General features: G+C 44.1%; 65 protein-coding genes (2 of these 65 only partly in view). 25 read left to right on the top strand and 40 right to left on the bottom strand.

Annotated features, from left to right (window positions below):
• Both DRW41_RS04975 and DRW41_RS04970 read right to left on the bottom strand, forming a co-directional pair.
• A protein-coding gene (locus tag DRW41_RS04975) for a GerMN domain-containing protein (RefSeq protein ID WP_115450825.1) crosses the window boundary here: on the bottom strand, positions 1-676 show its 5' portion. It extends 812 nt beyond the left edge of the window; 676 of the gene's 1,488 nt are visible here — the first part of the coding sequence; the start codon lies at positions 674-676; its stop codon lies beyond the left edge, outside the window.
• Positions 648-1,190 carry an RNA polymerase sigma factor gene (locus DRW41_RS04970; protein WP_181884413.1) on the bottom strand — a complete coding sequence of 181 codons (543 nt, stop codon included), beginning with the start codon at positions 1,188-1,190 and terminating at the stop codon, positions 648-650. Before DRW41_RS04970 ends, DRW41_RS04975 begins: the two co-directional genes overlap by 29 nt.
• A gap of 138 nt (positions 1,191-1,328) precedes the next feature.
• Between DRW41_RS04970 and DRW41_RS04965 the strand changes: the two genes are divergently transcribed.
• Positions 1,329-1,892, top strand: a complete 564-nt coding sequence (locus DRW41_RS04965) for a GNAT family N-acetyltransferase (protein WP_115450823.1) — start codon at positions 1,329-1,331, stop codon at positions 1,890-1,892.
• 56 nt (positions 1,893-1,948) lie between these two features.
• Here DRW41_RS04965 and DRW41_RS04960 read toward each other — a convergent pair whose 3' ends face one another.
• Together DRW41_RS04960 and DRW41_RS04955 are read right to left on the bottom strand one after the other, a co-directional pair.
• Positions 1,949-2,146, bottom strand: coding sequence for a gamma-type small acid-soluble spore protein (locus DRW41_RS04960; protein WP_115450822.1), 198 nt, complete (start codon positions 2,144-2,146; stop codon positions 1,949-1,951).
• A gap of 206 nt (positions 2,147-2,352) precedes the next feature.
• Positions 2,353-2,889, bottom strand: a complete 537-nt coding sequence (locus DRW41_RS04955) for a dihydrofolate reductase family protein (RefSeq protein ID WP_115450821.1) — start codon at positions 2,887-2,889, stop codon at positions 2,353-2,355.
• Positions 2,890-3,256: 367 nt separating this feature from the next.
• Between DRW41_RS04955 and DRW41_RS04950 the strand changes: the two genes are divergently transcribed.
• Positions 3,257-3,883: a metal-dependent hydrolase gene (locus tag DRW41_RS04950; protein WP_115450820.1), complete on the top strand. Its 627-nt coding sequence runs from the start codon at positions 3,257-3,259 to the stop codon at positions 3,881-3,883.
• Positions 3,884-4,008: 125 nt separating this feature from the next.
• On the top strand, positions 4,009-4,155 hold the full coding sequence (locus DRW41_RS22860; protein WP_181884412.1) for a hypothetical protein: 147 nt from the start codon (positions 4,009-4,011) through the stop codon (positions 4,153-4,155).
• A 133-nt stretch (positions 4,156-4,288) separates the two neighbouring features.
• Here the strand turns inward: DRW41_RS22860 and DRW41_RS04945 are convergent, their stop codons facing one another.
• From DRW41_RS04945 to DRW41_RS22855, 3 genes are all read right to left on the bottom strand, one after another.
• A complete protein-coding gene (locus tag DRW41_RS04945) occupies positions 4,289-4,912 on the bottom strand; it encodes a trimeric intracellular cation channel family protein (RefSeq protein ID WP_115450819.1) in 624 nt (207 codons plus the stop codon).
• Positions 4,913-5,213: 301 nt separating this feature from the next.
• Positions 5,214-6,323, bottom strand: coding sequence for a tubulin-like doman-containing protein (locus tag DRW41_RS04940; protein ID WP_115450818.1), 1,110 nt, complete (start codon positions 6,321-6,323; stop codon positions 5,214-5,216).
• A gap of 197 nt (positions 6,324-6,520) precedes the next feature.
• Positions 6,521-6,673, bottom strand: coding sequence for a hypothetical protein (locus DRW41_RS22855; RefSeq protein WP_181884411.1), 153 nt, complete (start codon positions 6,671-6,673; stop codon positions 6,521-6,523).
• A 240-nt stretch (positions 6,674-6,913) separates the two neighbouring features.
• Here DRW41_RS22855 and DRW41_RS04935 point away from each other — a divergent pair, with 240 nt between their 5' ends.
• Positions 6,914-7,987: a hypothetical protein gene (locus DRW41_RS04935; RefSeq protein WP_115450817.1), complete on the top strand. Its 1,074-nt coding sequence runs from the start codon at positions 6,914-6,916 to the stop codon at positions 7,985-7,987.
• 19 nt (positions 7,988-8,006) lie between these two features.
• Complete coding sequence (locus DRW41_RS04930) at positions 8,007-8,624, top strand: hypothetical protein (protein ID WP_115450919.1); 618 nt, start codon at positions 8,007-8,009, stop codon at positions 8,622-8,624.
• An 83-nt stretch (positions 8,625-8,707) separates the two neighbouring features.
• On the opposite strand, the gene DRW41_RS04925 is transcribed toward DRW41_RS04930, so the two are convergent.
• Genes DRW41_RS04925 through DRW41_RS04915 form a run of 3 tightly spaced genes read right to left on the bottom strand, consistent with a single transcriptional unit; the run spans position 8,708 to position 11,128 of the window.
• Positions 8,708-9,172, bottom strand: coding sequence for a hypothetical protein (locus DRW41_RS04925; RefSeq protein WP_115450816.1), 465 nt, complete (start codon positions 9,170-9,172; stop codon positions 8,708-8,710).
• 27 nt (positions 9,173-9,199) lie between these two features.
• The gene (locus tag DRW41_RS04920) at positions 9,200-9,469 is read right to left on the bottom strand and encodes a hypothetical protein (protein WP_115450815.1); all 270 of its coding nucleotides are present in this window, start codon (positions 9,467-9,469) and stop codon (positions 9,200-9,202) included.
• 21 nt (positions 9,470-9,490) lie between these two features.
• Positions 9,491-11,128 (bottom strand): AMP-binding protein, encoded by a 1,638-nt coding sequence (locus DRW41_RS04915; protein ID WP_245959354.1) that lies wholly within the window; start codon positions 11,126-11,128, stop codon positions 9,491-9,493.
• Between the two features lie 264 nt (positions 11,129-11,392).
• On the opposite strand from DRW41_RS04915, the gene DRW41_RS04910 reads away from it, so the two are divergent.
• Positions 11,393-11,878: a pyridoxamine 5'-phosphate oxidase family protein gene (locus DRW41_RS04910; RefSeq protein WP_115450813.1), complete on the top strand. Its 486-nt coding sequence runs from the start codon at positions 11,393-11,395 to the stop codon at positions 11,876-11,878.
• A gap of 160 nt (positions 11,879-12,038) precedes the next feature.
• On the opposite strand, the gene DRW41_RS04905 is transcribed toward DRW41_RS04910, so the two are convergent.
• Complete coding sequence (locus DRW41_RS04905) at positions 12,039-13,202, bottom strand: tetratricopeptide repeat protein (protein ID WP_115450812.1); 1,164 nt, start codon at positions 13,200-13,202, stop codon at positions 12,039-12,041.
• Between the two features lie 713 nt (positions 13,203-13,915).
• Between DRW41_RS04905 and DRW41_RS04900 the strand changes: the two genes are divergently transcribed.
• The 5 genes from DRW41_RS04900 to DRW41_RS04880 all read left to right on the top strand — a co-directional run bounded on the left by DRW41_RS04900 (position 13,916) and on the right by DRW41_RS04880 (position 19,123).
• Positions 13,916-14,314, top strand: a complete 399-nt coding sequence (locus DRW41_RS04900) for a GNAT family N-acetyltransferase (RefSeq protein WP_115450811.1) — start codon at positions 13,916-13,918, stop codon at positions 14,312-14,314.
• A gap of 287 nt (positions 14,315-14,601) precedes the next feature.
• On the top strand, positions 14,602-16,650 hold the full coding sequence (locus DRW41_RS04895; protein WP_115450810.1) for a sensor histidine kinase: 2,049 nt from the start codon (positions 14,602-14,604) through the stop codon (positions 16,648-16,650).
• Complete coding sequence (locus tag DRW41_RS04890) at positions 16,643-17,287, top strand: response regulator (RefSeq protein ID WP_181884410.1); 645 nt, start codon at positions 16,643-16,645, stop codon at positions 17,285-17,287. The genes DRW41_RS04895 and DRW41_RS04890 overlap by 8 nt, the downstream gene beginning before the upstream one ends.
• Positions 17,288-17,463: 176 nt before the next feature.
• A complete protein-coding gene (locus tag DRW41_RS04885; protein ID WP_115450809.1) occupies positions 17,464-18,114 on the top strand; it encodes a hypothetical protein in 651 nt (216 codons plus the stop codon).
• A 217-nt stretch (positions 18,115-18,331) separates the two neighbouring features.
• Positions 18,332-19,123 (top strand): STAS domain-containing protein, encoded by a 792-nt coding sequence (locus DRW41_RS04880; protein WP_115450808.1) that lies wholly within the window; start codon positions 18,332-18,334, stop codon positions 19,121-19,123.
• A 191-nt stretch (positions 19,124-19,314) separates the two neighbouring features.
• Here DRW41_RS04880 and DRW41_RS04875 read toward each other — a convergent pair whose 3' ends face one another.
• The gene (locus DRW41_RS04875; protein WP_245959338.1) at positions 19,315-20,490 is read right to left on the bottom strand and encodes a M15 family metallopeptidase; all 1,176 of its coding nucleotides are present in this window, start codon (positions 20,488-20,490) and stop codon (positions 19,315-19,317) included.
• A gap of 21 nt (positions 20,491-20,511) precedes the next feature.
• A complete protein-coding gene (locus DRW41_RS04870; protein WP_245959337.1) occupies positions 20,512-21,249 on the bottom strand; it encodes a TraX family protein in 738 nt (245 codons plus the stop codon).
• 997 nt (positions 21,250-22,246) lie between these two features.
• Here DRW41_RS04870 and DRW41_RS04865 point away from each other — a divergent pair.
• The 3 genes from DRW41_RS04865 (at position 22,247) to DRW41_RS04855 (ending at position 23,990) form a co-directional block, all read left to right on the top strand.
• The gene (locus tag DRW41_RS04865) at positions 22,247-23,278 is read left to right on the top strand and encodes a DUF3231 family protein (RefSeq protein WP_115450806.1); all 1,032 of its coding nucleotides are present in this window, start codon (positions 22,247-22,249) and stop codon (positions 23,276-23,278) included.
• A gap of 142 nt (positions 23,279-23,420) precedes the next feature.
• Complete coding sequence (locus DRW41_RS04860) at positions 23,421-23,624, top strand: hypothetical protein (RefSeq protein ID WP_115450805.1); 204 nt, start codon at positions 23,421-23,423, stop codon at positions 23,622-23,624.
• A gap of 84 nt (positions 23,625-23,708) precedes the next feature.
• Positions 23,709-23,990 carry a hypothetical protein gene (locus DRW41_RS04855; protein ID WP_181884409.1) on the top strand — a complete coding sequence of 94 codons (282 nt, stop codon included), beginning with the start codon at positions 23,709-23,711 and terminating at the stop codon, positions 23,988-23,990.
• An 80-nt stretch (positions 23,991-24,070) separates the two neighbouring features.
• On the opposite strand, the gene DRW41_RS04850 is transcribed toward DRW41_RS04855, so the two are convergent.
• The 6 genes from DRW41_RS04850 to DRW41_RS23340 all read right to left on the bottom strand — a co-directional run bounded on the left by DRW41_RS04850 (position 24,071) and on the right by DRW41_RS23340 (position 27,757).
• Positions 24,071-25,069 (bottom strand): HAAS signaling domain-containing protein, encoded by a 999-nt coding sequence (locus DRW41_RS04850; protein ID WP_115450803.1) that lies wholly within the window; start codon positions 25,067-25,069, stop codon positions 24,071-24,073.
• Entirely contained in the window at positions 25,056-25,403 is a 348-nt protein-coding gene (locus DRW41_RS04845; protein ID WP_115450802.1) for a PadR family transcriptional regulator, read from the bottom strand. Before DRW41_RS04845 ends, DRW41_RS04850 begins: the two co-directional genes overlap by 14 nt.
• Positions 25,404-25,699: 296 nt before the next feature.
• Positions 25,700-25,948 (bottom strand): ribosomal eL19 family protein, encoded by a 249-nt coding sequence (locus tag DRW41_RS04840; RefSeq protein WP_115450801.1) that lies wholly within the window; start codon positions 25,946-25,948, stop codon positions 25,700-25,702.
• 16 nt (positions 25,949-25,964) lie between these two features.
• The gene (locus DRW41_RS04835) at positions 25,965-26,351 is read right to left on the bottom strand and encodes a cupredoxin domain-containing protein (protein ID WP_115450800.1); all 387 of its coding nucleotides are present in this window, start codon (positions 26,349-26,351) and stop codon (positions 25,965-25,967) included.
• Positions 26,352-26,551: 200 nt separating this feature from the next.
• Positions 26,552-27,169, bottom strand: coding sequence for a peroxiredoxin (locus tag DRW41_RS04830; RefSeq protein WP_245959336.1), 618 nt, complete (start codon positions 27,167-27,169; stop codon positions 26,552-26,554).
• Between the two features lie 114 nt (positions 27,170-27,283).
• Positions 27,284-27,757, bottom strand: a complete 474-nt coding sequence (locus DRW41_RS23340) for a redoxin domain-containing protein (protein WP_245959335.1) — start codon at positions 27,755-27,757, stop codon at positions 27,284-27,286.
• A 129-nt stretch (positions 27,758-27,886) separates the two neighbouring features.
• Between DRW41_RS23340 and DRW41_RS04810 the strand changes: the two genes are divergently transcribed.
• A complete protein-coding gene (locus tag DRW41_RS04810) occupies positions 27,887-29,209 on the top strand; it encodes an oligosaccharide flippase family protein (RefSeq protein ID WP_115450796.1) in 1,323 nt (440 codons plus the stop codon).
• Between the two features lie 117 nt (positions 29,210-29,326).
• Positions 29,327-30,739 carry a S1C family serine protease gene (locus DRW41_RS04805; RefSeq protein ID WP_115450795.1) on the top strand — a complete coding sequence of 471 codons (1,413 nt, stop codon included), beginning with the start codon at positions 29,327-29,329 and terminating at the stop codon, positions 30,737-30,739.
• A 183-nt stretch (positions 30,740-30,922) separates the two neighbouring features.
• On the opposite strand, the gene murG is transcribed toward DRW41_RS04805, so the two are convergent.
• The 4 genes from murG to DRW41_RS04785 all read right to left on the bottom strand — a co-directional run bounded on the left by murG (position 30,923) and on the right by DRW41_RS04785 (position 33,807).
• Positions 30,923-31,990 carry an undecaprenyldiphospho-muramoylpentapeptide beta-N-acetylglucosaminyltransferase gene (gene murG / locus DRW41_RS04800; RefSeq protein WP_115450794.1) on the bottom strand — a complete coding sequence of 356 codons (1,068 nt, stop codon included), beginning with the start codon at positions 31,988-31,990 and terminating at the stop codon, positions 30,923-30,925.
• A gap of 186 nt (positions 31,991-32,176) precedes the next feature.
• Positions 32,177-32,797, bottom strand: coding sequence for an SdpI family protein (locus tag DRW41_RS04795; protein ID WP_115450793.1), 621 nt, complete (start codon positions 32,795-32,797; stop codon positions 32,177-32,179).
• Position 32,798: 1 nt separating this feature from the next.
• Positions 32,799-33,071 carry an autorepressor SdpR family transcription factor gene (locus DRW41_RS04790; protein WP_115450792.1) on the bottom strand — a complete coding sequence of 91 codons (273 nt, stop codon included), beginning with the start codon at positions 33,069-33,071 and terminating at the stop codon, positions 32,799-32,801.
• Positions 33,072-33,264: 193 nt separating this feature from the next.
• Positions 33,265-33,807 (bottom strand): HD domain-containing protein, encoded by a 543-nt coding sequence (locus DRW41_RS04785; RefSeq protein WP_115450791.1) that lies wholly within the window; start codon positions 33,805-33,807, stop codon positions 33,265-33,267.
• Between the two features lie 156 nt (positions 33,808-33,963).
• Between DRW41_RS04785 and DRW41_RS04780 the strand changes: the two genes are divergently transcribed.
• Positions 33,964-34,338 carry a nucleotide excision repair endonuclease gene (locus DRW41_RS04780; protein ID WP_115450790.1) on the top strand — a complete coding sequence of 125 codons (375 nt, stop codon included), beginning with the start codon at positions 33,964-33,966 and terminating at the stop codon, positions 34,336-34,338.
• Between the two features lie 593 nt (positions 34,339-34,931).
• Positions 34,932-35,522, top strand: coding sequence for a DUF421 domain-containing protein (locus DRW41_RS04775; RefSeq protein WP_115450789.1), 591 nt, complete (start codon positions 34,932-34,934; stop codon positions 35,520-35,522).
• A gap of 57 nt (positions 35,523-35,579) precedes the next feature.
• Here the strand turns inward: DRW41_RS04775 and DRW41_RS04770 are convergent, their stop codons facing one another.
• Both DRW41_RS04770 and DRW41_RS04765 read right to left on the bottom strand, forming a co-directional pair.
• The gene (locus tag DRW41_RS04770; RefSeq protein WP_115450788.1) at positions 35,580-36,401 is read right to left on the bottom strand and encodes an STAS domain-containing protein; all 822 of its coding nucleotides are present in this window, start codon (positions 36,399-36,401) and stop codon (positions 35,580-35,582) included.
• Positions 36,402-37,162: 761 nt separating this feature from the next.
• A complete protein-coding gene (locus DRW41_RS04765; RefSeq protein WP_115450915.1) occupies positions 37,163-37,570 on the bottom strand; it encodes an NUDIX hydrolase in 408 nt (135 codons plus the stop codon).
• Positions 37,571-37,653: 83 nt separating this feature from the next.
• Between DRW41_RS04765 and DRW41_RS04760 the strand changes: the two genes are divergently transcribed.
• The 4 genes from DRW41_RS04760 (at position 37,654) to DRW41_RS04745 (ending at position 40,977) form a co-directional block, all read left to right on the top strand.
• Positions 37,654-38,454 carry a sensor histidine kinase gene (locus DRW41_RS04760; protein ID WP_115450787.1) on the top strand — a complete coding sequence of 267 codons (801 nt, stop codon included), beginning with the start codon at positions 37,654-37,656 and terminating at the stop codon, positions 38,452-38,454.
• A complete protein-coding gene (locus tag DRW41_RS04755; protein ID WP_115450786.1) occupies positions 38,447-39,085 on the top strand; it encodes a response regulator in 639 nt (212 codons plus the stop codon). The genes DRW41_RS04760 and DRW41_RS04755 overlap by 8 nt, the downstream gene beginning before the upstream one ends.
• Positions 39,086-39,311: 226 nt before the next feature.
• Positions 39,312-40,076 carry a FixH family protein gene (locus DRW41_RS04750; RefSeq protein WP_115450785.1) on the top strand — a complete coding sequence of 255 codons (765 nt, stop codon included), beginning with the start codon at positions 39,312-39,314 and terminating at the stop codon, positions 40,074-40,076.
• Positions 40,077-40,215: 139 nt separating this feature from the next.
• Entirely contained in the window at positions 40,216-40,977 is a 762-nt protein-coding gene (locus DRW41_RS04745) for a GNAT family N-acetyltransferase (RefSeq protein ID WP_115450784.1), read from the top strand.
• A gap of 145 nt (positions 40,978-41,122) precedes the next feature.
• On the opposite strand, the gene DRW41_RS04740 is transcribed toward DRW41_RS04745, so the two are convergent.
• Positions 41,123-41,350: a hypothetical protein gene (locus tag DRW41_RS04740; protein ID WP_115450783.1), complete on the bottom strand. Its 228-nt coding sequence runs from the start codon at positions 41,348-41,350 to the stop codon at positions 41,123-41,125.
• A gap of 249 nt (positions 41,351-41,599) precedes the next feature.
• On the bottom strand, positions 41,600-42,328 hold the full coding sequence (locus tag DRW41_RS23545) for a BsuPI-related putative proteinase inhibitor (protein ID WP_115450782.1): 729 nt from the start codon (positions 42,326-42,328) through the stop codon (positions 41,600-41,602).
• A 153-nt stretch (positions 42,329-42,481) separates the two neighbouring features.
• Here DRW41_RS23545 and DRW41_RS04730 point away from each other — a divergent pair, with 153 nt between their 5' ends.
• The gene (locus tag DRW41_RS04730) at positions 42,482-42,718 is read left to right on the top strand and encodes a hypothetical protein (protein ID WP_115450781.1); all 237 of its coding nucleotides are present in this window, start codon (positions 42,482-42,484) and stop codon (positions 42,716-42,718) included.
• 47 nt (positions 42,719-42,765) lie between these two features.
• Here the strand turns inward: DRW41_RS04730 and DRW41_RS04725 are convergent, their stop codons facing one another.
• Complete coding sequence (locus DRW41_RS04725; RefSeq protein WP_222928826.1) at positions 42,766-43,158, bottom strand: hypothetical protein; 393 nt, start codon at positions 43,156-43,158, stop codon at positions 42,766-42,768.
• Positions 43,159-43,213: 55 nt separating this feature from the next.
• On the opposite strand from DRW41_RS04725, the gene DRW41_RS04720 reads away from it, so the two are divergent.
• Positions 43,214-43,420 carry a zinc ribbon domain-containing protein gene (locus tag DRW41_RS04720; protein ID WP_115450779.1) on the top strand — a complete coding sequence of 69 codons (207 nt, stop codon included), beginning with the start codon at positions 43,214-43,216 and terminating at the stop codon, positions 43,418-43,420.
• 173 nt (positions 43,421-43,593) lie between these two features.
• Here the strand turns inward: DRW41_RS04720 and DRW41_RS04715 are convergent, their stop codons facing one another.
• The 6 genes from DRW41_RS04715 to DRW41_RS04690 all read right to left on the bottom strand — a co-directional run bounded on the left by DRW41_RS04715 (position 43,594) and on the right by DRW41_RS04690 (position 47,050).
• A complete protein-coding gene (locus DRW41_RS04715; protein ID WP_115450778.1) occupies positions 43,594-43,923 on the bottom strand; it encodes a hypothetical protein in 330 nt (109 codons plus the stop codon).
• A 201-nt stretch (positions 43,924-44,124) separates the two neighbouring features.
• A complete protein-coding gene (locus DRW41_RS04710) occupies positions 44,125-44,541 on the bottom strand; it encodes a DUF4829 domain-containing protein (protein WP_222928825.1) in 417 nt (138 codons plus the stop codon).
• 79 nt (positions 44,542-44,620) lie between these two features.
• Positions 44,621-44,983 carry an NUDIX hydrolase gene (locus tag DRW41_RS04705; RefSeq protein ID WP_115450777.1) on the bottom strand — a complete coding sequence of 121 codons (363 nt, stop codon included), beginning with the start codon at positions 44,981-44,983 and terminating at the stop codon, positions 44,621-44,623.
• A complete protein-coding gene (locus DRW41_RS04700; RefSeq protein ID WP_181884406.1) occupies positions 44,980-45,930 on the bottom strand; it encodes an aminoglycoside phosphotransferase family protein in 951 nt (316 codons plus the stop codon). Before DRW41_RS04700 ends, DRW41_RS04705 begins: the two co-directional genes overlap by 4 nt.
• 76 nt (positions 45,931-46,006) lie before the next feature.
• On the bottom strand, positions 46,007-46,477 hold the full coding sequence (locus DRW41_RS04695; RefSeq protein WP_142752176.1) for a hypothetical protein: 471 nt from the start codon (positions 46,475-46,477) through the stop codon (positions 46,007-46,009).
• A gap of 75 nt (positions 46,478-46,552) precedes the next feature.
• Entirely contained in the window at positions 46,553-47,050 is a 498-nt protein-coding gene (locus tag DRW41_RS04690) for a GNAT family N-acetyltransferase (RefSeq protein WP_115450774.1), read from the bottom strand.
• 107 nt (positions 47,051-47,157) lie between these two features.
• Here DRW41_RS04690 and DRW41_RS04685 point away from each other — a divergent pair, with 107 nt between their 5' ends.
• Positions 47,158-48,732: a M2 family metallopeptidase gene (locus DRW41_RS04685; protein WP_115450773.1), complete on the top strand. Its 1,575-nt coding sequence runs from the start codon at positions 47,158-47,160 to the stop codon at positions 48,730-48,732.
• A gap of 388 nt (positions 48,733-49,120) precedes the next feature.
• Here the strand turns inward: DRW41_RS04685 and DRW41_RS04680 are convergent, their stop codons facing one another.
• From DRW41_RS04680 to DRW41_RS04655, 6 genes are all read right to left on the bottom strand, one after another.
• Positions 49,121-50,017, bottom strand: a complete 897-nt coding sequence (locus DRW41_RS04680) for a Vgb family protein (RefSeq protein WP_115450772.1) — start codon at positions 50,015-50,017, stop codon at positions 49,121-49,123.
• A gap of 395 nt (positions 50,018-50,412) precedes the next feature.
• On the bottom strand, positions 50,413-51,762 hold the full coding sequence (locus tag DRW41_RS04675) for an ABC transporter permease (RefSeq protein WP_115450771.1): 1,350 nt from the start codon (positions 51,760-51,762) through the stop codon (positions 50,413-50,415).
• Complete coding sequence (locus DRW41_RS04670; protein ID WP_115450770.1) at positions 51,759-52,448, bottom strand: ABC transporter ATP-binding protein; 690 nt, start codon at positions 52,446-52,448, stop codon at positions 51,759-51,761. The genes DRW41_RS04675 and DRW41_RS04670 overlap by 4 nt, the downstream gene beginning before the upstream one ends.
• 30 nt (positions 52,449-52,478) lie before the next feature.
• Entirely contained in the window at positions 52,479-53,000 is a 522-nt protein-coding gene (locus DRW41_RS04665) for an RNA polymerase sigma factor (protein ID WP_115450769.1), read from the bottom strand.
• Positions 53,001-53,049: 49 nt separating this feature from the next.
• Positions 53,050-55,017: a multidrug ABC transporter permease gene (locus DRW41_RS04660; RefSeq protein ID WP_115450768.1), complete on the bottom strand. Its 1,968-nt coding sequence runs from the start codon at positions 55,015-55,017 to the stop codon at positions 53,050-53,052.
• On the bottom strand, positions 54,992-55,690 hold the 3' portion of the coding sequence (locus DRW41_RS04655; protein ID WP_115450767.1) for an ABC transporter ATP-binding protein. The gene runs 201 nt beyond the window's last position; only the last 699 of its 900 coding nucleotides appear in the window; the start codon falls outside the window, past its right edge; its stop codon occupies positions 54,992-54,994. The genes DRW41_RS04660 and DRW41_RS04655 overlap by 26 nt, the downstream gene beginning before the upstream one ends.

Genomic DNA, 55,690 nt, shown 5'->3' with positions numbered 1-55,690 from the left:
CCAAAACACCGATATTTTTAACAAAAATTAGCTCATCTGGATGGAACAGATCCGCTGTTAATTCGTGTGTTTTAACGAGCTTTCCATCTTTCGTATATTGATACACAACGAATGGATCCCAGGTGTTTAAGATGTAAATTTGTTTATCCGGTGTGACAAGGATATCCTTCAAGGTGCCTGTCATTTGGTTGTTTCCCTTAATTGGAAAGGAGCTAGTCTTGCCATTTTTTCCAGCGATGATGACTTGCCTCTTCGCTTCATCGAGTAAATAAAAAGTGCCATTTTCCACATCAAAGCTGGTCACCGTGACGGGCAATGTTTCGTTTTCGCCCATGAACGTCAAGCCAGCCTTGCCTTCACCGTCCCCGTACTCAATTGTCCTCACCAGCCTTAAGTTGGATTCCTCACCGATCGCAAACGGCTTCTCTGTGTCCCCCGCAAGGTTCAAATCAAGTAAATTTTTATTGGAAAGGACCACTAGTGTGAAAAGCAATGCTGCGACACAAACAGCGGCAAGCGGCATTAGGTTGAAACGCTTTTTGTTGCCTGATCGGGCTTCCCTTATTTTATTCTGCAATTGATAGACAAATTGCTGCCGTGGTTCCAGCGAAGGGTGATTTTTAATAGGCCTCAGCAATTGTTTTACCTCACGAGTCAATTCGTCGTTTGTATTCATCGCTTATCACCTTCCTCTCCCTATCCTGCATTTCTTTTTTCAAAATCTTGACGGCCCGATGGAAATCGACCCGGACCTTTAATTCTGTGATTTGCAGTATTTCCGCGGTTTCGCTCACGGTTAGTTCCTGGATTCCCCGTAAGATCATGATTGCCCGGTAGTGCGGTTTCATTTTATATAAGGCATTGTGCACTTCTTCCCACTCTTCCTTGCGAAGGATCTGGTCGTCCAGCGACGGATCGCCCGAGATGATTTTTTCAAAAAAGTCAGGAAGGAACTCATTCATTTTTCTTTTTCGCAAATGGTCGATGGCTGTGTTTCTCGCAATCGCCAACAGCCAGTACTTCCCCCGGTCCGGATTTGTCAGCGTCCGTATATTCTTAATCGCTTTAATGAACGTTTCCTGCGTAATATCTTCAGCTTCCTGGACGGAATGTGTAAAATACAAACAAAACTGGTAAACATCCCGATGGTAGTCCTTAAACAAGGATTCAATATCCAACTGCTCCCCCACCGACTCCCCCCCTTTATAAAACAAGTCGAAACAAATCACTATTTGTTTCAATTATAGAGAAAAATTGTAAATGTGTATTCAAAATTCAAATATACAATATAATTAGGAAAATAAAGGTGGTACGGCTTTTAAAAGTAAATGAAGAAATTGGAGGAATTGGCAATGGGCTACGATTTCAATTTATTAAGCTTTAGAAAACTGGATCGTAACGACTTGGATAAAATGCATAAATGGTTAAACAATGGTTTTGCTGCCCAGTGGTATGGCAAAAAACAAATGACCATGGATGAGGTTAAAGAAAAGTATTTGCCCTACATAAACAATGAAAAACCTACACAAAGCTATATCATTTCATATGAAAACAAGCCTATTGGCTACATCCAAACTTATAAAATAAACGAGTATCCTGAATATGCAAAACAGGTAGCAATAGTTGAAGATGCATCCGGTCTGGATCTATTCATTGGCGAAGAAGAGTTCATTCATAAAGGATTAGGCAAACACATCGTTGGCAGGTTCTTAAAGGAGATTGTATTCTCTCTAAGTGATTCAGTTAGTTGTATATTAGGGCCTGAACCCGATAATATAGTAGCGATAAAAACCTATGAAAAAGTTGGGTTCAAATATGTTAAGACGGTAAGTACAGATGATGGGGATGAATACATCATGAGAATTGGGAAAGATGAATTTGAGTACTTTTAAGTAGAAAAACCCCATTCGGAAACAATATCGCATCCGAATGGGGTTTCCTCACAGAATTATTCTTCATTGCTATTTTGTATTTGCCGTTTTACTTCCTCAACATCCGTATCACTATACAACGCAGTACCCTTCCCGCCTGTTTTTGCTAGTAGTTCCTTTACCTCGTTATATGACAATCCTGACTCGGCGTTCAGCCTTTTCACTTCATCGATATCCGTGCCGACTGATGTGAAATTCTTATTGTTTTGCTCCATAAAACCACCTCCAGTATTGATGGCATTATGTTCCACCAAGCTTACTGATTTTATTATTAAAACCAATGATTTTGTGAAAACAAAAGCCCCAATGTGGAATTTTCATGCCGAAATTTCAAAGAATAAGGGATCCTCTGACTGCCGCTACAGCCGGAGAATCCCTATTAGAGTAACGTGCCCTTTAGGCCGCCTGGTCAACCGCACAACTAAGCTGGAACGTAGGTCAACCTGATCACCTGCTCGCCAATTCGATCGCTTGCCACGAGGCGCAGCGGCGGCCGCGGACCGGCGAAGAACGGCTTGCCCTGACCCAGCACGACTGGATGGAGATAGAGTCGATACTCATCAACGAGACCTAGCTCCGTTAGACTGTGCGCCAACTCCGGCCCGGCAACTTCAATCTCCCCTTCATGCTGAGCCTTCAGCCCATGTATGGCCGCTGCGAGGTCGCCCTCAATCAGAGAAGCGTTCGGACCGACGGACTTTAACGTCCTCGACACCACCCACTTTGGTTTGCTTTGCCACGCCGCTGCGTATTCCCGTTCCGGTGCATCCCATTCTAAATGGTCTCCGTCCCAATACCGCATGGTCTCATACATGCGGCGCCCGTACAGGCAGCCCGAAATGCCGCTCACGTCGTCGATGAAATGACGGAATAGCACGGGGTCGGGCTGAAATGCGGGGTGGTCGTGGTCCACGAACCCGTCCAGTGACTGGTTCAATGCGAAAACGATCTTTGCCATGCGACTGACTCTCCTCCCTGGTTTTCTCGCACATTCATCATCAAGATTACACTTTCCATATGCAGCCTCCTTTATGTCTGCATTTTATCATCCTACAGCATGTCCGGTTTCTCATGGATTGCTAATGAGTACAGTCCTAGCCTGACCGAATACAACTTTCATTTAAAGAAGGATAAAACGAACCCACATATGAGGTCGCCTCGTTCGTTGCAGAGGGGTGTTCTTAAGGTCATTGAACGTTTGGCGACAGGACTTACACCGCTTTAAGAACTCTTATGTAGTAAATTTAAGCACTCTACAGAACACACGTTTTGGTGTACAATAAGATTTATGGTTTTTTACATAAATTTTTTGAGGAGAAATGAATATGAATGGCACATCGCACGCAGCAATTGGAGCAGCAACAGGGTTTGTTGTGGCCAATTCATTTGCAGCCTCTCCGTCCACAACACTCTTGCTTGTTGGATTAGGAGGCGTTTCAGGTTTGATTCCTGATCTCGATATTGACGGAAAGCTTCGCGGCAAAATCACGTTGTCGCATAAGATGATCAGCTTGTCCGCCCAAATCATTGGAATACTCATGATTTTGTACAGTTTTTTTGAGAAAACAGCGACTGAAAGGTGGCTCGGACTCGGAATCGGAGTAATGATCAATGTGGTTGCATCGTTTATCAAGCAAAAACATATGCTGACGATTACCGGAGCTGCGGTCATTGCGGGAGGTTTTTCCTTGGACGAACTTTGGTTAATCCTGCTAGGGGTCTACGTTATTATCGCGTCCTTTTCTTCGCACCGAAGCTATACCCATTCACTCCTGGGGGTTATCTTCTTCGGATTCATTGCTTATAAGTTTGAGGCCTCCCTCGGAATCCAGGGTGTTTTCTATACATGTTTAGGAGGCTATGTCAGCCATCTATTCGCAGATTTAAAAATCCTGCCAATGAACAAACGCGGAATTAAGCTTTTCTTGCCAGTGTCATCGAAGGAACTATAATTTAAATACATATTTCCATAGTTTCAAAATTCCCAAGAAATAATATCTTTAAAAGAAGACCAGTAACATACAACGGACGATTTTGCCAATAATAATGGGTAACCAAATTAGAGGAGGTTATCTTCATGAAACAGAATCAACAGCAAAACAGAAACAACATGAAAAAATCATCAGGCACGGCTTCCCAAAAAGTGAAACAGGATATACAGCGAGATGTAAACGCAGGACAAGGAGCAATGACTTCCCGAGAAGCAGGAGCAATGAGGGATTAAGAATTTTTTACCAGTGGACCGACATGTAATTTTGTCGGTCTACTTTAATTTTGCTATTTGTTAACTGTTCCTATTATATGTACGAAAAAGCACTCATCTTTTCTAAAGACGAGTGCCCGGTTTATTCATTGACTCAACTACCCAAATTCCTCTTATTTTCATAAGGAATATTGTGCGGCAAATTCCAGTTAAAACGGACGGATATGATCCTTAAGAAAACGATTAGGATCAATAGGAACGCTGTCGCATAAGGCCCGCGTACCAAGCCTAAACCGATTGCGAAACCAGCAAACGCTGCCCATAGAGCATAAATTTCAGAATGAAAAATCATAGGCTTTCGGCCCGCAAAGACATCACGTATCATCCCGCCGCCAGCACCAGTAATCGTCGAGGCGATGATGACAGCTGCAAAAGGCGCACTAACCGAAACTGCATAGTTTGCACCCTGGATCGCAAATGCCGCCAGACCAATCGCATCAAAAAAGACAATCCAATTTTTAATTTGGTCAAGCCAATAATTCGGCAACAGGAAAACAAGCGTAATCGCGAAAAAGGCTATTTGAAATAGGTTCCCTTGCATCCACGTGTTTTCAATCGGAATTCCAATTAATAAGTTTCGGACAAGGCCTCCCCCGAAGGCAGTCGTAAACCCGAGAACATAAATTCCAAGGATATCATAATCCTCTTCCCTGGCTATTAGGGCACCACTTATTGCGAAAGCAAGGGTACCAATGATATTAAGAATGTCCCATGTCAAAGCGCACCCCTCCTTTTATCAATGGTCCAATTTTTGTCTATCTGTAAAAGATGTAACTAAAAATCAGTGGAGGAAAGAAAACCTCCACTGATTGTAATTTCACCTTTTCGTCACAAAACGACAACTCATTATAACTCAAGAAGGATAAAGTTATCCATACCTATTTTTCCTAGTCTAACCAATAGAAGCCACATACAACATGTCCGACTGCCTTGGCAGCGACAACAAAGTACGAAAAGTCTTCTGATGGCGGCTAAACCGCCTTTCAAAAAAAAGACACCGGGAAGGCCCAGTGTCTAATTCAGCTATTGGATTTTGTCGGTTTTTGATTGACTGTCCGTGTTGGCTTGTAGTTGTTTCTGGCTTTTAGATTGGATGCCCAGCCGATTTTGGACTCATATTTTTGTGTGTATTCCTTTTGGACCAGTTCATGGAGACGGTCCCTGTTCTTGTTCAGCATCTCTTCCATCACTTGGAGACGCCGCGTTGGGAAGCTAAGTCCGGCGAGAATGGTGGTGATGGATGGGTCTGTTTCCGAGATATATGTTCCTTCGAACAGTTCAAGTGGTTCCCCAACCCGCTCGAAAATCGATGGGATGTTAATCAATTTTGAGACATTCTCAGGTCCCTCATAAATCAATCCAGCTCGGATGACGCCGGCCGATTCAACCGGGCAGAAAATCGAATTCGCCCATGACTGCTGGATTTTAAGGGATACTTCCGCAGTTGTTTTGGCATCTGTCACCGTACTTGTGGAAATGACAGTTACCCCTCGTGTGCTTAGGATATTCATAAGGTCGGTTTCATCGAAGTTCCCGTATAGGGAGCTTTTCAAGGTTATTTGCAGGACATGGTTGATTGCTTCCACAACCTTCTGGTTTGAAGCCCGGTAAATTTGCTGTTTGCTGGATTGGGGATTTGTCCTGCGCAACTGGTCATTGTCGACCAGGAAGGTGGATGAAATCCCTTCAATTTTGGAAAGTTCCTCAAGGCATTCCGCTGCATTGATCCGGTTGCCAGCAAGGACATTCCGTTCAGGCACGACAGCAATCGCTCCTACCTTCAGCTTTGGCAGCTGGTTCAGCAGGATTTCAATCAGGAGCGGGCTCATCCCCGACCCGGTTCCACCGTCAGTGGAGAATGCCACAAACAGGAACTTTACTTTTTTGAATGACTTTTCAACAAATTCTACGATCTCCCTGTAATGATCATGTACTGCCCTGGCACCGATCGACCGATCCTGTCCGGCCCCGTTGTACCCTGGAACAAAATACTTGTTTTCAACCCTCGTATTGACGATGCCGTCACGCTGGTTCGTATTGATAAGTGCGGTTGGAAAGCCCAAGGCCGATGCCGCCTCCGCAATATTGCCACCTGCCTGGCCAACGCCCAAGATTCCAAATGGTTTCACCAAATTCCCCTCCTTATCTTATAAAATAATACTCATTAATTCGGAATTTAGACTAATCTTAAATAGGCTTTTCTTGAATCTGCTTTTGATTCCAGAAATGTATTTAAGCTCCCTAAAAAACCGGACTAATTTCTCATTTTACCTATTATCAGAGGGGGATGGGAGTTGCTTTGGATAGGAAAATAAAAACCGCTTTATCAACCCATTAAAAACAGACGAAGGAATTGCCAGCCTGAAACAACAAGCGGAATAATTGATAACAATGTAAGCCATCTTTTTTTGGCAATAAGGCCGACTGCCAGAACGGCCAATCCCACTATAAAAACTACTAAAATCGTCAAAGTCGTCATCGTTTCCCCTCCCTATCAACAAGTTCACCGTCAAATACCTTTTAAAATCATTAATGCATGAAAACCGATAAATATGTTAATCATTCACTTTAGTTTTTTTGACTTATTCCAGCATTGAGTAGAAGCTTCCATTGATTTTCCCAACCTCATTTAGGTAATTCGAAGTATTTCTTAAATTTACCTCAATATTAATATGTATACGGGGACAATCCCAAATTTTACTAAAGGAGTGAAAATGAGATGGGTCGAAAAATCAAGGTCATTGGTTTGCTGATTGCAGCTTTGTCGCTAGTCATATCGGCTGGTGTGGCGGCAGCAAAAAGTAACACTCTTCAGAAATACTTGGCTATGAATGAGGAAAGCGTTGAATCAGAGTTGCAATCGCTGGACACAGAACAGCTCATTGAAGAAATTGATGCCATTGCTTCAACAGAAGAAACAGATGATAAATTAATGCCTTTTGTTGCAGCGCTTTTTGAAAAGAAAAATAAAGTCCAGGATTCACAGTTAGTAAAAATCATTAAAGACAAAAACAAAGCAGATAAAACCAGGGAGGCAATGGTTGACTTATACCTTCACAAACATGAAAAAGAACCGATTACAGAAGAAATGAAAGAGCTCCTTAAAAGCCCTGATGTTAACGAAAGGGTAAAGACGAAAATCGTGGCTGGGGCGAACTTTTCAGGGAAGGACGTTCCTCTCTTAAAAGAATTAATCGCAAAGGATGATGCCCTCGTCGCCTTCCATAGCTTAAAGCAGCTAAGCAAAACGAATGCAAAAGAAGCCTACACCATTTCAAGTGAAATCCTTTCCAATCTTAACGTTGCCCCAAAAGATAAAGTTTCCGCCGCGCTAAAATCCACAGCCAAGTATTTGAAAAAGCAATCCCCTACCCCGAACAATGACTCGAAGGCAGAAGAAGACTTCTTAAACATAAGTTTTAACCTAATCGAAACGAGTAACGATGGCTATCTGAAAGATTCCGCTTTCTTTGCTGTGTCTGATTTGCAAAGTGAAAAGGCCATGAAAAAAATCATTGAAAGCAATTCTGTTGACCGGGAGCTGAAGGTATTTGCGATTGACCAAAACTTCGCCACATTAAAGAAAATGCTGCAAACAAATCCAACAGAATCAGATATTAAGGTGGCCGTTGAAGCAATGAAGCTGTATCCCATTGTTGATTTGGCAGAGGCGCTTGAAAACGCAATGAAAACAGTAAAAAATCCACAGTTGAAACAGGAAGCGAAAGACGCCATCAATTTAATGAAAGAACAAGGAGTAAAAGGAAATGAGAAATGGCTCGATAAAAACTAAAAAATGCGAGGTGAAAAAAATGAAAAAACAAATTCGGAAAATGGCTGTTTTCCTTTTCACATTAGTCTTGTTGGCCCCAATGTTTTCAACGAACGCCGAAGCCGCTACCGGGTATCAGGGATATGCAATCTACCGGGATGGCGTATTTTATGGGTATGATTGGCACGCTGGAATGATGGATGACCCCTATAGGGATACTACTTCTCTTCCCGTTTTACATGCGCCTGGATCAGGGAGTGTTGTAAGCTGGGATAGTTGGAGCAACTTTATGAAGGGAAATAATTTCAAAGGGGTTTACAGGCCCAATCGGGCACCCACTACGTCGGAACGTGATTTGTTCGTTTCGATGGGCAGAAATTTAAGAACTGAAAATATAACCTATAATGTCGCATACCAAGTATATTATGACACAGGAAGTTCTGGTACTTGGGTCGATCCCAGTGAAGTTTCTTCGATGAGATGTGACGGCGTCGTTGAGTATATTTTTGAATGGTATAGTTTCAGAATCTATGGCAGTGACACGTATTGGGATGTAACCCGGAACTCTTTTTGGGGACGGGACCATCACAGCGGCACAGCCATTACTCCGAAAAAGCAAGTGGGCTATATGACATTAGTCAAAAGCACAGCTCCATAAAAGAAGTGGTTTATTCTGATAAATAGACAAAAATAGTGGAACCCTTCAGTTCAAAGGGTTCCCTTTCCACTTTTAGCAGGCCATTACAATTTAATACCTTGTTCTTTTGACTGGATGAAATAAACTTCCTCATACTCTGATTTTTTATAAGCAACATCAAATTTATCAAGGTCAATTAAATCCTTAAAAGTATTTGGCAGCTTACAATTCCAGTGCAACCCTTGAATCTGATGCGGGAAATAGTCGTCATTTGGATTTGGCGTATGAACATAAACCGCGTCAGATATAGGATCTTGTTCGTGAATACAAATCCATGCTTGGTAAGGCTTTTCGAATCCTTCAAGCTGCTTAAGCAACCTATTGTATAGAGCTACATGGGCTTTGATATGCTCCCTTCTTATTTTCAAACTATTTTTCCCAACTCCAAAAAAATCAAGGTGGACATGCCAGAAGTCAAACCATGACTCATGATCGAGCTTTAAGTCACAAGTGTTGACTTCCTTCCACAGATTTCGGATGTATCTTTTCTTTCCACGAAGTTTTTTCAAATTAGTCCTCCAACCAACTCTTGAATCTTAAAACCCCATCGTTCCCGTATTAAGTGCTATATACAAAATGAGAAGCAACAAAATCATGGTTGCCGAAATACTCAACCCGAACGCCTTAAGTTTACGGAAAACAGTCATGAATAACAACGCGATTCCGCATGCTGTCAGGATATAAAAGAGCGTTGAATTAATATAGTCGAACAAATATGTAAGGGGTTTAACCTGCTCGATCCCCATAAAATAGAACAGGAAAAACCCTGTGATGATTCCACCTAGGATTTGAATTAGGGTCTGCATGCATCCTCCAGTTGTTCCCCGTTACTTTTTGCCGCTTTCTAATACCAGTTCCTCCGCCATTTTCCTCAGTTTGTACTTCTGAATCTTTCCTGACGCCGTTGTCGGGAACGATTCGCAGAATTCAATATACCTCGGCACCTTGTAACGGGCGATTTTTCCAAGGCAGAATTCGCGGATTTCATCTACTGTCGCGGTTTGTCCCTCCTTAAGCTGGATCCAGGCCATCACTTCTTCACCGAATTTTTCGTCGGGAACTCCGACGATTTGGACGTCAAGCACGGCCGGGTGCTGGTAGAGGAATTCCTCGATTTCGCGCGGGTAAATGTTTTCGCCACCTCGGATGATCATGTCCTTGAGGCGGCCGGTGACCCGGCAGTAGCCGTTTTCATCCATGACGGCTAGGTCGCCTGTGTGCAGCCATCCGTCCTTGTCGATTGCCTCGGCCGTCGCTTCGGGATTTTTGTAATAGCCTTTCATGACATGGTAACCGCGCGTGCACAATTCGCCCTGCTCCCCGTACGGCACTTCTTCGTTCGTTACCGGGTCGACGATTCTCACTTCGACGTTCGGCAGCGCTTTGCCGACCGAGGAAACGCGCAGTTCAATCGGGTCGTCCGTCCGCGTTTGTGTGATGACTGGTGATGCTTCCGTCTGGCCGTAGCAAATGGTGATTTCTGATGCGCCCATTTTTTCGATGACAGCTTTCATGACTTCGATTGGGCAATTGGACCCCGCCATGACACCTGTCCGGAGGCTCGAGAGGTCGTATTTTTCAAAATCGGGATGATTCAGTTCGGCAATAAACATTGTTGGGACGCCATGCAGCGCGGTGCAGCGTTCCTTTTCGACCGCTTCAAGCACCTTTTTCGGGTCGAACTCCTGGACAGGGACCATCGTTGCCCCTACCGAAACGCAAGCAAGCGTGCCGATGACGCAGCCAAAGCAATGGAAAAACGGCACCGGGATGCAAAGCCGGTCATCAGCTGTCAGCTTCATGCACTCGGCGATGTTGACACCGTTATTGACGAGGTTGTTATGCGTCAACATGACGCCTTTTGGGAACCCGGTCGTTCCGGATGTGTACTGCATGTTAATCGGGTCATCCGGATCGAGCTCTGACATTCGCTTGTCGAGTTCCTCGTCGGACACTTCGTCCTTCAACGCAAGGATATCGTCCCAGTGCAGCATCCCCGGATAGCGGTTGTCGCCGAGTACGATGACATTTTTTAAAAAAGGAAGGTTCTTCGACTTCAGCTTCCCTGGCTCCGATGTTTTCAATTCGGGTACGATTTCATAGAGCATGTCGATGTAGGAGGCGTCCCGGTAATTTTCCATCAGGATCAAGGTTGTCGAATCCGACTGTTTCAGGAGGTATTCGAGTTCCGCGGTCCGGTAGCTCGTGTTGACGGTGACGAGGACGGCTCCCATTTTTCCGGTAGCGTACTGTGCCGTCACCCATTCCGGCCGATTCGTCGCCCAGATGGCCACATGCTCCCCCATTTCGATTCCAAGCTTCATCAATCCCTTCGCAACGTCCCGGCACAGTTTTTCGAACTCGCCGTATGTATAGCGCAACCCCCTGTCCGGATAAACAACTGCATCACGCTCCGGCTGCCTTGCCGCGGTTTCCTCGAGCAGCTTGCCGATTGAAATGTTCATTAGCTCAGCCAATTCGTACAACCTCCTTGGATTCATTATTGTTTTTAAAAAAGCGGTGTTTGGTACTCTATTTCAATCCTATAGTTCAATATTATAATCCGAAAATTCAGATATTACATCTTTGAAACGGAGCTTAACCAACTTTCTTAAAAAAGTTCATTTTGAGTTTATTGTAAAGCTCCCAATCCAGTTATCCTTTACCGGCTTAAAAGCAGATCTAAAGGGTACTATACCTCTATAATCCATTAAAACGAGGTGTCAGGAATGTCTAATATGCTGAAAAAAGAAGAAATGGAAACATTAAGGGAATTAATAGAAGACGTAGACACAGCCATGCTGACGACGGTAACGGATGAAGGTCTTGTTTCACGCCCTATGAAAACACAAGAAGTAGAGTTTGATGGCGACTTGTGGTTTTTCACGAAAAAAGAGACTAATAAATATGAAGAAATTTTAAATGAACAAGATGTGAATGTGACTTATGCGGGCAAATCGTATGTTTCCGTCCGTGGAAAAGCGGAGATTATTGAGGATTTAAACAAGAAAAAGGAATTGTGGAGCAAAGCAAATGAGATGATCATGCAAACCTCTTATGATGATCCTGATGTAGTCTTGATCAAGGTTAAAGCGGAAGCAGCCGAATACTGGGAAACAGGCAATTTTGTGAAGAAAATCGCATTCATGTATAAGCGCATGACAGGGAAAAGCGGCAAATCGGCGGATGTAAATGAAACGATTGAACTAGAATAACAAAGAACGGAGATGGATTGTCTGTTAATGGACAATCCATTTTTACTATATCGGTTCTTTGCAACAGCGTTCGTACTATTCACTAGCTTTCTGGATTTGTGATAATCACTCGTGAACCGTTGTTCTCTAAAAAAACTTAAACCCTGGTTGCTTCTATCTTTTATTTTCCTAGCAATTCAAGCGATTTTTGCTTATGGGTATGATATAAAGGATTCTTCGGATCATGCTTAATTGCATTTTCAATAGCCTCAATCGCTTCCTCATGCCTTCCCAAGGAACGTAAACTGTTCGCTTTATGGAAGGAGAAATCGTAGCGGTGCGGCTGAAGAGCTAAAAGTTTATTCATGGCCTGCACTGCCTCTTCATGTTTGCCAAGCTCTCTTAGATAATTGGATTTATGGTATAGATAGAACGTTTCTTCCGGATCCAAGGCAACTGCTTTATTGTATTCCGCCAAGGCTTCTCCTGGTTTTTTCATCAGCCGCAAGCAATTTGCTGTGTAAAAATAGAAATCCAGGTCAGTCGGATTAATGGCCAATGCCTGTTGATACTGTTGCAGTGCCTCTTCAAATCTCTTTAATTCTTGTAGAAAATGCCCTTTATAGTAGATTAAATCTGCATTTTGCGAATCGCTTTCGAGAGCTTTTTCGATTACTCCAATCGCTTCCTCATACTGGTCGGCCCTGGCTAACAATTTACCTTGTTTAATCGCCTCATTCGTTTCAACATATTCTTTCGTTAAAATACGAACGACCTTTTCCTGTTTTAAATCGATTGCATGCTGCAACGATGACTTTCCATCACGATCGGGTAAATGGACATCTGCCCCAGCTTCAACGAGCAATTCGATGACATCCGAATACAAACGTCCGCCATTCCCTAAAATAACGGACTCTAGTAATGCGGTCCATCCCAAATCATTGGCATGGTTGACTGGAATTCCAGCGTCCAAACATCTTTGAACTGTTTTCAAATAACCTTTTTCACTGGATGGCAGTAACGCTGTTCCTCCGAACCGATTTACACTCTTCAGGTCAGCTCCATAATCCAGCAACAAGCTTAAAATTTCGTGGAACCCATTTGCTCCAGAACAAATAAAAGGAGTTAATAGTGTAATGTCTCTAGCGTTGACATCACTTCCAGCTTCCAAAAGGACTTTTACAACTCCGATCTGGTTTTTCTGGGTAGCTGCCATTAAAGCAGTACGGCCATCCGCATCCTTATATTCAACACTTGCCCCTTCAGCCAAAAGTTGACGGACAGCTTCAGCATCTCCTTGTTCACTTGCATGAATCACTAGTTGATTTACTGTTTCTGTTTTCATCTTTATTATCTCCTCTTATTCATTTAACGTTGTTCATCAAAACATGATTGGAAAAACTTTCTGAAAAAAATTCATCCGGCATTGTTATGAACAGCACGGAGAATCATTCTTTATATTTATTTTACTGTTGGTAGTACTCAAACATATTACAATATTCTTTCTGCTCTACCTTCACCATCTTGAGAACACTTTTATTTTCACCCTGTAAATGCTTACGCAAGTGCATGTCCAACAAGGGTTGAATCTGCAGTCAATTTCATATATTCCATAATAGTTGCCCACTTTGAATAAAACAAGAAATTGTAACTTCCTAAGGAGATGTTTTTGCATCGAAATACACACTAATATACCGAATTGAAAGATCAAAGAGATATTGAACTGTGATTTGAAAAACCCCGATGAACTTTTGACTCCAATTAGGTTTAAGGATCTTTAGATTATTAAACAAAAATATACAAATCAATTAGGTAAATGAATATAACTAAAAAATAGCCTTGAATTGAGATTTGATAGCGATTCAAGGTTGGTTTCCCAGGAGTACAGGATATACTCGTATTTCCTTAGTCTTCAAACCTTTAAATATAGCAGGAACTTTTTGTTCGATGGCGAATTGGATAGTATAGCACATAATGTTTGGAGGCATAGCTTTGTTACTTTACAATTGATTTTATCAACTTCCCAGTCATTTTTTTAAAAAAACAGGAGTTGATAAAATGATTTATAAAACTACGATTGATGGTGTAACACACGAAATGCTGCACGGTTTTTTCGTTGGCTGGCCAAATCCGCCGAGCCCGGAAACGCACTTGAAGCTGCTTGAAAACAGCAGCCATATTGTGGTTGCTCTGGAAGATGGGAAGGTAGTCGGTTTTATTACGGCAATCAGTGACGGCGTCCTTTCCGCCTACATCCCCTTCCTCGAAGTGCTGCCGGAGTACCAGGGAAAAGGCATTGGCCAGGAACTCGTGAAACGGATGCTCGACCAGCTCGGCACCATCTACATGATTGACCTTTGCTGCGAAGACGACCTCGTCCCCTATTATGAAAAGTTCGGCATGTTTAAATCGAACGGGATGCTTTTCAGGAACTATGACAGGCAGTCGGGGGTTTAGTTTTAACTGTGTAATGGAGACTTATTTTTCCAAAAGGAATACGCCCAAAGCATCAATCCGCTTTGGGCGTTTTTGTTAATGGCCATTTCTTCCTGCGACTGTAAAATTAGATTCTGGACAGCCAATTGCCTGGTCTGCGACCGCCTGCTCCGCCAGAAACCCTGCGGCATCGTGGATTGTTCAAGTCCCGGCCGCAATCGACTGTGCCGCAAAAAGTATTATTGTCCAAATTCCGGAATAGGATGATGTGAGGTTTGGCGTGACTTGATCCTCGCTGGGAGGTTTTCATGAAAAGTACAAAAACACTCTGGCTCGTCCGCGTAGTATGGCTCGTAACCGCTTGTTTTGCAATTTACTTCTTTATTCTTGATTTTCCCGTTCGGCTCGAAACGTATAGTTCCATATGCGAAAATCCCTCGGACTGCCTTGAAACCGGCCAGCTAACCGGGGATGAAGCCGGACAGCTGAGCCAATTGGGATTATCCCTGGATTCATATGCCGGGTTTAAAGTATTCCTCGAAATCGTGAATGTTCTCGTTTATTTCGGCGTTTCATCCCTTTTGCTATTCCGTAAAGAACAACCATTGTTCAACCTCTACGTTTCCCTTGTTTTCCTTTCACTTGGATTCGGCCTTTCCTACAACTTTCTGAACGACCATCCTGCCCATTTCATCATGTACCATTTTATTAGCAATTTCGGCGCAACCTACCTTGTCTTATTCTATGTACTCCCCGATGGAAAGTTTGTCCCTAAATGGACTGTTTTTATCGCCCTATTTTGGATTTTGGTCGGCATCTTTTCGGTTTATTTTAAAGGAAGCGTTTTGGATGTCGAGAAATGGCCAATTTGGCTTGGGGCGTTTTGCTGGATCAGCTTTCACGTTGGGCTGATTTTTTCACAAATTTATCGTTACAGGAAAAAGGCTGATTCCATTGTACGGCAGCAGATGAAATGGTATTTATACAGCATTATTATGTACGTTATAGCGTTATTGCTTTTAAATTTTGTAGGCCCGCTTAACATCTCTTTAAAAATTGCGACGGAAGTGGTTTTTGCCTTGAGTGAAATGCTGATTCCCCTTTCTATCGGTTTTGCCATTTTTAAGTACCGGCTCTGGGATATTAACTTTATCATCCATAGAACCGTTCTTTATGGAATCCTCAGTTTACTCGTTGTCCTTTTTTACAGTATAAGTATCAGTGTTTTGAGCAGATATATCGTCGAAGAGGAAAAAATGATCTCCTCCTTAATAACCGCTGGTATGATTGCGATTGGTTTTCAGCCGGTAAAGGAAAAACTCCAATCGCTTGTGAACCGACTTATATTTGGTGAACGGGACAATCCCCTGTCCATCCTTAAAAAGTTAAGTTCCACGCTAACCGCGGCAGGCAGCCTGGAAAATGTCCTTCCCCTGGTTGTCTCTACATTGACGAAAACATTGAAAATCCCGTATGTGGCGATTCGCCTGATTGGAAAAGAAGAGCCGTACATTGCAGCATCAATCGGCACCCCGAATAATGCGTACACGGAAATCCCCTTTTTTTATCAGGGAAACAAGCTCGGTTCATTACTACTCTCAAGCCGGGATACAAATGAACCGTTCCGGCAACGGGATATAGAACTTCTGGAAGGCCTGGCCCAGCAGGTTGGTATCGTTGCCCAATCCATCCTCTTGCATAAAGATTTGCAGAGGTCGCGCAGCAAGCTTGTCCTCGCCCGGGAAGAAGAACGGCGGAGATTGCGAAGGGATTTGCATGATGGGCTGGGGCCGAGTTTGGCGAGCATCAAGATGAAATTGGATGTAGCAGAATCCTTTATCATTTCAAAACCGGAAAGCGCATCCCAGATTATCCATGATACCGGTAACCAATTAAAGCTGCTGATTGAAGAAATCAGGATCCTCGTGTACTCACTTAGGCCGCCTGTCCTTGATGAATTGGGCCTTTTGGCCGCAATTAGGGAAATGTGCAGCCACTATAGCCAGACCGGGATTAACTTTTCTGTTCTGGCCACTCCTGATCCCCTGCCCGCCTTGCCAGCCGCCGCTGAAACAGCCGTGTATCGAATTGCCCAGGAAGCAGTTACGAATGTGGTCCGCCATTCTTCTGCAAACCAGTGCGCCATTACCATTTTAGAGAAAAATGGGAGTTTGCACTTAACTATTGTTGATAACGGCAAAGGAATGCCTAAGCAGGTTAAAAGAGGCGTAGGTTTGCACTCAATGAATGAACGGGCGGAAGAATTAGGAGGGACAACAATGATTGAAAATAGTGCCGATGGCGGCTTAGCCGTCTTGGCAAAAATACCAATCAATAGAGGTGGATTTGATGATTAGGGTATTGGTTGTGGACGACCATCCATTGTTTCGCGAAGGAATTGCAACATTGCTCCAATCCACAGATGAAGCTGAGTTAATAGGTGAAGCCACAAACGGGAAAGAAGCGATTGATTTGGCTTTCAGGCTAAATCCGGATGTCATTTTAATGGATTTGAATTTGCCGGTTTTAAACGGGATTGAGGCGATTCAATCAATTGCCCGCCAAAAGCCGGAAATCGGAATCCTCGTGTTGACGATGTTTGATGACAACGACCTGGTATTTGCCGCACTAAAGGCTGGAGCACGCGGATATTTATTGAAAGGAGCGAACCGAACAGAAACATTGCGGGCAATCAGCGCGGTATCCAATGGAGAATCAATCTTCAGCCCGCAAATCGCCATTAGGCTGTTATCGTATTTCAGGACTGGGCAATTAAAGGAAACCGTTCTTTTCCCGGATTTAACGGGACGGGAACGGCACATTTTGGAATTGATTGTGGACGGCAGGGATAATCCCGAAATAGCAAGGAATTTAGGCATTGCCTTAAAAACCGTCCGAAATCACCTCTCCAATATTTACAACAAACTTCAGGTGGCAAACCGCGCTGAGGCGATTGAGCAGGCAAAAAATGAGGGAATGGGGAAAAAGTTTTAACGATTGCTGGATTGTCCCATGGTGTTCCCGGAAAGTTCCCGACCGGTTCGGGTAATGGCTCCCATGACAGCGGGTAATTCCCGGTGATAATTTTGAATTATAGAATACCGGATGTCCTTTGAACTTATTCTTCCCCTCCGGTATTTTAAATTATCATTAAAGGGAGATTGAGAGAAATGAAGTTTTCTAATCTTTTTTTCCGGGTGAGCGGCGCATTTATGGTGCTGGGGTCGATCGCAGCTGTAATTGGTCACTTGTTGAAGCCGCAACCCCCAGTTTCCAATAATGGGATTGCCGTTTTTATTTCAGAGTCGCTGCACTCCGATACGTTGTTGATTATCGGGGTGCCGGTCGTATTGCTTTGCATGGCTGCGATTTTTATTAAGCAATCCGAAAAATTATCCCTTTGGGGATGGGCAGGATACCCTCTTATGTTTATTGGTTTGCTCGTTGTGGACCTGATTCAGCCGGTCATTAGGCTTGCCGCGTATCCTTATGTCCTTGCGGATGTGAACGGTGAAAAGGAAATTTTCCAAGCCGTTACGACGATTTACGATCAGGAGCCATTTGGCTTTTTAAACTTTCTATTGCTGCTGAGCCTGATTGGGCCGCTTTGGTCAGCGGTTGCTTTCTGGAAAGCAAAAACGTATCCAGGTTGGTTGCCGCTCATGCTGGCACTTCTCGTTCCCGTTTTCATTATCGCCCCTCTCTTCGGATTCTTTAATTTTCCGGCTTATCTGTACGTCGTTTTCACCCTTTTTGGCATTCGGTTAATCACCGATACTTTGAAAAAGCAATCAGCCCCGTCCCATTCTCCTGACCTTTAAAAAATTAATCTATTTTATGAGGGGACCGTCTGCGGACTGGCCCCTTCAGTTTTTTTAGCGGGAACATAACTTTTTCGATTGTCATTTAGTGAATTGGCAAGGTCAGTCCAGGACTTCTGAGCTTTTTTTCAGTTTATTCTTTTGAAAAATGATTACCTGAAAATAAAAACGGGTAAAAATCTCTGGAATGAAAAAACAATTTTGGGGCAGGTAGATAATGCGGACTAGAATTATTGAGATTTTAAATGAGAATCGCAGTGAGCTTTTGGCAAATTGGACAATTGAATTGCATCAGGCCCTGGCAGAGGTCGAGTACACGCAGGGAATTTTGGCAAATGAGCTGTTTGATATTATTTTTGAATGCATTAAAAATATGGACACCGATTCCTCCTCAGACCTTAATGCTTTCTATAAAAAATTGATGGATTTAAATGGGTCGTTAAATTTTTTGACGTATGGATTTCAGGTTTTTCGGAGGATCGCGTTATCAACACTGCTGGGTGAAGATTTGACAAAAGAAGAAGTTCTTCAGGTTTATTATGAAATCGACCGCTGGTTCGATCCGATCATTTCCCAGGTTGTTAACGATTGCTCAAACAATTGGGAAAACGCCCTTACCCAGCAGCGGCAAACGATCCAGGAGTTATCGGCGCCGGCAATCCAGCTTTTTGACAACATCATTGTTATGCCTCTTGTCGGGAGCATCAACGAAGTCCGGGCGATTACGATCATGGAAAGCCTTCTTGAGGGGATTGAAAGGCATAAGGCGGAAATTGCTTTTTTGGATGTAAGCGGGGTTCCCACGATCGATACCTTTGTTGCCCAGTCACTCGTCAGTTCCACCCGGGCAGCGGGATTGGTTGGAACAGAGTGCATAATCGTGGGCATGAGGCCGGAAATTGCCCAAACCATCATTGGCCTGGGCATCCATTTAAAAGAGATTAAGACATTCGGGTCGCTGAACAGCGGGCTGATGTATGCCATGAAACGAATGAAAATACAGAAATAATTTTTGGAGGCCCCCCTTTGGGAGGGTCTTTTATTTGACCGTCAGCCCACATCTTCCATTAAATCGCTTTTTTTAGTCCATATTTGAACTAACTTTAATTCCTGGCCTTATCGCAAGCCTCAACAAAAAACAAACAGTGGGACACAAATGTTCCCACTGTTTGATTCGGTTTTTTATAGTTTTGAAAACAATTAATCCCGGCTCGTGCTATAAATTTCGTTTAAAACAAACTTCCCTTCTCCGGGATTGTCGGCTATTTCATTCATTGCCTCAAGATCGTTAAAGTGCCACCATTCCGATGCCAGCGGGCTGAGCCCGGCGGTTGTGCAATACGTTTGTAATTTCCCGGCAGCCTCATTCATGGAATCGGCATAAGTCGCATTCTTCCATGCTGTTTCTGACCTCGATGGGACTGGAGCGGTAAAGGTCGCCGATGCCCCGCTCAATTCATGAATCGGCGTCGGCATCTCATACTCCGTATAATCGGTAATCATTAAAACAGTGTATTCGCCGATTGGCACCTCTTTTTTCTCATTTACTTTCACTAAACTTACATCGATGGCATAGCCCTTTTGATGATTTGATACACCGTTTGTGATGAACCAGGTGATGTCCCATGGCGGTGTATTGATTCCCGCCATTACGTCCGGGTCTTTTTTTGCTAAAGCACTCAGGTTGTTGACAACTGCCATTTGAACTGTAAGTGGCCTGAACGCTTCATATATTTTTAGGGAGTCCCCTTCTTTCAGAGCATGCTGCTGAGCATTGTAGATTTTTTTCGACATCGTATAAAGAACAGGCATAATGTATTCTTCTTTTCCAAGCCGCTCGTTAAATGTCTTCCCAGGATATAAAGCCTGGTTGGTAATCGTGGGTATGGCTTTGCCTGATGAGACAAATTTTGAAGAATACGTATTCGTGTTGTCATAAACAATCGAAGGAATGACATCGGGAAGATTGATAAAACAATATTGATGCGGCAGCCAGCCAGATGTATGCCCACGTTGTATAAACCACCAATCCCCTTCTTCCTTTATGATATCAAAAGCTGTTCCAGCCTGAATAGTTTCTATTGTCTTTGCCTCGGGATTTGCCTCAGCCTTTAATTCCAGTGCTACAGATGTATAGCCCGTTGCACCATTGACGGGGAGTTCCAGCTCACCTTGATAAGGTCTTCTTACCATGTCTTGTTTTTCAGCTGGTTTCTTTTTTAATGTATTAGAATTGGTTTCCTGATCCGCTGCAGCCGGCGGTGTTTGTCGATCGTTTCCGGAGCGTTCTTCGTCCGTTCCAGTAGCGCAGGCTGCGAGGACAAGGATGATTGCCATCAATAACGCAGGCAGAAACTTATATTTGCAATTAAACATCAACCTTCTCCTCAATTTTTGCTACCCAAAAATAATATGTCTAAATAGATACAGGATAAGTAGGTGTGCCGGGTAAAAAATGTAAAATCCCCATTTTATCAGGTTCGATTTTTTGCCCCGCTCCCCATTGTATATGGCCAATAAAGGAATGACTAATAAAATTCCAAAGCGGAATATCGAGTCAAACCCCATGGAAACGATGCCAGGGATAATATAGAAAACTGTCCCAATCGTTGCGTAACTCGTCATTTGCATCCTGAAATTCCCTCTGAATATGCCGAAGAACATTACCCACAATACAGCGATATAATTCCAGTCGGCTGTATAGGCGAGCAGACAGCATATGCAGACCAAAACCCCTTTTAAGCCAAGGGGAATATCGTCTCGTTTGCTGATCCCCAAGGCAACGAGCCCCATCAGCAATGACCAGATGACACTTGTCCCCTGCCACCATTCCAGCCCAAAATAGAGCACAAAGGGGAAATGTGAAATGAGCGCAAAAATAAACAAGCGTTTCTTATACTTTTTTAGATTTGACGTATAATGAAATCCTTCAGCGATTAAATAACACATAATTGGTGCTGCGAGTCTTCCAAATGTATGTATAACGATGTCCAGTGTTGTCCCTCTCTCAACCAGCCATATAGCCGTATGGTCAACGATCATGGCGATTATCGCAATAACCTTGATGGCATTTGCATCCAAAGCTCCAATACTAATCGCACCTGATCTCAATGTCCCTGTGTTATTGACTTCCAACCTGTACACTCCCATCTTGCTATATTGATTTCCGAAACCCTAACACTTACTATTCCTTTAAAACAAGGACATTAAACTTCTTTTTTCGACAAAAAAAGAGCATGGCGTTTTTCCAGGCTCATTCACCTGTTAGATTGGATTTGATTATCGTTTTTTCAATTGGTTTATTGTGACAACGAATTGTGGTTTTTGCGCTTTACTGTCAGAAATCAGGGGGGCTTCTGACAACCAACCGGGATTTTCGCGCTTACCTGTCAGAAATCAGAGGGGATTCTGACAACCAACCGAGATTTTCACACTTCGCTAGTCAGAAATCAGAGGGGATTCTGACAATCAACCGGGGTTTTCCCGCTTCGCTGTCAGAAATCAGAGGGGATTCTGACAACCAACCGGAGTTTTCGCGCTTCTCTGTCAGAAATCAGAGGGGATTCTGACAACCAGCCGGGATTTTCGCGCTTCGCTGTCAGAAATCCAGAGGGGATTCTGACAACCAACCGGGATTTTCGCGCTTACCTGTCAGAAATCAGAGGGGATTCTGACAACCAACCGAGATTTTCGCGCTTACCTGTCAGAAATCAGAGGGGATTCTGACAACCAACCGGGATTTTCGCGCTTACCTGTCAGAATTCAGAGGGGATTCTGACAACCAACCGGGATTTTCGCGCTTACCTGTCAGAAATCAGAGGGGATTCTGACAACCAACGGGAGTTTTCGCGCTTCTCTGTCAGAAATCAGAGGGGATTCTGACAACCAGCCGGGATTTTCGCGCTTTGCTGTCAGAAATCAGGAGGTATTCTGACAACCAGCCGGGATTTTCGCGCTTCGCTGTCAGAAATCAGAGGGGATTCTGACAACGCATTGGGGTTTTGACGCTTTGCTGTCAGAAATATAAGGTAAGTGATCCGCGCTTCAACCCGCTATTGAATTATGTTGCTTGAATTGGCAAATCATAAGAAAAAAGCGAGAGTAGGGATTGCTGGTGGATACACAAAATCCGATGGATGTAATAAGCCCGATTCATTTAAGTACAAAAGAATTGAGTGAATCGCAGCCTTTGAGCAGTGTGGAGATGGGCAAGCTTTGGGCTACCTATACCGGGAACAGCATGTCTATCCAAATTTTGAGCTATTTTTTGGAGCATTGTGAGGATGAACATATTCGGACGCTTTTGGAGAACGGTCTCTCCCTCAGCAAAGACTTTTTGCAAAGAATTGAGGCGTTTTTTAACGAAGCGGATTTTCCCCTGCCAATCGGTTTTACGGAGGAAGATGTTAATCCAGGTGCACCGCGATTATACGAAGATCAATTTTACGTGCATTATTTAAAATATGCCTCCAAAGCGGGGATAAGCATTTACGCGGTAGCGATTCCGTTAATGATGAGAGAGGATATAAGGGAGTTTTTTGTTTACTGCCATGAATGCACCACCATCTTTTTAGGACAGATCAACAATGTATTAATCGACAAAAATTTTATTGCAAAACCACCTATTATTCCAACGCCCGAATACTCTGACCATATTACCAAACAGACTTATTTAAACGGGTTTGTAGGCGATGTCCGCCCATTGCACGCCCTTGAAATTACGCATCTCTATGACAACATTGAAAACAACACGACAAGCAAAGCGTTGCTCCTTGGTTTTTATCAAACTGTGAAGGACGAAAAGATAAGGGCCCTGTTCAAGCGCGGATTGGATATAACCGATAGGTCCGTGAAACGGTATATGGAAAAACTTCAGGAGGAACATTTGCTGACTCCTTCATTTCTGGACCATTTGGTTACGACATCTGCCTCCCCTCCTTTTTCCGATAAAATCATGCTTTTCCATAAGGTGGACATGTTTTCAATGAAAATAAGATCATTTGGAAACTCCCTGGCGGTGAACGGGAGACGGGATATCGCATTAATGTATGGGCGTTCTCTAATGAACACCGGCTTATTTGTAGATGATGCGACGAATATTCTCATTGATAAGGGATGGATGGTCTCCCCTCCTAAAGCTTTTGACCGGGACAAACTTCATTAAGGTGGACGTGTCACATCCTAATTTATTGTCCTTAAACAAAAAAAGGCAAGCTGCCTTGAGCTTGCCTTTTTGCTTTCCCAATATATCGGAAGACATATTATGGTAAAATGTATTTAAGTGGTATTTTTGTGGAGGTGGCAGGATGAAAAATGCTCTATTTGGATTGGTTTTCCTTGGCATTGGCCTTTATTTTATCCTTATTGGCTATACTGTGTTCGGTTCGATTGGCGCCATCATCGGAATCGGTTTCATGTTCAACTACTTATTAACCTCTAGAAGTTTAAAAAAGCGCGATGAAAATAATGAAAAAAACCCGATGGATGACTCCTATCTTCCGCGGCAATAATTTGCTTTTGAGGCTAGCAATTTAGAACCTGGACAAATGCCTTCAGGTTCTTTTTTTGGAAAAATGGAAACTGCAGGTGATGAAATGAAATCCAACGAAGAAGCAATCGCTGACATCATCAAGGATGTATTCAGTTATATAAAGTATCTGTTTCTGTCAAAAGAAGAAAAATGTGCAGCGAATCTTGGCCTAGTAAATGAAAAATACTGGTTCCAGGAGCTGATGAATAACAAACCCCGTTTAAAGGATCTGCTTGAAAAAGATATGCAGTTTAAAGAGTATTTCTCATCTAGGAAAAATGTCAGGAAACTATTAAGGGACAAAGATGAAAGGGCTATGTTCAAAAAATGGATTGAGAACAAGTAACTGTTGTAAACTTCAATAACCCCATCATGAAGCTTATGGGAATTGAAATTGGCCGTGCTCTATTTATTGGGCAGGTATTACTATTTTTCGCTAGCTTTGCGAAATGCATCATATATATTGTATGCCGCTCCAAAAATCATTAAGAAGATTGATCCGCCAAGTATCCATGTTTTAAACTGATCGTTTGTCGTGTTAAATAAATCCGCCATATAAGAAAGGAAATTAGCATTTAGAATGTTTGGGGTGACCAGGATTATGATGACTGCGATCGTTTGAATGAGTTGGAGAACAGTGGTGTAAAGCGCCATTCGCTTCGTCCATCTCCCCTTTATCAATTTATAGAGGGATAGCGCAATTTCTAAAGCAATCATTATAACAACAATCGGCCAAAACCGAAGCAGAACTTCCTGATTAAAAGCTGGGATCACAAACTCGAGCTCACCTCTGCCCCCTTCATATATACCTATTAAATGGTCCGCATAGAAATAAACTGTTGCCGCTATTGCTGTCCACAAAAAACACATAAATACTTCAAAGTTTGAAATGGCTTTTTTCTTAGGAATATAAGGGATATTTTTCAGATCATCCGGTTTCCATTTCTTTAGACTTGATGTTAATGGTTGATCGTCTTTTCCTTTATCGACCCTTTCTAATACCGCAAACACAAGCGTTAACCAAAAGAATACTTGGATCCCTACCTCAATGATTTTTGATATTCCTTTCCCAATAAGATTGATTACCACATCCATTACAGCTTCATTTCCACTATATCCAATAAAAAATTGAGCAATGACGATGATGAAAGATACCGCCGCCGCAATCGGGAAAAACATTTTTATCAGCGTCACATAGACATCGAAATAGCGTGGCCCAATCAGGTACATTGGCCGATCCTGATAACCGTTCGCCAAACTGACCGGGTTGCCCAATTTTCCCAGAACGGCCTTAACTTCTTCCTCGTTTGGGTCATCCGGCAGCATATCTGCTATGGTTGACTCCAACTCAAGCGCGATATCTCCACGATTTTTTTCCGGAAGCCTTCGGGTGACTTCCTGAATATAAATCTCAATTAGATTCAACGTCCTCTTCCCCCTTTAATAAGCTGTAAAGCTCATTTGTATTCTTCAACCATTCACTTTTTAACTGTAAAAATAGTTCATGCCCATAATCACTTAAAACATAATACTTCCGGGGTCTACTCTCGCTTGTATCCCAGCTGCTCGTCACCAGTTCCTGTTTTTCCAACCGCCGAAGCAGTGGATATAAGGTACTTTGGTCAATCGGAATACCCGATTCCTCCAACAACTGAACAAGTGAATATCCATATTGGGGGGTTCGCAATTGGCTTAATACCGCCAATGTCAATGTCCCTCTTCTAAGCTCAATCATTAGGGAATCCAATATATTACTCATTCACCCACCTCTTTTCTTTTACTATGTGTCGTACAGTATTTAGCTTATACTATGCATCGTACACTATTGTTGTTAACACGGCAATGGATTTTTCATAATATGGAAAGATTTTTGTTTAGCATATTTCCACGATTTTAATACATGATTATTTTTAATAAAAGAAGCACGCGTCAAATGGATATGACGCGTGCTTTTAAAGACTTATATTGAAGTTTAATCAGCTGTCCCGCGTAAAAAACGAAATATCCCCATAGGACAATTCGTTTTTCCGACTCACTCCCCATTGCAAAAAGCCATTAAAGGTTATCCGGGTTTTTGGCAATCTTATCCGGGTTTCCGGCAATCTTATCCGGGTTTTCGGCAATCTTATCCGGGTTTTCGGCAATCTTATCCGGGTTTTGGGCAATCTTATCCGGGTTTTCGGCAATCTTATCCGGGTTTCCAGCTATCTTATCCGGGTTTTCAGCTATCTTATCCGGGTTTTCAGCTATCTTATCCGGGTTTTCGGTTATCTTATCCGGGTTTTCGGCAATAAAATTAATCAATTTGTATAGTTCCTCGTTATTTTACAATTACTTTTCCAACCATTCCGGTTTGAAAATGGTACCTGCAGATTAACTCATATGTACCTGGCATAGTCGGTTTTACGCTAATGGTTTTTGTGGTTCCCGCCTGGACTACTGCGTCAATTCCGAGCTTTTCGACTGTAAAGGTGTGCTCTTTCTGACCATTGTTTTTCAATATAGCCTTAGTTGCTACTCCTTTTGGCAAAGTGATCGTTTTCGGATTGAAATAATTATCGTTCAACTCGACTGTAATTGCGTTCTCCCGCACAACAGGCTGTGTTGCATCACTGGATTCAGCAAATACACTGAATGAGCCTAAACTAATAACAGCGAGAACCATTAAGAGCAACACGGAAAATCGGTTTAACTTTTTAACAAACATATTGGAATCCCTCCTTTTCTAGGGCTATTTTTTCCTAACCAATAAATATTATTACTAAAATTCGGGTCTGTAGTGATGTTAGACTGGAGGACGCGGATTCAATTCAGCCACCCCATAAACATTGCCACAATGTATATAAAAATTAAAAAGTCCAAAGATACAAAGATCCTTGGACTGATTCTGTTTTCGATCAGTTTTCATCAATACTTCCCAATATTGTTCACGTCTCGCTTGATGCCTGGATTGCCTGGCACCCAGTTTGCGGGGACCCCCTCCCCTGTCATGCGACCGTATTGGATTCCCTGTATTACCCGGGGGATTTCGTAGACGTTGCGGCCGACTTCAGGCGGGTAGACGAATTTGGCGCAGATTTTTCCTTCGGGGTCGATGATGACGGTTACCCGGAAAGTTGCGCCTGCCGTTTCGTTCAACGCACGGTATGCCCGGCTGATTGCATGGGTCCTGTCGCTCAGCAACGGGAATTGCACCTTCATCGCGGACGGGGACGTTTCGGTAAAAACTTTATGCGAGTAGACGCTGTCCGTGCTAATCGCAAGGACGTCGGTGTTTATTGCTTTGAGCTGATCATGAATGGCGGCGACCGCCGCCAGTTCTGTCGGTCAGACAAAGGTAAAATCGCTTGAATAAAAGAATAATACCACCCACCGGCCGCGGTAATCGGCGAGGCGGATTTGCTTCATTTTTTTTTCGCGGTTGTCATAAGCCTCAGCCGCGAACAATGGCGCGGCGTCATTTGTATGCGCGCAGAATGGGAGTTGCGACTCCCTTCCGCCCAACATATCTTTTTCACTTGCCATGGCTGCACCCCTGCTATCCAGAATAGGCTTATATGTTAAAAAGCCGGTTACTGAATAGTTTATGTGGGAGCGGAAAAACCGTACCAGTGGACATTCCCGGTATAATTGTGGAACTTAATGGGTTTTTATTTTTTCAAGGGCTTCAAAAACCGCGTCGTAATCTTCCCTCTTGTCGGCTTTGAAAGATGTGTTCAAATACGCTATCTTCCCTTCTTTTTCCACAACAAAGACTGACCGTTTTGCTACTAATCCTTTGTCGTTGTAGACGCCGTAATCCTTGACGGTTTGTTTTGTCCAGTCGGAGAGGAGCGGGTATGGGAGTGTTCCCATGCTGGCGGCGAATACGCGGTGCGAATGGATATGGTCGACGCTGATCGCTAAAATTTCCGCATTCAATTCCTCGAATCGTTTGTAGTCCTCTTTCCAAGAGGCGATTTCCTTAATTCAGCCAGGCGTGAAGTCCATCCCGTAAAACGCGACCAGCACATTCTTTTTCCCAAGGTAGTCCGACAGGGACAGTTTCTCTGCTGTAGTCGCTTCCAGGGTGAAGGCGGGAGCCTTGTCGCCAATTTTTAAAGAAGCTTCCATCTGTGGATTCCTCCTTTCATGAACATGCTGTTATTCTCCCCATTTTTTCCACCAATTAGCCTGCCGCGTCTCCCCTTGCTACATAAAAGTCATGCTCGTCTCATATGGTTTTATATCGGGGGTGAGGTCGTGAGTACATTTTTGAGAGGTACGGCAATCCTGATTGTTGCCGCTTTTTTGAGTGAGTGCGTTGAGTTTTTGGTGAATATGCAGCTTGCCAGGGAGTTGAAGGAAGAAGGCATGGGCCTGTACATGTCGGCAATGCCGATTGTTTTCCTGATCTTTATTTTGGCAAGCCTTGAACTGCCGATTTCGATTTCAAAATACATAGCGGAACATAAACGGGAAACCCATTTGAGCCTGCTTAAGCATGCGCTTCGCCTTGGGCTCTTATCAACAATTTTTTTTATTGTGATGGTCGGCGTGGCCGCTGCCATTCCGTCCGCGTTAAGCAGGTTCCCGGCGCATATCCACTGGCTGCTGTTTGCCCTTGTGCCGATTGCCGCTTTTTCATCGATTGCCAGGGGCTACTTCATGGGAATCCAGCAGATGAGCAAAATCGCGGTTTCGAACTTTCTGCGTAAATTCGCGCAGCTTGGATTGCTTGTCGCCATCTTTCAGCTGTTCGATTCAAACCTCGAAACGTCGCTATTGATCGCGCTCGGGGCCTTGATTGGCAGCGAGCTGATTGTATTCCTTTATCTATTCAGTTTTTTCCTGATTCAATTGCGTGTTTTAAAAACGCAAACGCACGAAATTCTTTCTTCCAAACTGGCACGGCAAAAGCTGATGTCGGTATCCGTGCCAACCGTCGGCCTCCGGATTTTTCAGTCGTTTGTCAATGCGGTGCAGCCGTTTCTCATCCAGCTGACGCTTGTCCGGTCCGGGTTTACAGCGCTCGCCGCTACTGAACATTTCGGGATGCTGATGGGCGTAGCGATGTCGATCGGCTTTTTCCCGGCATTCATTGCCCATTCACTCATGGTCGCGTTAATTCCGAATGTTTCAGATGCGTTTGCCCGTTCTGATTCCGCTAAGCTTCACGCCCTATTGCGCCAGTCGATGTGGCTGACGATGCTTTATGGGACTGTTTCGGTGTTTGTCATGTACATGTTTGCAGGACAATTGGCTTCGCTTTTCTTTTCCTCCCCTGTTGCGGCATATTATTTGAAAATGCTTTGGCCGTGTTTCCTGTTCCATTTTTTCATTATCCCGCTCCAGGCATATTTGATTGGAGTCGGATTAATTAAGGATGCTTTCCTGCACAGCATCTGGGCGAATTCAATAACGTTTGCCGCGGTTTTCGTGTTCGGCTCGATGCCTGGGTTGAATATGGACGGAGTCATCCTCGGCATGAATGCTGGTGCCGTCCTTCAGGCGCTGCTCCATTACTTCACCGTGTGTAAGCGGATTGGCGTACGGACATGGCTTGTCGAGGAGAAAGTGTCCTGAGGATAAAAAGTCTAGTAATTTCCCAATAAAATTAAGTTGGGAATTTTCAAAAATCATCAGGACAACTCCGTGTCGAATATGGTAATCTTTAGATATTCATCCATAGGGGGTCAATTAATGAGGAAATTTTTACTAGCGATCGTACTATTGCTAAGTTCGACAATATTTTTCAACACCCAGCAGGCTTTAGCGGCAGATGCATCGTTTTGCGCGCAATTTAAGGGCCAGAAAAAAATATTATGGAACGGCATGGAACTGAAGCCCGGCCAGATTGGCAGATTGACAGTTTTGCAGAATACGACACTTTACAAGGTTAGCGGCGAGACCAAGACAGCTTCAAAGACGCTTAAAAAAGGCGAGTTTTACAGAATATACGCCTTCAAGCCAGGCATGTTGAGCGTCGGCGGCGGATACTATGTCAACCGCGATATTAAGGTGAAATACGAGACTCCAAGCAAGGCAAAGCTTGAGGCAGTAAAATGTATCAACAATGCTGCTGGAAACAGCAATAATGATAAAACGCTTTCCGTTCAGGAAATTGTCTCCCTAAACGATGACAAAGTTGTTTTACTTAATGGAAGTGCAGGCCAGGGCAGCGGCGTCCTTATCAGCAAGAGCTTGATTTTGACAAATGAACATGTCGTAAGCCATAACCCGAATTTGACAGCACTCTTTATTAACGGCCAGGAAGTTGATATTGAAGGCGTCGTTGTAAAAGATGCTAAAAAGGACCTTGCAATCGTCAAGCTTGCCACACCGGTAACAGTTAAACCAGTGACTATGGGAACAGTGAACAGCAACAAAAAAGGCGACACAGTCGTTGCTATCGGAAGCCCGGTTGGATTGCAGAATACTGTCTCCCAAGGACTGATCAGCAGTTTCCGTAGTGAAGACGGAGTCAGTCTCATTCAAACGTCGGCATCCATCTCATTTGGAAGCTCTGGCGGTGGATTATTCAATACAAAGGGTGAGTTGATCGGAATTACAACTGCCGGAATTTTTGGCACCAGCTTGAATTTCGCCATTTCCATTGACGAATCATTCGTTTGGAAAAAATATCTGGCAACAGAACATAAAAGCATAAAGGTTCTTCCAAAAGAAACATTAAAGGTTTACTTAAATGATGATATGTACGTTGGCATGACTAAGGAGCAAGTGAAACAAGCCAACCTGGACTTCGGCAACCTGGCCGAGGAAACAGCGGATTATCTCGTTTTTGATGAAATCTCCTATTACGATTACCCGGTAATGGAAGTTTATAATTTCAAAAATGGAAAATTGGAGTCAGTGGCCGTTCTTTTCCTCATTGAGTTTGAGAACAATGCCGGTGGAAAGGCATTCTTCGATGAAATTAAGGGCTACATTGAGGAAGATTGGGAAGAAGCGGCAGATCGCGAGGATACAAATTGGGACGATAATATTATCGAAGCGACATGGAATGGTGATGACACGGCTTCCGCGATGAGCCTGGTCGTTCTCCCTAAGGATGGCCAATTGGTTGCGTCATTAATTTTCCATGTAGAAAAGTAATAGTTGGTTATAAGGATAAACCCCCTCTTATAGTCGGAGGGGGTTTTGTTTGTAGTTTTTTTACGGACCATTAAATCGGATTTACTGGAAATTTCTTTTGCAAAGAATTTTTGGGTTCCAGTTAATTATATCTAAAAACCATTTCGAAGCCACCAATCACCGGAAACGGTCTTTATACCGCGATTATTTAACCTTCGCAATCTCCTCAAGGAGGGTATCGAGCGCGTTTTGCTTGTAGCCGGATTTCATTTTCTTTTTCATTTCGGCACTTTTGTTCTTTAGCTCTTCGAGAGCGGCCAGAAGCGTCTCTTCCGTCAGGTTTTCCTCGTTTAACGTGAGGGAATAACCCTTTTCCTCGAAGGAACGCGCATTCAGGATTTGGTCCCCCCTGCTTTGCTGCAGCGTTAAAGGAATGATTACCATTGGAATTTCAAGGGCGAGGAATTCGAAAATGGAGTTCGAACCGCCGCGGGTGATGACAAAATTAGTCGCGGCCAGGATGTCAGGCAATTCCCCATGGATATATTCGAATTGCTTGTACCCTTTAACGGACGAAAGGCTTTCATCCAAGTTGCCCTTCCCGCAAATATGGGCGATATGAAAATTTGCCGTCAGCTGTGGCAATACGCTTCTGACCGCTTCGTTGATCCGCTTGGCGCCGAGGCTGCCGCCCATAATCGTGATGACAGGCTTCCATGAATCGAAACCCAGATACTTGCGGCCTTTCTCGGCGGACCCTTCAAGGATTTCCCTTCTAATTGGCGAACCAATGGCGATTGTTTTATTGGCCGGAAGGTATTTCACCGTTTCATCGAATGAAGTGAAAATTTTCGTCGCAAACCGCTGGGATATCTTATTCGCAAGCCCTGGCGTCAAATCGCTCTCATGAATAAAAATCGGGATTTGTAGCGTTCGTGCGGCTATGACCACCGGGACGCTGACAAAGCCCCCTTTTGAAAATAAAAGCCTCGGCTTCATTTTTTTTAAAATCCGCCTTGCCTCAAAGCAGCCGCGCAGCACCCTGAAAATGTCCTTGGCGTTTTCCATATCAAAATACCTGCGGAGCTTTCCGCTGCTGATGCCATGGTACGGAACGCCGGCTTTTTCGACGAGCTCCCGTTCAATCCCCTTTTTGGAGCCGATATATTGGATATTCCATTCGCCTTTATCTAGTTCATTTATTAGCGCAAGGTTCGGGGTTACATGCCCTGCAGTTCCTCCGCCTGTGAATACGATTGTCTTTTTTTTCATAATGCCTCCATAATTCAATCACTGATGTTTTTCTATATGTATGCGAAACCTACTGCCCATTTTATCATCTTTTCCGGATTGGTGGGAAACTACAAGTATGGAGGTTCAATTTTTACCAGCAAAAAACCCGCGGATGGCTGAACTGCACTCCGCGGGCTTATGGTTACGCATTAATTCCGATGATTGTTATAGTTTAATAAAATAATAGTAAGACGCGAAAACAATCAGGACAAGGCTTGCCAGGATTATCGTAATCATACCGTATGCCTGGATGGCGGCCGGTGCGAATGGGACAAGCAGCATCAATATACCCGCGATGACGAATACTTTGCCGCCGAGCCGGTGTGTCTTTTTCCAAACATCCTCATTTGCGAGCGTCCAAGGCGTCCGAATGCCAATGAAATAATTCGGCTTGAATTTCGGGCTCAGGTTGCCTATGAAAAGGAACAGGAAGCCTACCATGACAGGAATGGTGTATTTGGGATTAACCAGGCCCATGCTGCTTGTTATTTGCATCGCCTGGAAGAGGAAAAGGAAGAACAGGATTCCGTTCATGACACGGATGTAGTTGAACTTTTTAAAATTGTTCTTCTTAGGATCGATTTTCGGAAGGAACATATTTAAAAGATACAGGGCTGCCATTATTCCGGGAAGCATAAATACGCCATACGATTTAGGGCCGAATTGATCCGGTACCCCCTCGTAGTTCCAATGTGTTGGAATCCGGTCGGGCAAATATGGGTACGCCGCCCATGTTCCAAGCACGGTTGCAAGCAAAATAATGATTCCAAACCAATTTCGTTTCATTTTATTTCCCCGCCTCGTCTTTTTCTAAAAAATCCATGAACCATGTTACAACATCTTCGAAAACACTCGTATTCAGCGAGTAGATCACCTGCTGGCCCCTTTTCTCCGAATCGACCAGGTTCGCCTGCTTCAATAAATTCAAATGATGCGAAATACTCGGCTTTGTCATGTTAAACTGGTCGGCAATCTCCCCTGCAGAAAGGTCATTTTGTTTCAGCAAATGAAGTATTTTTCTTCTGGTAGGATCGGAAAGCGCCTTAAACGCCTCATTCATCTCAAACCCTCTTTCCATTTGGGGATTCTGATTCATTATTCCGTTTGGGTTTTAATTTAGATATTTAGATAAACTTCTAAATATCTAATATTCCTGTTTTGACATGGAGTCAATCATTTATTTAGATATTTAGATAAATTTCTAAATACTTTATTTTATAAAAGTCCGGGAGGCTTACCGGACTTCTTTTTCCTCAAGTATTTGCGAAGGCTGTCTGGACGGCGGTTTTTAGTTCTTCGAGCAGCGGGAAGGTTCCTTGGGTGCCGAGGCTGTCGATGAGGCTTCGGTAGTACCATTCCTGTTGGTCGCGACCCCGATTGAACCTGGTCCAGATTTCTTCCCCTCCCTGTGTCACGTCGTCCATAATGGAGGCGATGTTGTGAAGTTTATCGGCACAGGCAACCGCCCTTATTTCATTTGAGGCTGTTTTTAAAAATTCAATCGTATGCTCCTTTCGCTCCTCCCAACCGAGCGACTTGTCCGGTTCCGAGCATCCTGCTACAACCTCAGCAACATTCCGTCCAAAAATTTTTTCGATGTCCTCTAATGTGGCATCCGTATCCTCCACTGTATCGTGCAAAATTCCCGCGGCGACCAATTCTTCGCTGTATCCATGTTTTAGAAGCAGCATCCCAACCGCCACTGGATGGGTTATGTATGGCGTTTTTGTCCCCTTTCTGTATTGCCCTTCATGCGCTCTGGCTGCGAAGCGGAGCGCCTTGTCAATCAGCTGCATGGTTTTGCCTCCTTTTTAAAATGGGATAACGTCACTATGATTTTATTCCATTTTATTAGCCTGAAACCCTTTCTTACTTTTTTAAAAAAATCATGGGTTCTCTTGGTTTCTTTCCATAGCTTGTGGTAAAGTAGTTGAAGACAAGGAAGTGATACGATGATAAAAATTGAATTGCCGGCACCTGATGTCGTCCTGACCAGAAAAAAACAACTGGGCGAACCAGTCGAGGCCCCAATCAGCAGCAAATACGGCTTTACGGATTATAACCGCATTCCAAGGGACAAAGGCGGCATTATCCTGTTTTTCAACGCGGATGATGACCTTCTGTTTGTCGGGAAAGCCCGGAAGCTTCGCCCACGTGTGAAAAGACATTTCGAGGACACGGTTTCACCCCTGAAAAACCACCGCGACGAAATCCACAAAATCGCAGTACTGGTGGTCGATGAGCCAATGGACCGCGAAATTTACGAGACATATGCCATCAACACCCTGAAGGCGAAATACAATATCGACAAAGTGTTCTACAAATAGGAATGACGCCCCCGGTTTCGGAGGCGTTTTTCTTTTTGGGGGGAGCTTGGGGTTGTCTGTGATTTTTTAAAGCACGGGGCAGCTTTGGACACACATCCCTTGAAAATTCACTTTGCTGTCCAAACACGGAGCAGCTTTGGACACACATCCCTTGAAAATTCACTTTGCTGTCCAAACATGGGGTCTCTTTGGACACACTCTCCTTAAAAATTCACTTTGCTGTCCAAACATGGAGCATCTTTGGACACACATCCCTTGAAAATTCACTTTGCTGTCCAAACATGGGGTCTCTTTGGACACACTCTCCTTAAAAATTCACTTTGCTGTCCAACCATGGAGCATCTTTGGACACACATCCCTTGAAAAGTCACTTTGCTGTCCAAACACGGAGCAGCTTTGGACAGACGTCCCTTGAAAATTCACTTTGCTGTCCAAACACGGAGCAGCTTTGGACGCACGCACATCCAATGAGCGACAATGATTTAATCAAAACCAGTAAAGTGTCACTTATAGATCATCACCTCAAAAAAGAATAGAATCGCCCAAATTGCAAATTTTAAAGAGGAGACTTCTTTTCGAAAAAAGGTGATGATATGGATTTTATCTGGCAGTCAGCCATTTTAATCCTGGCGGGAATCATCCTGCTAAAAATTGCGGGGCGAAAGTCCATATCCCAGCTGACACTGGCCCAGACGGTCGTCATGCTATCAATTGGCATGATCATCGTTCAGCCAGTTGTCCAAAACAGTTTAATCAAAACCATTCTCGTTTCAGCTTTCTTTATATCCTCAGTCGTCGTCCTCGAATATATGCAGGTAAAATCAAACGCCATGGAAAAATTCATCACCGGAAAAGCAAAGTTGATCATTAAAAACGGAGAAATTGATCCCAAAGTAATGCGTAAACTTCGGTTTACAGTGGACCAGTTGGAGATGAGGCTAAGAATCCATGGGGTTTCGAACTTAGACGATATTAAGAATGCAACCCTTGAGGTCAATGGGGAGCTAGGATACGAGTTAAAGGATGATGCAAAGCCGCTGACTGTCGGCGAATTTAAAAAGTTGATGGAAGCCTATTTTCCCGGAGTGCAACAAGGCGGGCTCGCACAGGGTCAAAAAGAAGGCCTTAACCTATTCGATGAGCTAGATGGCGAGGAAAAAAAGGATAATGGCATGCTTCAGTAAAAAGCCGCCCCAATTTGGATGGAGGCGGCTAGTAGTATTAAAGAAAAAAGTGCGGTTTTACAAGTACTTCTTAAGGGTTTCCTGAAGGGTTCCTTTTGTTTCAACTTTTTCCGAGAAGTTAATTCCGGAATGGATCATTCCCTTCACAAGATCCGGGCGCATGCCGGTAATGGTTGCTTTGCAGCCCATCATTTCAACGCCTTTCAACACTTTCAAGAAGTGGTCAATTACGTCCAATTCCATTGTGGCAATACCGGAAAGGTCAATGACAAGTGTTTGAACTTTTTGGTTTCCAATTTCAATCAGGACTTTCTCCTCAATCGTCTGCATCCTGTAGGAGTCAATCAAGCCAATTAGCGGCAGGACGGAAACGGTAGGGCTAACAGGGATGATTGGAACAGAAAGATGTTCGACCAATTTCCTCTGGGCGTTCAAAAGCTCATCCTTGAACGTCGAATAGCTTAGGAAAAAGTTGTTCAGGAATTGGTCAATTTGATCATTGATTTTCTTTTCAAGGATAAAAAAGTCATCCTTTTTCATGAAGTTGTCACTCACATCATCAAAACGGGAGATGAAATGCCAGAGCGTCCTTCTGATTGCCTGGATCCATTCAAGCTTAAAGGAGAGCGTCAATGAATGCTCCGCCCAGACAATCCCCTCTTGCTCCGCGAATTGGATTAACTCCGTTTCTCTTTCTTCGACCACGAAATTCACCAGCAACTCGGCATTCTTCAATAAATCGATATTTCCCTGCCTAAGTATATCGTTAATCTTTCCGGCCACACCAACCGCTTCGGATAGAAGCATTTGCTTAAATTCATCACGGTTCTCGAACACGTAATCCCATATTTGATTGCCTAGGTTGTATGTTGATACCATATTTTTCTCCTTCAATAATTTAGTTTTTACTATGAACATAGCGTTAATGAAAGTATACAATAACCCCTAACTATTTGGAAAAAAGAACACTTTGTATAAGAACACACTTAGTATTTTTCAACAAAGGATTATTTACCCCAATTCCATAAAGAGAAAACAGGTAATTAATTACTTATATTCCAGCTTAAACAACACAACGACAGGTTATACTTCTTGTGGTGTAAGAGACATTTTCATAAAATTTTACAAAAATATGAAATTACCAAATGCCTTATTGCTTTCTGGGAACAGTAGACTTACTATTTAAGTATAGTGGTTTATTTTGGTATATGTGTAAATGTTTTACCAAGAAAAAACGGTAAAAGTTCGCACTGATAGGCCTTTCACGCTTAGGTACTATTTGGCCCATACCAATAAGGAGTGGTTCGTTTTGGCTAAAAAATTGCTCTTTGCACCTTCATACTTGCAGCGGCGGGGATTCTGGCATTTTTCAACCCTAACACGCAAGATTATATTGCCTTTTCTAATGAAAATCTTGCAGACTCCCATCCAGACGAGATTGAAAAAACGAACTTATTCCTATTCTCGATTTATACGCCAGTTGTCAATGAAAAGTATGGGATTTCCCATATTGGGATTATGGGACGGTTCATTGAATTATCCGAAGAAAACATTGGCGTGCCCATTTGGGTGGAATTCTTCTTCCGCTAATACATACAAAACAGAGACTGCATAAACCGCCAGGCAGTCTTTTTGAAAAATTATCCTTGAAATGTATACCCCGGCTGTCCCCTCAAAAGCTCTTCCACACCGCCCTTATGGTATGGCATGAGCGAGTTGGCTGTTTGCAAATCGACCCATTCGATTTCAGTGATTTCGTCTGGATGCAGAATGGCGACATTCCCGCCTCTTACGTTTACTTCAAAAGTGAAGAACAGGACATGGTTTCCCCTATCAGGCCGGAAAGCCTCATTGACGGCAAGAAGAGGGCCTGGTTCGGTTTCAAGGCCTGTTTCTTCCCTTAATTCGCGGATAAGTGCTTCTGTCAAGGTTTCCCCCTTTTCCACCGCACCGCCTGGAAGGGTCCAGCCGGCTCCTTCATTTTTCACCATTAATACTTTCATTTCTTCGCTAACGATTAAGCCATAAACTACATCGACCCGTTCCATCCGTTTCTCCCCATTCAATTTGTTAATCCTTCCTATAAGTATGATATAACTTAGGTAAGAACGCTATTTTTGGAGAGATATCAATGTCGTACCGCTATTTGAAACTTGCAAGCATCCTCCTTCCCACAATCCTGATTGGCGGGTTCGAGTTTATGCGCCATGGCGTATTCCTTGACCACTTTTCAATGGAGACGGGAAATTACATCATTACCCTTCTGACTTTTCTTATTTCCTGCATTTATACTGTATGGTTGTTTCGCGTGATTGAGGTAAAAAACAATCGAATTACGAAGGAACGAGAAATCCACGCCATTTACGAGGAACGTGAACGGCTAGCCAGCGAACTGCATGACAGCATCGCGCAATCATTGTTCTTGATGAAGGTCCATATGAAAAAAGGCAAACTCAAGGAAGCCGGCGCATTGACGAATTCAATTGACACTCAGCTTAGGCAGGCGATATTCAATCTCCGGCTGACCCCTGATGAAGGCACCACGTTTGCCAAAAGGATCCAACATTGGCTAGATAACTGGTGCATCGTTTCCGGTATCGATGCGAGCGCCGAAATCAACATCGATGAAGATTTCTTCTCCGCATCCGAGGAAGTCATTTTGTTCGGGATTGTCCAGGAAGCTTTTACAAATATACAAAAGCATTCAGCTGCATCTTCTTCCTCCCTAACGCTGACCGGGCAGAATGGCGGGTGGGAACTGCTAATTGAAGATAATGGCAAAGGCTTCAAGCCGGACGAACTGATGCACGGCCATTATGGCCTTACGATGGCAAAGGAGCGTGCCGAGGCGATCTCCGCGTCCCTCGACATTCGTTCGGAGCCCGGCACCGGCACAAAGTTTCATTTGAAAGGATACAAAAACAATGGATAAAGTTTGCCGAGTATTAATTTGCGACGACCACCCCCACGCCCGCGAGGCGATAACCGCGATGCTTGACGGTGAAGATGGATTTTTGATTGCCGGCCATGCCAAAAACGGCCAGGAAGCGATTGAGCTTTGCGGGGAACTGAAACCCGACCTCGTGCTGATGGACATCAATATGCCGGTAGTCAATGGGCTCGAGGCAACGAAACGAATCAAGGGAGCGTTCCCTTCAATAAAAGTCATTATGCTGAGTATTTCAGATGACGTGGCGGATTTGTTTACAGCCGTCCAGTACGGGGCACAAGGCTATCTTCTGAAAAGCATGGATCCGGATGACTGGCTCCATTACCTGAAGGCGCTTATTGAAGGAAAAGATGACGCCGCCCGCGGCCTCGCCGGGAAATTGTTCGGACAGTTCCGGGGCGTTGAGCCGGCTGATTTGGAGGCTTCCCTCACTCCAAGGGAAAAAGAAATCCTTCTTCTAGTAAAAGAAGGATTGACAAACCGTGAAATCGCGGAAATGCTGTCAATAGCTGAAAACACGGTTAAAAATCATATTAAAAACCTGTTGGAAAAGCTGGAACTTGATAATCGGGTTCAGCTTGCCGGCTACGCCGTAAGGCACAATATAACTTAGAGGGCAGGAACGTCAATCGATGGCCAATTTTTCAAAAAAAGGCTTTAACCACCTGGTGAGCGTGATTTGTCATAAATCCGCCACACTTGGGCAGCCCTTGTAGCCCTGTTGAGCCATTAAAGGTTCTACCGATATAGTGTAAAATAGGACCTAAACAAGAAAGAGCCTGGTCACCGGCACTTTTGATTATACTTTGGCAAACTACTATGGGCAAAAGGGGAAAATTATGAAAAAGCTACTGTTTTTACTTATAGGTTTATTCGCGCTTGCATTGGCGGGATGCTCGGGCGAAAAGGATAATAGTGAAAGTTCCGGCGATGATCTTCCGAAAATGGTTGAGGTTTCTATTGTTGTGCCGGAAAAAATTGACCCGAACGTCGAGACTGAAATTAAGGCGCATGTCACCCAGGATGGGAAAAACGTCGAAGATGCGAATGAGGTTAAGTTCGAGATTTTTAAAAATGGCGATAAAGAGCATGAAATGATTGAGGCGAAGCATGCATCCGATGGCATTTATTCGATTAAGAAGACGTTTGCCGAGGAAGGCAATTATGTGGTCATCAGCCACGTTACCGCACGGGATATGCATAATATGCCTAAAAAGGAATTTGTCGTAGGTACTCCAGTCGAGGATAACGATGATGCCGGACATGAATCCGGCGATGACCATGGATCTGCGGAAGGACATGAGCATGGTCATAGCTCAGTTGCGATTGACTTTCCAGCAACTTCGGCTACTGCCGGCCAGGAAACTCTTTTAACAGCGGCCGTCAAGCATGATGACAAGCCGCTTACGGGCGCACAGGTAAGGTTTGAAGTCTGGAAGGATGGCGCTGAAAAGCATGAATTCCTCCCAGCCAAGGAAACAGTTGGGGGCACATATGAATTGAAACATGCCTTCCCTACTGCGGGAGCTTGGACTGTCAATGTTCATGTTGAAAAAGGCAATGACCTTCATGAACATCAGGAAAAAACCGTTACAGTAAAATAGCACTTTGAAAACCAGCTGGCTTTTGCTTGCTGGTTTTTTATTGGGGAATTTTTGAAAAATAAGGACCTTTGTGAACCTGGGTTTTTCGGCTATGGTAAAATATGTTTCACAGAGAATACCGGGAAATGGGTGGAAGAGAATGTTGGAGACAATTGAACTAATCGAGGTTGACGGCGCGAATTTGCAAGATGAAGGCTGTTTCTGCCTTCGCTCCAAACCTGCATCAGCGGGTTACCAAAACAAGTATGAATGGCTTTTGGGGAGGTTTGAGGAAGGGTTAAAATACATAAAACTGCTGGAAAATGGCAAGGCGGCGGGCTTTATCGAATACGCTCCAATTGAATTTTCATCAAGGGTTGTCCTTGGCGAAAATTATACCGTCATCCATTGCCTTTGGGTTTCCATTTCTGGAAAAGGCTATGCAAGCGATCTGATTGAGAATTGTATACAGGATGCGAAGCGGAATCAAAAAGCCGGAATAATCGTCGTTACGAACCAGGAAACCTCGTGGACTCCGAGCAAGGAAATTTTTTTAAAAAATGGCTTTAAGGAAATCGGCCATGCGCCATTTGGATTTGAACTGCTCGTTTTAAAATTCGATCGTTCCCCGGATCCTTATTTTCCAAATGATTGGGATGAACGGTTGAAACCTTTTCAAAACTTAACAATCCTTCGTACGCAGCAGTGCCCATTTATTGACGTCGCGACTGAAAACCTGGTTCAAGCAGCAGCCAAGCTTGGCGTCCGGGCGGATATCATCGACTTGCAAAACCGTGAAGAGTTGCTGAAGCTCTCCCCTACCCCATACGGCGTCTATGGCGTAGTGTTCAAACAGCGGTTCATTTCATTCCATCGGCTTACGGTCCATTCCGCGATGAAACGTTTAAAGGCGTTGGTGTGATTAATAGAACCCCTGGAGAGTGCTAATGGGTCGCATTTTGGGTAATATTTGAATGTAAAAACCAGGTGTATTAGGAACCAAAATGACGAAAAAATAACATTAAAAATAGCAGAAAAAAATGGTTCAGTATGAACTGAGCCATTTTTTATTTACTAGCTTTGGTTTTTAAAAATAATGCTATTACGAAAGAAACTATTGTTGGAACACCAAAAAAAACGCCTGTTGTTAACAAATAAGCAGAAAAAGGCGCCGACCATTCCGGATGATTAATAAAGTTCCGATAATCGATATAAATCTTTATTAGCATCGCTACTAGCAATAAAATGGAAAGAGTTAAAAACGAACTCGATGCAATTTTAAGCTTATTCGCCAATTAAATTCCCCCTCTAAAAAAGTGTTAAAAAATGTTATTTGTATTTATTTTATCATATTAGTTAGTTGAAAATTCAAACTTTTATATTTCCCCCTTTCATGGTCAATAGCTTTGTATGCCAATAATATAAATTAATTCATAATAACCATTGTTAATAAAAAAAGCAGACAAGTCGCTATGCGAATTTGTCTGCTAAAAAAAATGTTATTGGAACTTCTTGGGCATTTATGCTCGTTAAATTTTCAATCCTTATTTCACTACGACTTTAGTTGCCGTCTTGGTTACTCCGTCATCTGTGTAAGTTACGGTCAATTCCTGGTCAGGCTCAGTGTTTTCAAGCTGCTTGAAAATGGTTTCGTCAATTTGCAGGGAGATCGCTTCACCGTTTTTGTCCGTTACCTCAATTGTATGGTTATCCGCAAGGCCGACATATGTGACGTCTTCTGTAACCGGTTCTTTGGATACGGCTTTGCTGTCGCCAGGCCAATCTACTGTTGTCACGGTTTTAAGCTCCTGGGTGCCCTTTGCTACCGGCCACACTTCAAGTGTGTACTGCCCTTTTTCAAGTCCTTTGAAGCCTTCCGAAGCATCGACTTCGACCTCAAGGCTGTCGGATGGGTTAACTTTCTTTTCTGTTAAGGCCTGAGTGAACATTTTATCTTGGGAGAACGTGTACACTACATTTCCGGAACTGTCCTTAATGTTGTAATCGAAAAATTGGGATGTGCCGTGTTCAAGAACGACTTCCTTGTCGCTTTTATTTTTCAGAGTAAGCTTGTATTTCAAATCGTCCTTAGAGCCGCTTTCCTGATTCAGTGAAGCATCCAAAGCTTCTTCGGGGTTGGCAGGAACCTCTTTATTCACAGAACCTCCAGTATTCACAGCTTTCTTCTCGGAACCTTCGTCTTTTGATCCGCAGGCCGCCACGCCGATTGCTAGAAGTACCACAGCCGCTGTTTTAAAAATTGTTTTCAACATGTCATTTACCACCCTTATGTGTTTGATATTATGTTAGACGGAAGCGACATTTTAAAGTTACATTCAAATAGCAAATTGAGTCTAATGGCCTTTTTTATTTCCATTCCCTTCTAAAGAAGTTTATAATAGTAAAAAAGCGAAGGGGTCGATTCAATGAAACTAAAATCCTTTATCGTAGCATTATCGGCACTTGTAGGTACGGCAGGCATCCTGTATTTAATCGGTCACATATTTGAAATTTCTCCGTTTATGTTCCATTATGATTTCACCTCGGATTCTGGCGGATTCAACATGGCAGCAGGCTCTTTTCTTCCGGTATTGATTGGGCTTCTCGCAAGCTTCGTTGCTGAAAAATACTATCTCCATAAAGCAAAAGCAAAACTTGGCTGATAGCGGCCAAGTTTTTTATGTGGGTGGAAAAATGGATTTTTCTTTTTTTAGCTGCCAATACGGTCGATTTGTTTTTTTCCTGCCGGTTTCACAGACCTGTATGCCCCAAATAGAAACACGGACATCGCGATTGCCCAGAAAACGCCGGCAAGCCCGATATTCAGGGACGCCTCCTCTGATTGCATCGCTGGCGGAACATCGCTCCTCACTACATTAATTGCTTCCAGGAGATAATAGCCCGCGGGCAAAAAGAAGATCAGAAAAAGAATGAACGGAAGCAGATTAACCGATTTGTAAAGGAACATTAACAAGATAAGCAAACCAATCGCTGTGGCCATGACGCCATAGAATCCAATTGCCAGCATCCCCGGCACTTCCTGCTCAAGATGCATCCCCATCCCTCCCTTCATTTTCCTCCATCTTACCAGATTTTTCTTCAACATGCTGAAACCTTTGCCGCTTTTCCCCGTATCACATTCAAGGAGGCGAGATAGTATGGAAAATAAGGGATGCATTAAATGCGGGAGCCGTAACGCCGCTTCAAAGGATGTTGCAATGACAGGCACCGGGCTTTCAAAAATGTTCGATATCCAAAAAAACACATTTACCGTTGTTTATTGCCAAAACTGCGGGTATTCCGAGTTTTATCACATGAATACAAGTACGGGGTCAAATCTCCTTGATCTATTCTTTGGCGGTTAGCCTGAAATTCATTTTTTTATAATAAAGGCTTTCCAACTTGGGAGGCCTTTTTAGTTTTGTTTTAAGTTGTATTGAAAAACCTAAAAACCCGATTCCAGGGATACGGTTTTCTTATTTGTGGTTCGTCGTGGTCCATGATCATGCATTAAACTGCATTTTTAAAAATTGGCTACTCAGGCCATGCCATCCTTCAAAATCGTGCGGATGTCCCTTTCCGTCATTGCCACTGCCTGTTTAAACGTATGGACGTTGTTCTTTTGCCAAAAATCAAAAACCTTAAGCAATGCGTTCCGGTCAAATGGTTTGCCCGCGAACGTTTTATAGAAATATATCAGGAGTACATTGATAATTTCCGGATGCTTCTGATTTTTGGCGAGCACGCGTCTTAGAGCAAGCAAATCAAGGCCGCGCACTTTTCCGCCTGTCACGGTGTGGAGCACCTCAAAAGGCGATGAATGCCTGAATTTTTCATATAAGTAAATCTCTTTTTCTTCGAGTACCATGCCCGGCTCCCTCACAATACTAAATCGCTTTATACCCCAATTATAAGCCGGACAAGGGCAGGTTCCTATACAACTATAGCAGTTTTTCACTACTACCTAAGTAGTAAATATTCAATGAATCCAGGGACGTAAACGATGCTCCATATTTAGACAAGAAAACCGCCCGTGAAAGTGTCCCGGGCGGCAATTAATGCTTTAATTTCAATATCCCCAATCATCGACTCGCCATTTATCGGTTTTGCTGTCCCTGATTACGATCCAGCTCCAACCGGTGTGGGTTGAATTAGGCTCAAGAGTTGCATCGGCTCCCCAAGACCTAACTTTGAAATTTGAAAACAGCACAATAACATTTTCCGGTTCAACACCGTTTGATGCTCCCCTGCCGCTTTTCATATAACCTTCAATATGCGCATTGGATTCCTTCTCTGAATACCATAATTCCATAAGTTCGCCACCCTTGAAGTTCCAAAATTTGCGCTTAACAGCTTTGACGGCATCCTCTATTTCAGTGGTGGTGTACTTTTCGGATTTTTCGATGGTAACCTTCACATTATGGGTCTTACCAATTTGTGTATAAAACAATAGTGCAAATACGGCCAGAACCAAACCAGCTATCACTCTAGCTCTTTTCATCATGGACCCCATCTCGGTTTTTCCTTATTTTAACATACGGACCCCTTAAATGCCGAGTTTTTGGCTATTCCTCCTCACCAACTCTAGCACCCGGCGCTGTATAACTATCAAATTTTTCTTTATCATCGAGGCTGATCCAGGCGGCTTCCAGGATGTCGGTGTTTGCCTCGAGCTCCTTGTCCACTTGAAGGCAGCCGCCGATCACTTCGGCTTGGTAAGTATACTTCGAGCCATTCTTTGCGAGCAGTTTAATAATCTCGACTTCATAACCCGTTTCTTCCCTTACTTCCCGTATGCATGACTGCTCGGGGGTTTCATTTTCTTCAATACCGCCGCCGGGGAAGTTCCAGACGATATCACCGCGCTGGACATACTGCCTAACCATGAGGACTAGTCCATTTTTTAAAATCACACATTGTGAAATCATTTTCGCACCTGCCTTGTGTTCTGGTTAGAGACGTATTCTTCAAGCAGTTCCCTGAACCAAAGCACACACTGATATGTATTTTTCCAATCTGTTTTGTCCTCGATTCCCCAGCAGGCGTATAAGGTCGCCAGTGAAACGGCTGCTTTTAAAAGCAGTATCCGGTCCATTGAAACCTCGCTGCAAATCAAGTCAATTCTGCGTTTTAACAAGCCTTTTGGATCGGGCTTTTCATTTACATAGTTTACAAGAAAGGAGATGATATCATAATACGGGTGCCCGATTACGCCTTTCGGATCAATCGCCACCCAGCCACGGCCTTCAGTAAACAGGATGTTCTCATGATGCAGGTCGCCATGGAGAAGCTGCTCATCACCTAATTCCGCGAACTCCTTGAAAATATCTCTGGCGGTGTCGACTGCTTCAAACGGGATCGGCTCCCCGCCTTCCGGGAACATTGCTTTGTACCTGTCGAGCCCGTTTTTCCAATCCATGATTGACGGGAATTTCCCTCCATCGGGAATTGGTCTGCGGATTTTTTTCCATACGTTGATATACTCCCTTGTGACCTGTTCCTCGTCCTCAATGGAGGACAGATCACGGCCAGGGATTAGCCGCTCAAGCAGCATGGCGCCGTTTTCCGCATCTTCGGCGAGCAGGTTTACAAAGGACTCCCCGTTGTATGCCTTCACAGCCAGGACTTCGTTTTCGAAATCCGAATTAGGAACGCCAAGCTTCAGGATGACCGGATTTTCATGCGCGTCCTTCGCCTTTGCAACATAGTTATAGGAGAGGTTCGGAACGGGCCCTTCGATGGCAAGATTCCATTTTCCCGCGTAATGGCTGATTTTACCCTCTAGTTCGTCGAGCCATTTTTCCCCTTTTTCCCCGAACGCCCCTGTGATCTTCCTAATAAAATCCTCTGGCAAGTCCAACTTTTTATTACTCATTAACGACTCTCCCTTTGAATGTTCAATGCCAGCCGCCATAGTGGACAACTACGTCCACATATGGCGCCTGGCAAGTTTATTTCTTTTTCCAATTGGGGTTTGCGGCTTGGATGAATTGTTCAATTTCGTCTGGCTGGAGCTGCCCCTTGATGATTTCGTAATAAGATTCATTTATTGTAAGCGGATCGGTGAACGTGATGGTCATGAGTTTCTTCTTTCCTTCATAAAAATCGGCAGCCTGGAGCCAGCCTACACTTGGCTCATGTTCTTGCTCTTTTTTCACGACATAGCTGCTGAGTTTTTTCACAAAAACGTCTATTTTCCCTGCCTCTTCGAGGGTAAATGGTTGATTCATTCCCCTTCCGTCACGGAAAATAATTTTTGTGATGGTGCCGATATCCTCCCCTGTTGCTTCCTCAATGGACATTTGTTTATTTTCCGCTTTTCCTGTGGCAATGAAAAAAAGCAGCAGCGCAATCAGAATAGCGACAAGGACCACAAACCATTTTTTGTTCAGGAAACTGCCTTGGTACGATCTTTTTCCCAAAAGAATCCCCCCATTTGGCATTCAATTCACTCCTTATCGTACTATTCACCAATTGACTTCTGTATTCCTCCGTTTTTATAGGACAAGTACCATCAGGTCTTCACTATAAAGCGTTCCATCCAGGTTCAAGGCCGACTTGTCGACCCCATACGTAACGAAACCCATCGACTCGTACAATTTTTTCGCAGGAATGTTTGTGGACGTGACGGCGAGATAGACGTGGGTAACCCCCTCCATCTCCCTGGCCAAATCAAGTGCGGCGCTGACAAGCTTTTTGCCCGCACCCGACCTCCTTTGTTTGGGGTCAACGTACATGGCAACAAGGTTCACCCGGTGCATAAACTTCTTTTTCGTCTCCGGGAAAAGTGTCACCGTTCCCGCCAATCCGCCGTCGATAAATGCTCCAAGTGTCACAGCCGGGCCATTCCTGAATCGTTCTTCAAATAACGAAAGCGGATATTCCAGTTCTTCCTCGTAGCTGGAGCCAAACGCATCCGGATGGTTGCGCAGCGCCTCCAGCCTAAGGGTTCTGTACATTTTTGCATCTTGCGCGTTTAATTTTCTTATCTCCATTAACAGGCCCTCTTTTCGTAAAAATACATATATCTAGCAGTTTACATCCCATTGTTATACAATTTTTAGTATTAAGACAATTTTATGGTAGATGGGGAGAGAGCACAATGGCTAGTGTGGAAACTTTTTTGCAAGAGCTCAACGGGGAAATGCAATCACTTTTAAAAAATGTCACTGAAACAAGCTGGATGGCCCAGACGACGGGAGACCCGGAATGGGCAGAAAAGCTGACAAAAGCAAGCACGGCGTTCAGCTTGTTTTTCGCAAACAAGGATACATACGAGAAAGCACAGCAATTTTTAAAAGAAGAAGGACTTACCGATGTTCAGAAGCGGCAGCTTGAATTGTTAACGAACAGCATGAAGCGGAACCAGCTTCCAGAGGAAATCCTCGCCGACCTGTCGAAGCGTTCTTCTGAATTGAATTTGCGCTTCAACACATATTCGCCGGAAGTTGATGGCAAAGCATACTCAGCAAATGACATCCGCGATGTACTGACAAACAGCGAAGACCAGGAGCTCCGAAAAAAGGTGTGGTTCGCGAGCAAGGAAGTTGGCCGTGAAGTCGTAAAAGATTTAATCGAGCTTGTAAAAAAGCGGAACGAATCCGCACGCATGCTTGGCTATAACAATTATTACGAAATGGTGTTCGAACTCCAGGAGCTTGACCAAAATGAAGTGATGGGCATTTTCAAGGACTTTGTGGAGCAATCCGATGCTACCTACCGTTCGATGAAAGCGGAACTTGATGGCCGGCTGGCGGAGAAATTCGGGATTGACGCATCAGAAATCCGTCCGTGGCATTATGTCGATCCATTTTTCCAGGAAGCTCCACCTTCCGACGCGACAAATCTTGACCGTTTTTACAAGGGAAAGGATCTTGTGCAGTTGACGTCCGACACGTTTAACGCGATGGGAATCGACATTACCGACCTTTATGAAAAGAGTGACCTTTACCCGCGCGAAAAGAAAAACCCGACCGCGTTTTGCACCGACATTGACCGCTCAGGCGACGTCCGCGTTCTGTGCAACCTGACTGAGACAGCGTACTGGATGGAGACGAATCTCCATGAATTCGGTCATGCCGCCTACTTTAAGTATATTGATTCAAGCCTTCCGTTCAGCCTACGGTCATACAGCCACACGCTGACGACCGAAGCAATCGCGATGCTTTTCGGAAAAATGGGCAAGGACCAGCGCTGGCTTAAGCGTTTTCTCGGCCTTGATGAGGCGACCGTTTCCGGACTCGCGCCCGAGCTTGAGAAATACCAGCAGTTGCAGATGCTGATTTCCGCGCGCTGGATTATTACATTCGTCTTTTTTGAAAAAGAGCTTTATGACAATCCGGACCAGGATTTGAATTCTCTATGGTGGAAAACCGTCCAGGAAATCCAGCTAGTCACTCCGCCGGATGATGCGGACAATCCTGATTGGGCGGCGAAAATCCACTTCACGCTTGCGCCGGTTTACTACCATAATTACGCTTTGGGTGAGTTGACCGCTGCCCAGCTGCAGCGTTACATCGAGCGGACCATTTCTGAGGATTTCTTCACCGAGGAAACCGGCAGGCTGTTAATTGAAGAGTATTTCAAGCCAGGCGCCCTTTACTCCTGGAACGAAAAAATCGCCCGCGTAACAGGCGAAAAGTTGAATCCTCAATATTTTGTTGAGCTGTATTGCTAGAATGAGATTTTAAGTTGTTTTGTGTATCCCCCGGGCCGGGTTTGGCTCGGGGTTTTTGGAATTGGCGTGGTTACTCTTGTATCGAAGTTGCGTTGCTTGATGAGGGGTCCGTTACTCCTGATTCTTATAATTTTAGGCATTACTATAGCAAGGTAATCTGCCTTTTACATGGAATTCTAAAATTGCTATCAACTGATATTATTTAGCTAGCAGTTGATATCCCTTGCTGCGGCAATGTTTTGAGCTCCCTCGCCTTTCTATATAACCTCTCGTGCCTTTGTTGACACCTTTCCGTATTTAAACTAATATTTGTCAACTGGATATCTCGATTTTCTTTCATAGGCATAAATTTTTCAAATCTGGTCCGTATTTGCTTGAACTCAAAAGTTCACTCATTGTTTTCAATGATGTAAGTTAATTTAGCAATCTTGCCGCATTCCAATGCAGCCCAAATAGTTTTACCATCGAAACTTGAAATACCATGTGGTTCGGCATTTTCGCTGTGAATGGGATATTCCTCAATACTATTATTGTTTTTAAGCCTTCCTATTTTATTAGCCCCCCATTCCGTGAACCATAGATCAGTTCCTGCTCCAGCAGTAATTGCGTGAGGCCGTGCGTTTGGAGTTGGAATGTCGAATTCAGTGATTTCCCCCGATGTAGTTATTCGCCCTACCTTATTACCGATAATTTCCACAAACCATAGTGCTTCATCGTTTCCTTTTGTAATTCCTACTGGACCAGATGCAGGTGTGGGTATTTTAAACTCCGAAATTTCACCGCTTACTGTGATTCTGCCAATGGCATTGTTTTGATTCTCTGTGAACCACAGTGCATTATCAGGACCCAAAGTGATAAATGAAGGGAAGGACCCTTTATTCGGCAGCTCATATTCACGAATTTTACCGTCGTTCGTTATACATCCAATACGGTTGCCACTAATTTCAGTAAACCATATATCCCCACTTGCCCCTTCTGTAATACCATACGGTCCCGAATCTGGGTTAGGTAATGTATATTCCTTAATTATGCCCGATTTTGTAAGCCTTCCTATTTTGTTGGCTGCATTCTCAGTAAACCAAACTTCACCTTCCGAAGATACCGTTAAACACATGACTTTTGCAGCTGATGTCGGCAACGGGTACTCTCTAATTTTTCCATCTACATTGATACAACTTATCTTATTTGCCTTATGTTGAGTGACCCAGACTTCCCCTTTATCCGAAACGCTTACCCCATATGGTCCAGTATCAAGACTAGTAAGTTCTATTTCTTGTAATTTCATTCCGTTCCCTCCAAGCTAAATTATATTTCAAAACAAAAAAAGCCTCTTATCTCGTTTTTTGAGACAGGAAGCAATGTAGCGCTATTTAAGACTTGAATAGATTTGACGAGTTCAAAAGTCTATTCCAAAGTCAAATAAGCACATCCCATTAATCCTATCTCAGAAAAACAATCGATAACAAATAGAGTCCATTCTAAACCATTTTGAAAAATGAACCCAAAGGTAAGCGATCGATTTCTTCTAAATTAGGATTAAATGATCATGTTCTTTTTTCACCCTTTCGATTATTGATTTAACCATAGGGTAAACGTTCTGAAAAGTCAAATAACATTCCAGCAAACTATTAAAAAAGAGCACCCCGGCCCTCCAAGCCAGGATACTCCTCAAATCAAAAACTAGACTTCCCTCCTAAGCGCGCTCAACACATCAACCTGAGTCGCGCGCTTTGCAGGACGCATGCCCGACAGGATGGTCACGACATAGCAGATGACAAAACTTATTACGGGCAGCGACCATGGGATGCTGCTGAACGTCAGCCCTTCCGGCGGAGTTTCTCCGAATGCCTGCTTAATGATGAGCGGCAGGCCGAAGTTGACGGCAAAGCTGATCAAGTAGGCAACCGCCGTGCCAATCGCGGCGCCGATAATGCCGATGTAGCTGCTCTCCAAAAGGAAAATGCTCTTAATGGTCTTCGGATTCGCGCCAATTGCTTTCATGATGCCGATATCTTGCGAACGCTCGGTGACGGCCATCGTCATTGTGTTGTATATGCCAATGGACGCTATCAGGACTGCGATAGTACCGATGAAAATCAATCCGGCCTTTACAATCGTGAACATTGTGTTTACATTTTTCAGTTCACTCACGACCGAATAGACAAAATAATTCTCTTTCTCCAGTTTGTCTGATATCGCCTTTACGGCTTCAAGATTTTTCGCATAGAGCTTCACTTCATCGTAAGAATCCTCCGGCCAAGGCTCAATCTCCGCATTTGGATTGTTCGGGTCCGTCAACATTCCGCGAGGCGTTCCGGTGAATTCTTCAATTTGCTTCATGAGTCCTTCCGAAATGAAAACGGTCCTGTCAAACATCCATTGTTTCGATGGCTCTTTCCTAATGCCGGCCACTTTTACCTCGAACGGCTTCGTCACTTCTTTTCCATCCTCGAACTTCCGGACAGTCAGCGTCAGCGTTTTGCCAAGCAATGATTCGCCAACTTGGTACTTTTTCTTTATTTTCCCCTGATTGTCGTACAAGTCGCCGCCTTCAAAATTCTTTGGGACGAACCCATCGACGAAATTGTAGCCAAGGATTATTTCATTGTCTTTTTCGGCAACCTTGCCTTCGGACAATTCAAAGCCGGCTTTCAACTCCGCTCGCATATCGGTGACCACCGTCTGTGCATGTGCTTCATGGTTGCCATATTCAAAGTACCCGTCCTGCTGGAGATTTTTCCGCTTTGTTACAGCCTTTACGTTTTCTATTTTTTCAAACTTGGAAACATCCGCATCGGTTATATGATGGTTCCCGTCTTCGCTTTCCGACTTTCCGTGCACCTGTATTTCGGTGACAATCTGCCTCTCGGTGATTTCTTTCACGACTGATTTATGCAGCCCGAATCCGACCGAGGCGAGGACGATAAGGAACGCGCTCCCCATGGCAGCGGCCAAAATCGTCATGAACACGCGTGTTTTGCTTTTTTTCATATTTTGCCGGACGAACCGGAATTGGTCTTTCAGTTTCATGCGTAAACCCCCTCAAAAACCCTGCCATCCCTCAATTCAATTGTCCGATGCCCGACCCTTGCCACATGTTCGTCGTGCGTGATAATCAGGAAGGTAATGCCGAGTTCCTTGTTCAATTGTATGATGAAATCCAAAAGCTCCTTTTCCGTTTCGCTGTCCAGGCTGCCCGTCGGTTCGTCGGCCAGGATGATCGGCGGATTGACGACGAGCGCCCTGGAGATGCTGACACGCTGCTGCTGTCCTCCGGACAATTCGCCCGGATAATGGTCACGGTACTCAAGCAGCCCGACTTTCGCAAGCATCTCTTCGGTTTTCTGTTTCCGGCGCGATTCGCTCATCCCTTGCAGAACGAGCGGCAATTCGACGTTCTCGTATGCCGTCATGCTCGGGATCAATTGAAAGCTTTGAAAAATAAAGCCTAAATGCTTGATCCGGAAATCGGCGAACTTCGCTTCATTCAAGCTGGAAACCGTGGTTCCATTAATGATAATCTCACCTTGCTTCGGCCGGATAAACCCGCTCACAAGGTTCAGCAGCGTCGATTTTCCTGAACCGCTTCGTCCGACGATTGTTACGATTTCACCTTCCCCAACCGTAAGCGAAACATCCTTCAGGACAGGGATTATCGTTTTATTTCCTTTTTTCCCAATTTCGAAATCATGGGACAAATTTCGGATTGTTATCATAATGAATCTCCTAGTCAATTTTTTTAAAAATCATGCAGGCTGCTTTTCCAGCACCGTCTTTTTCAAATGGAGCCGGGCGCGGTACAGCCTCGTCCTCACTGTCCCTGATTTAAGATTCAGCCTTGAAGCGATTTCGTCCTCCTTCAACCCGTAATCGAACCGGAGCACAAGGACGCTTTGGTACTCCAAGCCCATCCGGAAGACGGCGCCCCGAACCTCATCCCTAAGCGCGAGAAATTCGATTTTCTTCTCGGTTGATTCAGCGGCTCCCTGTTCGGATATCCGCTGCTCCATGACCGTCTGGTCGGCAGGCACCCATCGCTTCCGTTTTTCGCCACGGACGAAATCGATCGCGGTCCTACGCGTGACGGAACAAAGCCATGCGGCAATTTTTCCGGTATCCTGCACGGTACCGAGCTTTTTGTATGCTTTTAAAAAACTCTCCTGGACAACATCCTCGGCGAGGTGCAAATCCCTGGTGATGCTATATGCGATTTGTTGCAGCTTCACCGAATGCATGGAATACAGTTGCTCAAAATCCAGCTCCCTCATCCGGATGAACCCCCTTCCGTTTTTAAAAATATTCTCTTTAACCTATAAATCATTTATCAAAATGCTTCTTAATGAAATCCGGCACATTTTTTTCATCAATGGACCTCATTTCCTTCACCCCGTGGTGTTTATAAACAACAACCGCTACATAGCTATCATTCTCGTCCCAGCCCCGACCCGATTGGTCTAGAGCCTCCCGGATGTCCATTTTCTCTTTAATGATCAGCTTATTTAGGACCTGTTTCATCGGATCGTCGAACAAATCACCCGCAAATTGGCTCATCACTTCCCGGGAATTTTCCACAACGGCAATATAGTCTACATCGTCGGGAGAAATGCTTGCTTCCTCGAATAGCCCCTTCTCATCTAGCCAAGCGGCAAATTCGGTATAGGATTTTTTAAATTCAATCTGGACAACTCCCTGGTACGACTGGATTTCGATGTAAGACCTTGTGCCGACCGGGTCTTTCCATTCTTTATACGACTCGTTTTCGACTTCCTTTTTTAGGATGGACAGGGCTTCCTGGGCCTCACGGCTGTCGGAAATCATTACTTTTTTGTTTAATCCCACACCATCGGTAATAACGATTTGCCTAAGCGATGATTCTTTTATTTTGAAAATCGGATTGATGGAATGCTTGTATTCGCTTGTTAACTGTAGAGGCCTGAGCCAAGAGTCATATTCATCCGGGTTTATGTTGTATTCACGGACAAGCTTTCCGCCATTTTTCAGTTCGTACGTAAAGAAAAACGGCTGCGTGATCCGTGGATCCTTTCGGTTGGTTCTATTCCGTTCAATAATTACAGAATGAAGTTTCCTCGCCATTTCAATCGACTCTTCGCCCTTCAGAGGAACCGGGCGATACAGCTGATCCGTTTCATCCTGGTAGCTGACCACAAAATTTGAAACCATTACGCTCTTAATCTCATTTTTAGCGGGAATGCGCTTTTCATACGATCCAAAGGCCTGCAGACCCAAAATCATTAACGCGATTACGCCAGCGTAAATTGCAAATCCGCGAAGGTTATTGAAGACGCGCCATGTTTTTTGAAGAACCATTTCGGCGACAAAGTACCCAATGATTGCCCCAAATGCATAGCCAAATGCCATCCATCCAAACGTATGCTGGTAGTTGCCGAAATACATTCCACCAACCATCATTGTGCAGACGGTCACTCCGAATTTAAAAACAACTTTCAGCGAATCAAATGCGATCGCTTCCGAGGCGGCTTCACTTTTCCTTTTTTGATAGATGAATAGGCCGAGCACATACAGAACCGCCGATACTGCCAGATAGATTAGCACGTGCTTCCACCCGATATGCACAGTTGGATTTTCGAAGACGGTCAAATGCGTAAGCGGCGATAAGTATTCAATATTGCGGATTCTATAGTAGCTGCTTGGAAAGCCGTACAACAGCTCGCCAAGATTGTAAATGACCAAAAGAGATATCCCTGCCGGAAACAGCAGGAAAATATACGTTAGTACCGCCTGCACCGCGGAAATTCCTGTGACCATTGCGACAAAAACACCTGCTAGGTAAAAGACGAAGTTGAAAACAAGCGTCAGCCCCGCCCAAGCTGCAATATCTTCGACAGACATATACAAGTTCCAGCCATACATGGTGTGCAAGACCAGAATAATTGCCGCGATCAGCATAATCGGAAGCGCCAGGAAAACCAATCCCGCGACAGTATAGAAGTTATAAATATGCGCTCTTTTTACCGGCAAGCTGTGCATGAGATCCGACCATTGCCTGACGTGCAGGAAACGGTAAAGGAAAACCGACAGCAAAACAGGCGCGGTGACCATAAGGATGAATTGAATGCCAAATTCGTACAGGAACAAAGTTTCCCTCGGCGTCCATACGTGCATTTCCCTGTCCGCGTACAGCATCATCATCCGGATTGGCAGGATAAAGAGCAGGACGAGAAAATACACAATTGAAATCCAGCCGACACTTCGCCCAATCTGGAGGATCAAATCCTTATTAAACAATGACATTCTTGATGGCATAACCGATATCCCCCATTTCATAGATGAAAATTTCTTCAAGGGTAAGCGGAAGCCAATCGAAAATGACCGGGCTGGTCTTTTTGATCAAATCTACTATTTCGTCTTCGCTGCCCCTCACAATCAGGACCTGCACGCTGCCCCGCCGTTCGGAATGCAGCACGCTCAATTGTTCCGTCAAGCCTTCCGGGATTCCGTCCTTATATGCCAGTTGGACTTTGTGGATGTCCGATTTCAGGTCATCAATGTCTTTTTCGAGAAGGAGTTGCCCTTTATGCAAAATCCCAATGTGGTCGCAAAAATCCTCAATCTCACGCAGGTTATGGGATGAAACCAAAATCGTCATTTCCCTTTCGGCGACATCCTGGACGAGCAGGTTCTTCACCTTCCTGCGGACAACCGGATCAAGCCCATCCATCGGCTCATCGAGGATCAGGAAATCGGGCATCGTCGAAAGCCCCAGCCAAAACGCAACCTGCCTCTGGACCCCTTTTGAGAAGGTATGGATTTTTTTGTTCATATCAATCTCGAAAACTTCCTTCAATTTTTCAAAACGCTGCCCGTTCCAGCGGGAGTACATGCTCCGGTAAAAATGGGCCATCTGCTTCGTTGTGTACTGAGGCAAAAAGTACGGCTGGTCCGGGATGAAGAAAATCCTGTCCTTCAGTGCAGTGTT

Origin of the sequence: Neobacillus piezotolerans (assembly GCF_003362805.1) — a bacterium.
GTDB lineage: Bacteria > Bacillota > Bacilli > Bacillales > Cytobacillaceae > Bacillus_D > Bacillus_D piezotolerans.
This window is presented reverse-complemented; position numbering and strand designations above follow the sequence as displayed.

What these genes read in the sequence shown, in the direction of transcription:
- DRW41_RS04660 (WP_115450768.1), bottom strand. Translation starts at nt 55,017, where the DNA reads ATGCCATCAAGAATGTCATTGTTTAATAAGGATTTGATCCTCCAGATT.
- DRW41_RS04675 (WP_115450771.1), bottom strand. Translation starts at nt 51,762, where the DNA reads ATGAAACTGAAAGACCAATTCCGGTTCGTCCGGCAAAATATGAAAAAA.
- DRW41_RS04905 (WP_115450812.1), bottom strand. Translation starts at nt 13,202, where the DNA reads ATGAAAACAGAAACAGTAAATCAACTAGTGATTCATGCAAGTGAACAA.
- DRW41_RS04950 (WP_115450820.1), top strand. Translation starts at nt 3,257, where the DNA reads ATGAATGGCACATCGCACGCAGCAATTGGAGCAGCAACAGGGTTTGTT.
- DRW41_RS04730 (WP_115450781.1), top strand. Translation starts at nt 42,482, where the DNA reads ATGAAACTAAAATCCTTTATCGTAGCATTATCGGCACTTGTAGGTACG.
- DRW41_RS04770 (WP_115450788.1), bottom strand. Translation starts at nt 36,401, where the DNA reads ATGGTATCAACATACAACCTAGGCAATCAAATATGGGATTACGTGTTC.
- DRW41_RS22860 (WP_181884412.1), top strand. Translation starts at nt 4,009, where the DNA reads ATGAAACAGAATCAACAGCAAAACAGAAACAACATGAAAAAATCATCA.
- DRW41_RS23545 (WP_115450782.1), bottom strand. Translation starts at nt 42,328, where the DNA reads ATGTTGAAAACAATTTTTAAAACAGCGGCTGTGGTACTTCTAGCAATC.
- DRW41_RS04670 (WP_115450770.1), bottom strand. Translation starts at nt 52,448, where the DNA reads ATGATAACAATCCGAAATTTGTCCCATGATTTCGAAATTGGGAAAAAA.
- DRW41_RS22855 (WP_181884411.1), bottom strand. Translation starts at nt 6,673, where the DNA reads ATGACGACTTTGACGATTTTAGTAGTTTTTATAGTGGGATTGGCCGTT.
- DRW41_RS04705 (WP_115450777.1), bottom strand. Translation starts at nt 44,983, where the DNA reads ATGATTTCACAATGTGTGATTTTAAAAAATGGACTAGTCCTCATGGTT.
- DRW41_RS04880 (WP_115450808.1), top strand. Translation starts at nt 18,332, where the DNA reads ATGCGGACTAGAATTATTGAGATTTTAAATGAGAATCGCAGTGAGCTT.
- DRW41_RS04855 (WP_181884409.1), top strand. Translation starts at nt 23,709, where the DNA reads ATGAAATCCAACGAAGAAGCAATCGCTGACATCATCAAGGATGTATTC.
- DRW41_RS04835 (WP_115450800.1), bottom strand. Translation starts at nt 26,351, where the DNA reads ATGTTTGTTAAAAAGTTAAACCGATTTTCCGTGTTGCTCTTAATGGTT.
- DRW41_RS04745 (WP_115450784.1), top strand. Translation starts at nt 40,216, where the DNA reads ATGTTGGAGACAATTGAACTAATCGAGGTTGACGGCGCGAATTTGCAA.
- DRW41_RS04755 (WP_115450786.1), top strand. Translation starts at nt 38,447, where the DNA reads ATGGATAAAGTTTGCCGAGTATTAATTTGCGACGACCACCCCCACGCC.
- DRW41_RS04775 (WP_115450789.1), top strand. Translation starts at nt 34,932, where the DNA reads ATGGATTTTATCTGGCAGTCAGCCATTTTAATCCTGGCGGGAATCATC.
- DRW41_RS04865 (WP_115450806.1), top strand. Translation starts at nt 22,247, where the DNA reads ATGGATGTAATAAGCCCGATTCATTTAAGTACAAAAGAATTGAGTGAA.
- DRW41_RS04690 (WP_115450774.1), bottom strand. Translation starts at nt 47,050, where the DNA reads ATGGAGATAAGAAAATTAAACGCGCAAGATGCAAAAATGTACAGAACC.
- DRW41_RS04795 (WP_115450793.1), bottom strand. Translation starts at nt 32,797, where the DNA reads ATGAAACGAAATTGGTTTGGAATCATTATTTTGCTTGCAACCGTGCTT.
- DRW41_RS04790 (WP_115450792.1), bottom strand. Translation starts at nt 33,071, where the DNA reads ATGAATGAGGCGTTTAAGGCGCTTTCCGATCCTACCAGAAGAAAAATA.
- murG (WP_115450794.1), bottom strand. Translation starts at nt 31,990, where the DNA reads ATGAAAAAAAAGACAATCGTATTCACAGGCGGAGGAACTGCAGGGCAT.
- DRW41_RS04910 (WP_115450813.1), top strand. Translation starts at nt 11,393, where the DNA reads ATGTCTAATATGCTGAAAAAAGAAGAAATGGAAACATTAAGGGAATTA.
- DRW41_RS04760 (WP_115450787.1), top strand. Translation starts at nt 37,654, where the DNA reads ATGTCGTACCGCTATTTGAAACTTGCAAGCATCCTCCTTCCCACAATC.
- DRW41_RS04845 (WP_115450802.1), bottom strand. Translation starts at nt 25,403, where the DNA reads ATGAGTAATATATTGGATTCCCTAATGATTGAGCTTAGAAGAGGGACA.
- DRW41_RS04915 (WP_245959354.1), bottom strand. Translation starts at nt 11,128, where the DNA reads ATGAACATTTCAATCGGCAAGCTGCTCGAGGAAACCGCGGCAAGGCAG.
- DRW41_RS04785 (WP_115450791.1), bottom strand. Translation starts at nt 33,807, where the DNA reads ATGCAGCTGATTGACAAGGCGCTCCGCTTCGCAGCCAGAGCGCATGAA.
- DRW41_RS04860 (WP_115450805.1), top strand. Translation starts at nt 23,421, where the DNA reads ATGAAAAATGCTCTATTTGGATTGGTTTTCCTTGGCATTGGCCTTTAT.
- DRW41_RS04680 (WP_115450772.1), bottom strand. Translation starts at nt 50,017, where the DNA reads ATGAAATTACAAGAAATAGAACTTACTAGTCTTGATACTGGACCATAT.
- DRW41_RS04965 (WP_115450823.1), top strand. Translation starts at nt 1,329, where the DNA reads ATGAAGAAATTGGAGGAATTGGCAATGGGCTACGATTTCAATTTATTA.
- DRW41_RS04685 (WP_115450773.1), top strand. Translation starts at nt 47,158, where the DNA reads ATGGCTAGTGTGGAAACTTTTTTGCAAGAGCTCAACGGGGAAATGCAA.
- DRW41_RS04720 (WP_115450779.1), top strand. Translation starts at nt 43,214, where the DNA reads ATGGAAAATAAGGGATGCATTAAATGCGGGAGCCGTAACGCCGCTTCA.
- DRW41_RS04700 (WP_181884406.1), bottom strand. Translation starts at nt 45,930, where the DNA reads ATGAGTAATAAAAAGTTGGACTTGCCAGAGGATTTTATTAGGAAGATC.
- DRW41_RS04715 (WP_115450778.1), bottom strand. Translation starts at nt 43,923, where the DNA reads ATGGTACTCGAAGAAAAAGAGATTTACTTATATGAAAAATTCAGGCAT.
- DRW41_RS04955 (WP_115450821.1), bottom strand. Translation starts at nt 2,889, where the DNA reads ATGGCAAAGATCGTTTTCGCATTGAACCAGTCACTGGACGGGTTCGTG.
- DRW41_RS04920 (WP_115450815.1), bottom strand. Translation starts at nt 9,469, where the DNA reads ATGCAGACCCTAATTCAAATCCTAGGTGGAATCATCACAGGGTTTTTC.
- DRW41_RS04895 (WP_115450810.1), top strand. Translation starts at nt 14,602, where the DNA reads ATGAAAAGTACAAAAACACTCTGGCTCGTCCGCGTAGTATGGCTCGTA.
- DRW41_RS04780 (WP_115450790.1), top strand. Translation starts at nt 33,964, where the DNA reads ATGATAAAAATTGAATTGCCGGCACCTGATGTCGTCCTGACCAGAAAA.
- DRW41_RS04665 (WP_115450769.1), bottom strand. Translation starts at nt 53,000, where the DNA reads ATGAGGGAGCTGGATTTTGAGCAACTGTATTCCATGCATTCGGTGAAG.
- DRW41_RS04885 (WP_115450809.1), top strand. Translation starts at nt 17,464, where the DNA reads ATGAAGTTTTCTAATCTTTTTTTCCGGGTGAGCGGCGCATTTATGGTG.
- DRW41_RS04900 (WP_115450811.1), top strand. Translation starts at nt 13,916, where the DNA reads ATGATTTATAAAACTACGATTGATGGTGTAACACACGAAATGCTGCAC.
- DRW41_RS04765 (WP_115450915.1), bottom strand. Translation starts at nt 37,570, where the DNA reads ATGGAACGGGTCGATGTAGTTTATGGCTTAATCGTTAGCGAAGAAATG.
- DRW41_RS04935 (WP_115450817.1), top strand. Translation starts at nt 6,914, where the DNA reads ATGGGTCGAAAAATCAAGGTCATTGGTTTGCTGATTGCAGCTTTGTCG.
- DRW41_RS04930 (WP_115450919.1), top strand. Translation starts at nt 8,007, where the DNA reads ATGAAAAAACAAATTCGGAAAATGGCTGTTTTCCTTTTCACATTAGTC.
- DRW41_RS04960 (WP_115450822.1), bottom strand. Translation starts at nt 2,146, where the DNA reads ATGGAGCAAAACAATAAGAATTTCACATCAGTCGGCACGGATATCGAT.
- DRW41_RS04875 (WP_245959338.1), bottom strand. Translation starts at nt 20,490, where the DNA reads ATGTTTAATTGCAAATATAAGTTTCTGCCTGCGTTATTGATGGCAATC.
- DRW41_RS04805 (WP_115450795.1), top strand. Translation starts at nt 29,327, where the DNA reads ATGAGGAAATTTTTACTAGCGATCGTACTATTGCTAAGTTCGACAATA.
- DRW41_RS04890 (WP_181884410.1), top strand. Translation starts at nt 16,643, where the DNA reads ATGATTAGGGTATTGGTTGTGGACGACCATCCATTGTTTCGCGAAGGA.
- DRW41_RS04750 (WP_115450785.1), top strand. Translation starts at nt 39,312, where the DNA reads ATGAAAAAGCTACTGTTTTTACTTATAGGTTTATTCGCGCTTGCATTG.